The sequence below is a fragment of the Streptomyces sp. NPDC093064 genome (assembly GCF_044754605.1).
GTDB lineage: Bacteria > Actinomycetota > Actinomycetes > Streptomycetales > Streptomycetaceae > Streptomyces.
Genome location: NZ_JBIVPK010000002.1, coordinates 55353 through 110173, shown reverse-complemented (window position 1 = coordinate 110173; position 54821 = coordinate 55353). Strand labels below are relative to the sequence as shown.

Here is a 54821-nt window from a genome sequence, read left to right as displayed (position 1 = left end):
CGGGCCGTGCGCTACGCCCGCGAAGGCCAGCTCCTGCTCGCCGTCGCGATCACCGGCTGCGCGGCGATAGCCGTGTCGCCCACCACCTGGCAGCACCAGCTGCTGTGGGTGCTCCTCGCGGTCGTCGGCCGGGTCGGCCGCCGCGCCTCCGACCGGTACGTCTGGCCGGTCGCCGTCATCCTCGTCATGACGCTGCCGGCGACGATGATGCTGCCGCACATCGCGGCCCTGAACCCGCTGCGGGACAACATCGTCCTGCTGGCCGCCCTCGCCGCCGCGACGGCCGTGCCGTTCCTGTCCCGCACCTCGGAGCACTACGCCTCACCCGTCCCGACGGAGTACGCGCCCCCGGTCCCGGCCCGCTTCCGACGGGTCCCCCTGCTCCCCTTCCTGCGCCGGGTGCTCACCCGCCCGAACCTGTTCCTCGAACTGCTCCTCATACGTGTCACCTACGCCGCCTACCAGCAGGTACGCCTCGCGGCGACGGGCAGCAGCATCTCCGGCGGCCGGGCCCGTGCCGAGCAGCACGGTCACGAGATCCTCTCCCTCGAGCGCTTCCTGCACATTGACATCGAGCACGCGGTCAACCACGCCGTGGTGAAGATCGGCTGGCTGCGGAACTTCTTCGACTTCTACTACGAGTCCTTCCACTTCGCCGTCCCGCTGACCGTCCTCGGCGTCCTGTGCTGGCGCCGCCCGGTCGACTACCGCTGGGCCCGCGCGGCCCTCGGCTTCGCCACCGTCCTGGCCCTGGTCGGCTTCTGGCTGTACCCCCTGGCCCCGCCCCGCCTGATGCCGACCCTCGGCATCATCGACACGGTCCACGGCGTCCAGGACTTCTCCCAGCCCGACTACGGCACCCTGACGTCCCTGACCAACCAGTACGCCGCGATGCCGTCCCTGCACTTCGGCTGGTCGCTGTGGTGCGGCGTGGTCATCGCAGTCGTCGCCCCCAAGTGGTGGATGAAGGCTCTGGGCCTCCTCCACCCCCTCTTCACGGTCTCGGCCATCGTCGCCACCGGCAACCACTGGGTGCTGGACGCGGTGGGCGGCGCGATCGTCGTCGGCGCGGGCTTCGCGCTGACGTACCTGCTGTCCGGCCCGCGCGCGGTCGCCGCACCCGCCACACCGGAGAGGCAACCGACAGCCGAACTCGTCACCCGCTGACGAGCCGCACAACGAAGGGCCCCGTTGGGTCACGGAAGGCCTCCCGCGTGGCCGGCAGAGGCGTGCCCCGGTACAGGGCACCCGGGTCGCGGTCCAGTTGCTCCCACTCCCGGGCGGACTCCGTCAGCCTGCGGTGCAGGCGCAGGCGTCCCAGGCCGGTGTCCACCCGATGTGAGGTGACGGCGTGTGATCTGCAGCACCTTTGCCCCGGCGGGCGTGGTCGGCCGGTCGGGTGCTGACACAGGGCATTCCACCTGTCGATGCCGCTGTTCAGGCGTCGCGACAAGAGCCCCTTCCAGGACCGAACGCCTATGGGACAAAGGGAGGTTGGGGCCTAGGTAAGGGCGTGCTCGCGAGGTGACCGATGGGTAAGTTGGGATCGGTCCGGCCGCAACCAGGCCACGGGGGTCTGCTGGGAGAAGCCGGGTCAGGAAGGGCCGACATGACCAAACGGTCCGATGTGGTGGATCAGGCCTGCTCGTACCGGCGCACGGGACACAATCCGGAGTGCGGGGTGTGGAGGCTGGAGAGCCTGACCGGGCGGGAGCGGGAAGTGCTTCTGCTGCTCGGGACGGGCTTGGGCAACCGGGAGTTGGCCCGGGAGTTGGGGATCGCGGAGCGCACGGTGAAGGCGCACATCGCGAACATCGTGGACAAGACCGGTCAGCGGACGCGGACGCAGGCTGCGATCGTCGCCGCTCTGGCCCACGACGCGTTGTGCCCGGATCCGGCGTGCGCGCGGCACCTGGCGAGGGTTCCGGTTCCGGGGCGGAGACGTCAGTCCTCCGCCGCATAGCCGCATGGCGGCACAACTGCACAGTCGTACAAGCCGTACAGCAGTACGGCCGTGCAGAGGAGGCTCTGTGCCCGTCCGTCACCGGACGGGCACAGGGCCGGTCACTCCGCCGCGAGGCAGTGGGACGTCGGCGGGATGGGGACGACGAGCCTGGAGAGGTTCACCAAGGCGGCGTCGGTCTTCGTCGCGCCGTCGAAGACCACCTGGGTGGCGGGGGTGCGGCCGTAGGTGACGACGACTTTCCTGCTGCCGGCGGACTGGGCCAGGTCGATGACCCAGTCCACGCCGTCGACCGCGAAACACGGGTCGCCGGTTGGCCCGGGAGGGGTGACTCCGCAGCGCAGCACGATGTCGCGGTCCCCCCAGACGGCGATGCCGGGAAGGTCGCTGTCGCGGCGGGGAAGGCCGCCGAGGGACGCGGGGGCGGCGTCGGTGATGCGGTGGCAGTGCGGGGCGCCGGAGGCCTTCGCGGGGCGTATCCCGGCGTCGGCACCGGTGTCGGCGAAGGCGTAGGCGGTGAGGGCGGCGACGACGCACACTCCCGCGATCAGTGCGGGCCGCGATCGGCGGGTGGAGGGCATGCTCGGGGTCGTCTTCCCGGGGCAGGGGCGGCTGGGTCGGGCGCAACGTTAGGGCATCGGCACGGACGCGGTTGACGCGGCCCGGGTTCATGTCCTTTCGGGCATTGCCTCTTTGGACACCTCCCCAACGGACGTGGTGGCGACGGTCGTTCGTGCCTAAGTTCGGTCGCGCAAGCAGATCGACTGTTCAGGGGGAAACGATGCGCAAGGCAGTCAGTTCGTTCGCGCTCGCCGCGGTGGTGACCGGGACGGTGGCCGTGGTGTCGGCTCCGGCCCAGGCCGCGCCGCAGGCGAAGGACCCGTACGCGCACACCCGGCTCGAACGGGTGTGGGCGCCCAACACGTGCCTGTCGATGGGCGGCAGCACGAAGAACAACGCGCGGCTGATCGTGGCCAAGTGCGCCAAGACCGACAAGACGCAGCGGTGGACGCTGAAGCGCCTGTACAGCAACCAGTCGGTGTTCACCATCAAGAACGACAAGTCCGGCAAGTGCCTGACGGTGGACTCCAAGAGCCGCATCGTCCAGTACACCTGCAAGCCCTCGTCGAAGAACCACCAGTGGGTGCTGTCCGGTTCACGCATCATCAGCCGGTCGAAGAACAAGGCGATCGCCTCGAACTCCACCAAGTCGGGCTCGAAGCCGTATCTGGAGGCGTGGCACTCCAGCCCGTCGAACAAGGAGCGAGGCCGGCAGGAGTGGGGCCTGTCTTGATCGGGAGCGGGGTTTTCATGCAGGGGAAGCGCTCCGTGCCGCGCGTGCTGGCGGTGACGGCGATTCCCGCCGTGCTGCTGGCGTCGTCACTGACGTCCGCTTCCGCGCAGGAGGCGGACGGTTCGTCCACGGCAGCGTCCAAGGGGGTGGCGTCCACGGGCAAGGCCGCCGTGTTCGTACTCGACGCGGACAGCGGCCGGTTCGGCGGGGCGAAGCCGGGCCTGGCCGCGTCGGTGGCCCGGGTGGCGCCGGTCCGGACGTACATCGGCAAGGCCACCGACACGCAGATCCTCGCGGCCGGCGGCCAGAAGGTGGTCGCCGACATCACGCTCGCCTCCTCTCCCGTGAAGGCGGAGCGGGCGGCGTGGGCGGCCTCGTCGCGGTTCGTCGACCTGTCCTGGCCCGACCTGGGCGCGGCCCGGTACACGGTGTACCGCAACGGCGTGAGGATCGCCGGCACGCCTGGTCACAGCCTGCGCGACACGGGAGTGGCGGCGGGCAGCCAGGTCGACTACAGGATCACCGGTGAGGCCGGTGGACTCGGGCACACCTGGGGCCTGACGGCGACGGTGCCGCGGTCCGACGACACCGCGACGCTCGCCAGGACGGCGCAGCAGATCGAGGCCAAGGCGAAGAGCTACGTCAAGACGACGGTGGTGTGGCGGTCCTTCATCCGGCAGCAGTGGGCGACCGTGCCCAGCAAGCTGGGCTCGGTGTCGGGCTGCAAGTACACCAAGGGCTACAAGTACGCTGGCGACAACCACGGCTTCTCCAGCAAGGTGACCGGCCCGTCGTTCCGGGCCGGCCTGCGCGGGATCGTGTACTGGAAGAAGTCGCCGTACGAGCTCTTCCCGGAGACCGGCTGGACGAAGGTGTACAACGCCAAGACCGGCAAGCTGGTGGACAAACGGAAGGCGTCCACGAAGGGCATCGACTTCCGGACGAAGACGCGCTTCGACGGCAAGACCCGTGCCGTGCACGCGCAGATCGAAGCCACGGACCCGTTCTGCCCGACGTCCGGGCCGAAGCGGGCGGGCATCGGCGCGTTCTACGACGCGCGGCTGGCCCGCAACGGCGACTTCTACGTGTCGGGCAAGTACCGCAAGGCCCCGGACCACGAGATGTACCTGTACGGGTACACCAGCGGCGACAAGCACTCCACGAAGGCCGTGCACCAGTCGAGGATGAGCAGCCTGCTGTGCCTGTCCCAGCCGATGTGCGAGCTCGGCACGATCGGCAACAACGGCGGCTACTGACCCCCGCCCTCCGACCCCGGGGCCCGCGCCCCGGGGTCCGCGCCCCGGCCCCGGTCACGGTCGTCGGGGCACGGGGAGGACAATGATCGGTGAAGCGGGCCGCCACTGCGCGGGCAGCCCGTGACCAAAGGGGGAATGACGTGACTGTCACCTGGCGCAGCGCTGTGTCCTACGCGCTCACCGTCGTAGTCCTGTCCTGGCTGACCGGGGCGGCCGTGGACCTGGCGTGGACGACCGCTTCCGGCGGCGGCCTCGGGGGGTGGGTCTCCCTCTGGGTGAAGGACCCGTGGAACGCGGTCTTCGTCGTGGCTGCCACCGCGTCCCTGACGCTGGCCAGGGGTCTGCTGGCCGCGCTGCCGCGCTGGCGCGTGGTCCTGGTCGACGGGTCCGTCTACCTGGTGATGCTGCTGGCCTGCTCGGGGCTGTCGGCGTGGGCCGGTGGCGACGACGCCCCGGCGGACACGGCGTCCATGATGGCGGTCTACGCGCTGTTCACGCTGCAACTCCCCGTGGCGTGGCTGCTGTGCGTGTGGCGGACGGGGCACCTGGAGGTCGTGCTCAGCCGGGCCGGATGGAACGGGACGCACAGCGAGCACAAGAACCACAGCGACCACGGGGACGACCAGCGGGACGCGACCGGGCGATGACGACGACCCGACGCCCGTGCGCGGCCGTGGCGGTGGCCGTCGCCGGTGCGGTCCTCGCCGGCTGCTCGACCCCGGACCCGATCGGCGACACCACCCCCGGGGAGCAGCTCACCAGGATCCTGAAGGAGGGCGAGCGCCCCGCCGCTCCCGAGTTCTCCGGCACCTCGCTGGAGGGCGACGAGATCCACCTGTCCGACTACCGGGGCAAGGTCGTGCTGGTCAATGCCTGGGCCTCCTGGTGCGGTCCCTGCCGGGCGGAGGCGCCCGAGTTGAAGAGGATCCAGGAGAAGTGGGGCGGCCGCGGCGTCCAGGTACTGGGGCTCGACAACGACGGCAACCGAGCCGACGGACTCGCCTTCCAGAAGGAGTTCCGTCCGGGCTACCCGTCCCTGCACGATCCGGCGGGCAAGCAGGCCCTGAGGCTGCCACACGGCTTGGTGAACACGCAGACGCTCCCGTTCACGATCGTCATCGACCCGGCCGGAAAGGTGGCGGCGACTCGCGTGGGAGCGGTGACGGAGCCGCAGATCGCGAAGGTCATCGCCCCGCTGCTGGCCGCCGCGGGGCACCCTTCGTGAGGTCTGGACCGACGCTCACTGTCCAAGCGATGGCCTTCTGCGCGGAGCTGCCGCCGGCGGCGGTGTGCGCGCTGGTGGCCTGCCGAGCTCTGCCCGGGCGGGGCCGGTGAACGGCGCGAGGCCCGTCAACGCAAAGGTCCCGCAGCGCCGGAGCACTCGAACCACACCGTCTTGCCGGTCGCTCCGCGCGGTTCCACGCCCCACTTGTCGGTCACGGCGTCGACCAGCAGCAGTCCCCGCCGGCCCTCCGCCTCCGGCGACAAGTCCAGTGGCACGGCGGGCAGTTGCGGCGAGTCGTCCGTCACCTCCACGCGGACTCCGTTTGTCTGCCGCAGCACAGCAGCGTGCACCGCCGGTCCGGGACATGCCGTACGACGTTGGCGACCAGCTCGGTCACCGCCAGCTCCACCGCAGAGTGTCTTGAGATCGCCGAAACGCCGGAGGCCACCGTGGCCGTACGGGACTCCAAGAGCCCCGCCGGCCCGCTGCTCACCCTTGCCCCCGCCGCCTTCACCGAGTTCCTGTCGTGGGCGGCTGCGGACGCCGACTGATCGTCAGCCGGCGGCCGGCGGTACCTGTCCGCCCCACTGGTGGCTGCGCTGCTCGTTCTCCACGGCCTCGTAGATCAGGCCCTGGAGGCCCTCCGGGTCCGCGACGTGCTTCAGTTCGAGCATTCCGTGTTCCGAGGCCGACTGGACGGTCAGCGTTCCCTCGTGCAGGATGCGCTCCCACAGCGTGGCCCGGAACTCGACGTCGTTGACGCGGGTCAGCGGGATGCTGTGTCCCGTCTTCGTCAGGAAGCCGGTGCGCAGGGAGACCCGCTTCGTCGTGACGATGTAGACGGTGCTGCGCCAGATCAGCAGCGGCCGCAGCCAGAACCAGACGGAGATGATCACCGCCACGCCCAGGACCACGTACCGGGCCGCGGTGCCCCAGTCCTTGCCGGACGGAATCACCCACGCCAGCGCGCCCGCCACGGCCCAGACGAGGACGAGCACGACGAACTCGCCCACCATCTGGGTCCAGTGCTGGCGGGTTGCATGTATCAGTTCCTCGTCATCGGCGAGATGACGGTCCACGTTCACCATGGGCGGCATCCTGGCACATCAAGTGCCGTACGAGTACGGCCCCTCCCACCCGGGGGACGCCGTCATTCGCGTCCCGACGTCACGACGGCCAGGACACCCGACAGCACCGCCGCGATCAGCAACGGGATGCCCAGGCCCTGATGGATCACCAGCCCGGCGCCGAGGACGGCGCCGGCCAGCATCGCGATCACGGAGGCCGTGCGGCGCGGGGAGCGGCGGCCGGCGCCGCCGCCGGCCCTGGAGTCGGCGGCGAGACTCGTCAGGGTCCTGGTCAGGACGGTGGTCGTCAGGTCGGCCACGTTCAGCTTGATGACCGTCGCGTTGCGCAGGCCCATCGCGAAGGCGGTCAGGGCGATGACGGAGTACACCATGGCCTCCGTGTCCGGCGCGGCGAAGGCCACCACCGCGGACACCGCGACCAGTAGGGCCTCGGCGGCGAGGGTCACCCTGGCCCAGGTGCGGCGCGAGCCGGTGCCGTAGCGCAGCGAGACCCGGCCGCCGACCATTGCGCCCAGCAGGAAGCACACGAGGGAGGTGGCGGTGTGCGGCACGGAGAAGCCCGGTGCCCCGGCGGCGGCGAAGCCGAGCACGACCACGTTGCCGGTCATGTTGGCGGTGAAGACGTGTCCGAGGCCGAGGTAGCTGACCGCGTCGATCAGTCCGCTGACCACCGTCAGCCCCAAGAGCACCGCCACCAGGCGCAGTCCGCGTGCCTCGGTGTCGTCCGGTGGCGGGTCCGTCTCCATGGGGTCAGGAAAGCAGAACCGCGGGGCCGTGGCAGCCGGACACGGCGAAGGCGGCGGCCCAGGGGATCGGGGGCCGCCGCCTCCACGAGTGCCGTGAGGGTCTCACCGACTGGTCACGGCGGCGGTGCGTCGAAGGTGACCGGGGCCTCGAAGGCGGCCCGGCGGGTCGCGCGGCGCAGCGCCCGCAGGACGGCGTGGCCGAGGACGAGGGTCAGGACCACGGTGACCAGAGCCCGGCCCAGGTCCCAGCCGAGCGAGGTGGCCAGGCAGTACGCCACGAACCGGGCCAGGTTGGCGGGGACGCCCGCGTGCGGGTCGAAGGCGATGGAGGAGGCGAGGGTGCCCATGAAGGGCCAGCCCGCGAGGTTCATGACGGTGCCGTAGGCGAAGGCGGCCAGGAAGCCGTAGAGCGCGAGCAGCAGCAGTTCCGTGCGTCCGCGCAGCCGTTCGGGGCCCGGCAGCAGACCCGCGCCCATGGTGAACCAGCCCATGGCGAGCATCTGGAACGGCATCCACGGTCCCACCCCGCCGGTGAGCAGCGCGGAGGCGAACATCGTCACCGAGCCCAGGACGAACCCGAAGCCCGGCCCGAGGACCCGCCCGCTCAGCACCATCAGGAAGAACATGGGCTCGATGCCGGCCGTCCCGGCCCCGATCGGGCGCAGGGCGGCCCCTGTCGCGGCCAGCACACCGAGCATGGCGACGGCCTTCGGGCCGAGGCCGGACTCGGAGATCGTCGCGGTGACGACGGCGACGAGCAGGACGAGCAGGCCCGCGAACAGCCAGGGCGCGTCCTGCGCGTGCGCGCTGAGCGACGAGGCGGGCGGGGCGAGGAAGGGCCAGCCGAACGCGGCCATGCCGACCGTGCTGACCAGGGCGAGCGCGGCGAGGGACCGGGGGCCCAGGCGGACGGCCCGCACTCGCGCGTCGGCACGGCGTGCCTTCTCGTCGGCAGGACGGGTCTTCGGGCCCGCGGAACGGGTCTTCGCGTCGGCGGGGCGGGCCGTCATGCCAGGGCCTCGCGGACCTGGGCGGCGGTGAGCCACCGTTGCGGGGCCAGGATCTTGGTGACCTGCGGGGCGAAGGAGGGGGAGGACACCACCACTTCGGCCGTCGGACCGTCGGCGATGACCTCGCCCTCGGCGAGCAGCACGATCCGGTGGGCCAGTTCGGCGGCCAGTTCGACGTCGTGCGTGGCGAGCACGATGGCGTGTCCTTCGGCGGCGAGCGCGCGCAGCAGGGCGACCAGGCGGGTCTTGGCGCCGTAGTCGAGGCCGCGGGTCGGCTCGTCGAGCAGCAGCAGGGGCGGGCGGGCGGCGAGTACGACGGCGAGCGCGAGCGCCAGCCGCTGGCCCTCCGACAGGTCGCGGGGGTGGGTGTCGTCGCCGACGCCGGGCAGCAGCTCGCGGACCAGGTCCCGGCAGGTGCCGGGCGCGGCCTGCGCGTCCTGGTCGGCGGCCGCGCACTCGGCGGCGACCGTGTCGGCGTACAGCAGGTCGCGCGGCTCCTGCGGGACGAGCCCGACCCGGCGCACCAGTTCGCGGGGCGTCGTGCGGTGCGGGACCGCGCCGCCCACCCGGACCCGCCCGGCGGACGGCTGGACCAGCCCGACGAGCGAGCCGAGCAGCGTGGACTTCCCGGCGCCGTTGCGGCCCATGAGGGCGACGGTCTCGCCGGGGGCGACGGACAGGTCGACGTTCCGCAGGGCCTGGACGCCGGCGCGGCGGACACCGAGGGAGTGGACCTCGGCCACGGGCGCGCCCGCCGGGACGGGCTCGGGGGCGGGGTCGCGACGCAGCCGCCACCGGGGCGCCGGACGGGGCGCCGGACGGGGCGCGGGGACCGGGAGTGCCGTGGCCGGTGCCGTCCCGGAGCGCACGGGCTCCCTTCCGTCCAGCCGCTGCCGCAGACCGGTGGCCCGGCGGCGGGCGTCCCGCACGGTCAGCGGCAGCGGGGACCAGCCCGCCAGCCGGCCCAGGTCCACCACCGGCGGGTACACCGGGGAGATGGCCATGACGTCCGCCGGGGGTCCAAGGAGCGGGGCGGCTCCCGGGGCGGGCAGCAGGACGACCTGGTCGGCGTACTGGACGACCCGTTCCAGGCGGTGCTCGGCCATGAGGACCGTCGTGCCGAGGTCGTGCACGAGCCGCTGGAGGACGGCGAGGACCTCCTCGGCCGCGGCCGGGTCGAGCGCCGAGGTCGGTTCGTCCAGGACGAGGACCTTGGGGTGCGGGGTGAGGACCGAGCCGATCGCGACCCGCTGCTGCTGGCCGCCGGACAGGGTGGCGATGGGGCGGTCGCGCAGGTCGGCCAGGCCCAGCAGGTCCAGGGTCTCCTCCACGCGCCGCCGCATCACGTCCGGGGCCAGGCCCAGCGACTCCATGCCGTAGGCGAGTTCGTCCTCCACGGTGTCCGTGACGAAGTGCGACAGCGGATCCTGGCCGACGGTGCCGACGACATCGGCGAGTTCACGCGGCTTGTGGGTGCGGGTGTCCCGGCCGGCCACGGTGACCCGGCCGCGCAGGGTGCCGCCGGTGAAGTGCGGCACGAGTCCGCTGACCGCGCCGAGCACCGTGGACTTGCCGACGCCGGACGGGCCGACGAGCAGGACGAGTTCACCCTCGGGCACCTCGAAGTCGACGCCGCGGAGGGTGGGTTCCACCGCTCCGTCGTAGGTGACGGAGACATCCTCGAAGCGGATCACGACGGCTCCTTGGGGGCAGGACTGGCGGGTGCGGCGAACGCGGGGGCCAGACCGAGGAGTACGGCGGCGGCGGGCCACAGGGGAAGAGCGGGCGGGACGAGCGGGACCACACCCGGGTGCAGGGCCTGGGGATCGCGGGCGGCGGCGACCGCCAGCAGGGCCGCGACCAGCATGCCCGACCCGGCGACCAGACAGGAGCGGAGGTTCCAGGAGTCCGGGCGGTAGCGGGTGCGCGGGGAGCGGCGCCCACCGAGCCACAGTCCGGCCAGGGCGGCGGCGACCCCGGTGAGCAGCACCGGCAGTCCGTAGGTGCCGCCCTCGGCGGTGAGCAGTCCGTACGTCCCGGCGCAGACGCCCAGCAGACCTCCGAGCGTGAGCGCGGCGGTGGTCCGGCGGACGGCGGGCGCGACCTCGGCGGTACGGCCGTAGCCGCGGGCGTCCATCGCGGCGGCGAGGGCGACGGAACGCTCCAACGCGCCCTCCAGGACCGGCAGTCCGACCTGCACCAGGCCGCGGACACCCCGGTCGGGGCGGCCCCGCAGCCGGCGGGCGGCACGCAGACGCCGCCCGTCGGCGACCAGGTGCGGCGCGAAGGTGAGCGCGACGACGACGGCGACCCCGGTCTCGTACAGGGCGCCGGGCAGGGACTTCAGCAGCCGGGCGGGCGCGGCGAGGGCGTTCGCGGCGCCGACGCAGACCAGCAGCGTGGCCAGCTTCAGCCCGTCGTACAGGGCGAAGACGACCGCCTCGGCCGTGACCCGGCCGCCCAGGCGGATGCCCTGCGCCCAGTGCGGCAGGGGGACTTCGGGAAGGGAGACGAGCACGTGCGAGCCGGGAATGGGCGAGCCGAGCACGACGGCGAAGACCAGGCGGATGACGAGGACGGCGAGGGCGAGCCGGACGAAGGCGGTGTAGGACCGGGCGGACGGCGTGTTGGGGCGGCAGCTCACCACGACGTAGCCGGAGACCGCCAGCAGCAGGCCGAGCAGCAGGGGATTGGTGGTGCGGGTGGCCGCGGTGCCGAGGGCCAGCGCCCACAGCCACCAGGCGCCCGCGTGGACACCGGCGGAGCCGCGGGCGGGTGCGCCGCCGGCGCGGCCCGCCCGCCCGCGGTCCCGCACGGCGTCACGCATCCCTGCGCCGCCGCGCCTGCCAGACGGCCGCCGCGGCCAGCACGACCACCACGGCACCACCGGCGAGGAGACCCACCGAGGGGCCGTCCTCGCGCGGCTCGTCCGCGGCCGGCCGCTCGCTCCTGCCCGCCGCCACCTGCTCGCCGCAGCCCTTCTGCGGATAGCCGGCGATGGCGCACAGCAGGGCGTTGGTGTCGTACCGCAGCGGTTTCGCCACGGCCGCCAGGGCCTCCGCCGTGGTCGCGTCGGACGGCACCCGGGCGCACTCCGTGCGCGGCGCCGGCGGGGTCTCGCCGGCCGGGGCGTCCGCCTGGACGCCGAAGTCGAGGACGAGAGCCACCCGCTTGCTGCCCTTCTCGGCGGGCGTCTTGGTGCAGATGGCCTCGAAGTCGGCCGTCCCGCGCGGCTTGCTCGCGTCCTGGGAGTCCTCGCTCACCGCGAACCGGAGGCCCTGGACGTCGCCGTCGGAGGGACGTGCGGTCGACGGGCCCTCGGTGGCGTACACCCACTTCTCGCCGTCGCGGTCCCAGAAGGACCAGTACCGGTAGCCGGTGGCCTGCGCCTGACCGGCACCGGCCACCAGCAGGAGCGCGGCGGCGAGCAGCGGTGCGCACAGCGCCCGGAGCCGGCGGGTCACGACTGGCCCTGCTTCTTCCGGCCGCTCAGCAGGAACCCGATGCCGACGCCCGCGACGAGGAAGACGCCGACGGTCCACCAGACGCCGAAGGGGGAGTCCTTCTCGGCGGCGGCCTGGGGAGCCGGTCCGGTCGCGTTGAGCCGCTCGACCAGGTCGACACCGCCGAAGTCACGCGGGTCGGCGCCGGCCGCGCGGGCCGCGAAGACGAGCTGGGCGTAGGCAGCGGGGCCGCTCTGCTTGGCCCACGCCTCGGAGTTCTTCTCCAGCCACTTCAGCGGCTTCTGTGCTTGTGCCGGCCCGCTCTGCACGGCCAGGGCGACGACCGTGTCGGCGGTGTTGCCGAAGTCGGGCTGGTCGGTGGAACCGGGGAGGGAGGAGGTGAGGTGACCGTCCTTGGCGACGGCCTGCGCGAGGTACGAGGCGCCGTTGGCCGCGGCCCGGTCGGGGCTGGGCTTGCCGGAGTCCTCGCAACGGGCCTCGGCGCCCTTGCCCTTGCCCTCGGGGGCCATGCCCTGCCCGAGCGCGGCGACGACGGCGGCCGCCGTGGCGTCCGCGTTGGCGGCGAGCTTGCCCTTCTTGTCCGGCTGGTAGGCGAAGGCGCCGGCCCCGTCGCCGGAGCACGGCAGGGCGAAGGCGAGCAGGGCGTCGTAGGGGGACTTGCCGTCCTTGACGACGCTCTCCGGCTTCTGCCCGACGGCGGCGAGCGCGCCGATCACGACCGAGGTCGAGTTGGTGTCGCTGGGCCCGCCGGGCGTGTACCCCCAGCCGCCGTCCTTGTTCTGCACGGACTTCAGCCAGGACACCGCCTTGCCGGTGGCCGTGTCGTGGCCGCCGAGCGCGGCGAGGGCCTGCACGGCGGCGGCGGTGCTGTTGGTGTCGACCATCAGCTTGGCGTCGCAGACCTTGCCCGGCTCGGCGCGGAAGGCCGCGAAGGAGCCGTCGGCGCACTGCTGTCCGGTCAGCCAGTCCACGGCCTTGGCGGCGGGCCGCACCTCCATGGTGTGCTGCGCGAGCAGCGCCAGGGACTGGCGCCAGACGCCGTCGTACTGGGGGTCGGTGGTGCCGTAGAGCCCCGCCGGAAGAGCCGGAGACGACGGGGACGGGCCGGCGGACGTGTCTGCGACGGCGGGGGCCGCGCTGCCGATCACGGCGACGGCGGCGGCCAGGGCCGCGGCGCTGCGGCGGAAGTTCATGATCGGCGGGTGCCTCTCCCTGCGGGGAGCCGGACAGCACGGGACACCCCGGCGGCTCGGCTCCGTATACCTCGACGGTGCGATGCGCCGGCGGACCTGCCGATGCGCATGAGCCGGTCACGTCCCGTCCTGGGCATTCCGGCTCGCCGCCCTCGCGGGACGGCTCACGGCTGCGGGTCAGCGCCGGATTTCCACCGGCTTCCCCCCGAACGGGTGTGATGACGACCCGGTCACTCTACCGGCCTACCGGAAAGGCCCCGAGCGGTGCCCGATGCCCGTCTCGCCCGGCGCGGGAGAAACCGAAAAAATCTTCGGATTGGGGGGTTCCATCCGGTTCAGACAGATTTATTCTGTTAGTGGCCTACGAGGCGAGTGAGGGAGTTCAACCGGAGTAGCCGACTTTGGCGAGACGCTACGGCATCCGCTGAGGCCGACGTCGACGGTCGGGCTGAGAGGCCGGAAGGTAGCAGTCGGACCCGAAGGCGACCCCCATTACCTGATCCGGGTAATACCGGCGAAGGGAACCCGTCTCGTAGGTCCTATTCGTGCGCCTCGAGGGGCGCCGCGGGGGGCACGGTCAGGTCGATCAGCCGGCACGCCGTCCCTATGTCGGCCTTCGCCTGGGCGAGGGAGGCGCGGCCCGAGAGCCAGGTGATCAGGGCCGAGAGCCAGGTGTGCTCGATCACGCGGACCGCGGAGAGCTGCTCGGCGGTGGGCTCCTCCAGTCCCATGGCGTCCAGGATGATCGCGGTGGTCTGGCGGGAGACCTGGTCGACCTCCGGGCTCACGCTGCGGTCCGCGAAGGTCAGCGCGCGGACCATCGCGTCCGCGAGGTGGGGGTCGCGCTGGAGGGCGCCGAAGGCGCGCATCAGGGTCTCCGCCACCCGCTCGGCGGCGCTCTCGCCGGCCGGCGGGTTCTTGCGCAGCGTGCCGTGCAGCCGCTCCAACTGGTCCTGCATCGTGGCGACGAGCAGGTGGACCTTGGACGGGAAGTACCGGTAGAGCGTGCCCAGTGCCACCTGCGAGGACTCCGCGACCTCCCGCATCTGCACGGCGTCGAAGCCGCCCCGGGCGGCCAGTTGCGCGCTCGCGCGCAGGATGCGGCGGCGGCGGGCCTCCTGCCGCTCGGTGAGGGGCGGTGAGGCCGGCCGGGAGGTACTGGCTCGCGCAGGCATGGATCCCGTTCCGTGACAGTCGGTGAGGCAGGGGGACCGGACCGCGGGCGGTGGCGCGGGCCGTGGTGCGAATCACCCGATCCGCTGCTCACAGCGAATCTACCTGCCGGTAGATTCGGAGCCTCCTGAACGATCAAGTCTGAAACTTGTTCTAGATTAGCGTCCCGACGTAATCTCGCGGGACAGTGCAGTCAGAAGGGGGGGCCGGAGTGACTGCTGAGCCCAGTCAGGCGGGGTCCCCGGCGGACCAGGCCGCGGACGGCGAGCGACCGCTCGGCATAGCGCTCCTCACCTACAAGGGGAACCCGTTCTGCGGCGGCCAGGGCGTCTACGTACGCCACCTCTCGCGCGAACTGGCCCGCCTCGGCCACCGGGTCGAGGTGATCGCCGCCCAGCCGTACCCCGTCCTCGACACCCTCGGTGACATCGCCGGCGACGGCCACGACGGCCGGCTGCGCCTGACCGAGCTGCCGAGCCTGGACCTCTACCGGCAGCCGGACCCCTTCCGCACCCCGAAGCGCGACGAGTACCGCGACTGGATCGACGCGCTGGAGGTCGCCACCATGTGGGCCGGCGGCTTCCCCGAGCCGCTGACCTTCTCGCTGCGCGCCCGCCGCCATCTGCGCGCCCGGCGCGGGGAGTTCGACATCGTCCACGACAACCAGACCCTGGGATACGGGCTGCTGGGGGACGTCGGCGCGCCGCTGGTCACCACCATCCACCACCCCATCACTGTGGACCGGAAGTTGGAGCTGGACGCCGCCGAGGGATGGCAGCGGCGCTGGTCCGTACGGCGCTGGTACGCCTTCACCCGCATGCAGAAGCGCGTCGCGCGCAGGCTGCCCTCCGTGCTCACCGTATCCGGCACCTCCCGCCAGGAGATCGTCGACCACCTCGGCGTGCGCGAGGACCGCGTCCACGTCGTGCACATCGGCGCCGACACCGACCTGTTCTCACCCGACCCGGCCGTGCGGCAGGTACCCGGCCGGATCGTGACCACCTCCAGCGCGGACGTGCCGCTCAAGGGGCTGGTGTTCCTCGTCGAGGCGCTGGCGAAGGTGCGTGCCGAGCACCCCGCCGCGCACCTCGTCGTCGTCGGCAAGCGGCCCGAGCAGGGCCCGGTCGCGCAGGCGGTCGAACGCTACGGCCTCGAAGGCGCCGTCGAGTTCGTGAAGGGGATCTCGGACGCCGAACTGGTCGGCCTGGTCCGCTCGGCCGAGGTCGCGTGCGTGCCGTCGCTGTACGAGGGCTTCTCCCTGCCGGCGGCCGAGGCCATGGCCGCGGGCACTCCGCTGGTCGCCACGACCGGGGGCGCCGTCCCCGAGGTCGCCGGACGCGACGGCGAGACGTGCCTGGCCGTGCCGCCGGGCGACGCCGGGGCGCTGGCCGTGGCGCTCGGCCGGCTGCTGGGAGACCCGGAGCTGCGCCTCCGGCTGGGCCGGGCCGGGCGGGAGCGGGTCCTGCGGCACTTCACCTGGGCCCGCGCCGCCGAGGGGACCGTGGCCCGGTACCGCGAGGCCCTCGCCCGCTCCCGCGCGGGCACTCCCGTCGCGGCCGCCACGGGCGCCGGTCCCGCACGGACCGGCACCACCACGACCGACGCCGACCTCAACCGAGAAAGCAGGGCCACGTGCTGACCGTCGACTTCTCCCGGTTCCCGCTCGCCCCGGGCGACCGCGTGCTGGACCTCGGATGCGGTGCCGGCCGGCACGCGTTCGAGTGCTACCGGCGCGGGGCCCGGGTCGTGGCGCTGGACCGCAACGGCGAGGAGATCCGCGAGGTCGCCAAGTGGTTCGCGGCGATGAAGGAGGCCGGGGAGGCACCGGAAGGGGCGACCGCGACCGCCATGGAGGGCGACGCGCTGGCGCTGCCCTTCCCCGACGATTCCTTCGACGTCGTCATCATCTCCGAGGTGATGGAGCACATCCCCGACGACAAGGGCGTCCTCGCCGAGATGGTCCGGGTGCTCCGGCCGGGCGGGCGGATCGCCGTCACCGTGCCGCGCTACGGCCCCGAGAAGGTCTGCTGGGCCCTGTCCGACGCCTACCACGAGGTGGAGGGCGGCCACATCCGCATCTACAAGGCCGACGAACTCCTCGGCAGAATGCGCGAGGCGGGCCTGAAGCCCTACGGCACCCACCACGCGCACGCGCTGCACTCGCCGTACTGGTGGCTGAAGTGCGCGTTCGGCGTCGACAACGACCAGGTGCTGCCGGTGCGGGCGTACCACAAGCTGCTGGTCTGGGACATCATGAAGAAGCCGCTGGCCACCCGGGTGGCCGAGCAGGCGCTGAACCCGCTGATCGGCAAGAGCTTCGTCGCGTACGCGACGAAGCCGCGGCTGCCCGACACGGCCGGGGGCGCCGAGGCGTGACGACTCCCCGGACAGAACACCTCGTCCTGCCCGGGGTCCTCACCGCCGGGCAGGCCGCCGCGACCGTACGCGGCATACTCGCCGGCCAGCGGGAGGACGGGGCGATCCCGTGGTTCCGCGGGCACCACCTCGACCCGTGGGACCACGTCGAGGCGGCGATGGCGCTGGACGCGGCCGGCGAGCACGAGGCCGCCGAGCGCGCCTACGCGTGGTTGGCCCGCCACCAGCTCCAGGACGGCTCCTGGTACGCGGCCTACGCCGACGGGGCGCACGACGACGTCACCGACCGCCGCCGGGAGACCAACTTCGTCGCCTACACGGCCGTTGGGGTCTGGCACCACTACCTCTCGACGGGCGACGACACCTTCCTGGACCGCATGTGGCCCGTCGTGTACGCGGCGATCGAGTTCGTGCTGCGGCTCCAGCAGCCCGGCGGGCAGATCGGGTGGAAGCGGGAGGACGACGGCACGGACACCGCGGACGCGCTGCTGACCGGGTGCTCCTCGGTCCACCACGCGCTGTGCTGTGCGCTGGCCATCGCGGAGCAGCGTGAAGAGCCGCAACCGGACTGGGAGTTGGCGGTCGGTGCGCTCCGGCACGCGATCCGTGCGCACCCGGAGCGGTTCCTGGACAAGGACCGCTACTCCATGGACTGGTACTACCCGGTGCTGGGCGGCGCGCTGACCGGCGCGGAGGCGAAGGCGCGCATAGCGGAGGGCTGGGACCGCTTCGTGGTGCCCGGACTCGGGGTGCGCTGCGTCGTCCCCAACCCGTGGGTGACGGGCGGAGAGTCGGCCGAACTCGCCCTGACCCTGTGGGCGGTGGGCGAGTCCGACCACGCCCTGGCCGTGCTCCAGTCCATCCAGCACCTGCGCGACCCGGACACGGGCCTGTACTGGACGGGCTACGTCTTCGAGGACGACGCCGTGTGGCCCCGCGAACTGACCACGTGGACCGCCGGCTCCCTGCTGCTCGCGGTGGCCGCGCTCGGCGGCCACGAGGCCACCTGCACGGTCTTCGCGGCGGGCGACCGCCTGCCGCGGGGCCTCGACACGGACTGCTGCGGCTGACGCCGTTCGCCAGTCCGGACCGGCCCGAACCGGCCCGCCGCCGTCAGTGCCGGTGCATCCGGTTGGCGACGGCGTGGCCGACGAAGAGGTACACCACGGCGGCCAGGCCGTAGCCGGCGATCACGCGGGCCCAGGGCCTGTCGAAGGTGAAGAGGTCCCGGGACCAGCCGGCCAGCCAGTCGGCCGCGCCGTGGACGAACCGGACCAACTCGTTGGCCCGGTTGGCGTCCAGCAGGTACATCAGAATCCACAGTCCGAGGATGACGGCCATGACGTCCGCGACCACCGCGATGACCGTACCGGCGGAGTTGGAACCTGTGCGATATCGAGGGGACATGCCCTTGCGTCTGCCCCGGAATCCCGCCGGAAACCCGGCCCGCGCACGGGGAGTGACCCGGAGGGTACCTCCAGTGCACTGTTTCGGCACGGCCACCCGGGATCACACGGACCTCCTGAACAACACCCGGAGCAACATGTTCGGGAGGACATCGTGCCCGTACCGATACGGCGCCTCGCCCTGGCGCTGACGCTCTGCTGCGCCCTGCTCGCCGGTTCCACCGGATGGGCCGCGGGCGCCCAGAGCACTCCGCAACACAGTCCGACGGTCGCCGTGGCGGCGGCCAAGCCCAGGCCCACCACGCCCGCGGAGAGGCAGCACTTCGCCAAGACCCGGTTCGTGGCGAACGCGGCGCTCGCGGCCGGGGCCACCTACGAGTGGATCGTGAAACCGTACAAGCAGGGCAAGTTCAAGAAGGGCGCTCCCCACCGCAGGCGCACCCTCGTCAAGGCCGCCCTGGCCGGTGCCTTCACGTACAACCGGCTCAAGGCCGCCGTGCGCAACGCCCACGGCGACCCGCTGCTGTCGAAGGCACTCGCCCCGCTCAACAAGGCCATCAACGACCTGAAGACCCTGCCCTCCAAGCTGCGCCGCGGCGACACCTCGGCGGTCGGTGACTACAACAACGTCATCAACAAGGTGAAGGGCGCCGGGAGCAGCGCGGGCGCCCCGGTCCACAACAAGGTGCCGACCCACTCGCAGCTCATCCACGGCTCCTAGGAGCCGTTCCGGGCTGTTCACCGACGGCCTGCCGGGTCCAGGCCTCGCGTGCGGCACGGCAACGGCCCCCCGCCCGGTGAGGGCGAGGGGCCGCGGCGCGGGTCCGGCGGGCCGGATCAGCCGCGCTGGATGTTGGACGCGTCCTGGAGGACACCCCGGCGGCCGTCCTGCATCTCGGTCAGCAGGCCCTGACCGCGCTGCTCCACGGCCAGGTACCACACGCCCGGCGCCAGTTCGGCGATCGGCGCGGGAGAGCCGTCCTCCGCGAACAGCGGACGCGGCGCCGGCACGGCGAACCAGAACGGCGAGAAGCCGGCCGCGGGCTGCTGCCCCTGCGGGGCCTGCTGCGGCCGGCCACCGCCGAACGACGGCTGGTTCTGCTGCGGCTGCCCGCCGAACGGCTGCTGAGCGCCCGGGTAGCCGTACCCGCCCTGCGGCTGTCCGGCGTAGGGCTGCGGCTGCGGCGCGGCCGGCCTGGGCGCGGGCATCAGGGCGGCCTGGAGGGCCGGGACCAGCGGGGTGGCGACGGCGCCGGCGGCCAGGACGAGGGCCGCGATGAAGCCCAGGATCAGGCCGGCGCCCGCGCCGACCTGGGGAGCGTCCACCAGGTTCCAGAACATGATCCATGCCACCAGGACCGTGAACGCCACTCCCACCGCGCCCAGGTCCAGGCCCGCCACCTTGCGGGGCTGCGGCAGAGACCGGTTGACGACGATCAACGCGGCGCCGATCACTCCGCCCATGTAGACGCCGAGCCCCAGCCCGAGCGCGTCCCAGGCGTTGTTGGTCAGGAGGCTCGAGTAGGTGTGGAGGAACGACGCGATGAACAGCAACACCGCTGCTCCGATCACCACGCCGTCGCCCCGAGTGAGGGAGCGGATATTCACGTCAGGTCCTTCTGGTTCGTCGTCTCGTCGGTGGAGGCGTCGCTGTCACCATCTCGCCGTCAGGCCGCGGTGCGAAGCGCGGGGGTGGCGCCTCATCGTACGGATGACACTATCGTCCGTACGGCCACGATGTCCGCCGGGATGAGTGCGCTGATCACGACCCGCGCAGGAAACTCACGATTCCCTCAGAGATCCCCTCTGCCGCCTTCTGCCGCCAGTCGCCGCTGGTGAGCGATGCCGCGTCCTTGCTGTCGCGCATGTTGCCGCACTCGATGAACACCTTGGGAACCGTTGACAGATTGAGACCGCCCAAATCCTTCCGCGTGACGAGGCCGGTGCCGCCGCCGATGTAGTTGGACGGCGCCTCGCCCGTGACCCGCACGAAGTTGCCCGCGATGCGCTCGCCCAGATCGCGGGAGGAGGAGACGATCGGTCGGGTGTCGGCGGAGCCGGCGTGCACGGCCCCCGGGAGGATCACGTGGAAGCCGCGGTCGCCGGACGCGGCGCCGTCGGCGTGGATCGACACGGAGGCGTCCGCGTGCGCGTCGTTGCCGATCCGGGCGCGCTCGTCGACGCACGGGCCCCAGGCCGGAGAGTCGCCGTCGTGGGTCAGCTTCACCGTCGCGCCCTGCGCCTCGAGCAGCGCGCGCAGCCGGTGGGCCACGTCCATCGTGAACCGGGCCTCGGTGTACCCGGCGTTGGTGGACGTGCCGGTGGTGTCGCACTCCTTGCGGTTGGTGCCGATGTCCACCGTGCGGTTGATCTCCGCCGTGTGCCGGAAGTTGCCCTGGTTGTGGCCCGGGTCGATGACGACGACCTTGCCCTTGAGCGGGCCGGAGGCGGCCGGGGTCCGGCCGGCCCCCTTGCCGTTCTGACCGGGGGAGGAGGGTGGCACCGGCTTCTCGGACGCCTTGGCCCCCTTGGACGCCTCGGGCGCCTCGGACGCCGAGGAGGAACCGGTCGCCGACGGCGGGGCCGCCGTGTCCGAGCCGCCGCCCGGGTCGCCCACCGCCTCGTACACCAGCCAGCCCAGCAGCGCGCCGGGCACCAGTGCCGCGAGGGAGACGGTCAGCAGTCCCCGGCGGAGGCGGCCGGGGCGCTCGGGCTGCGGGACATCGAAGTCGGGGCCTGTGTACGACACGTCTGCGACTCTAACGGCGGGTGCGGGTGCCTGCTTCGGTTCGCCGCAGTACGCGCAGCGATCCGGCCGCCGACTCCTCGGTGAAGGCGCCCGACTCCAGGGCCCGCAGGTAGACGCGGTACGGGGCCTGCCCGGTGAACTCGTCCACCGGGTCCGGGAACACGTCGTGGATGACCAGCAGCCCGCCCTCGGCCAGGTGCGGCGCCCACCCCTCGTAGTCGGCGCCGGCGTGCTCGTCGGTGTGGCCGCCGTCCACGAAGACCAGGCCGAGTGGGGTGTTCCACAGGGCGGCGATCTGCGGCGAGCGGCCGACGAGCGCCACCACGTGCTCCTCGAGACCCGCCCGGTGCAGGGTCCTGCGGAACGTGGGGAGCGTGTCCATCAGCCCGATCTCGGGGTCGACCGTCTCCGGGTCGTGGTACTCCCAGCCGGGCTGCTGCTCCTCGCTGCCGCGGTGGTGGTCCACGGTGAGCGCGGTGACCCCGGCCCGCCGGGCCGCGTCGGCGAGCAGGACCGTCGAGCGCCCGCAGTACGTGCCGACCTCCAGCAGCGGCAGCCCGAGCCGCCCGGCCGTCACGGCCGCCGCGTACAGCGCGAGCCCCTCGTCGGTGGGCATGAACCCCTTCGCGGCCTCGAACGCGGCGAGGACTTTCGGCTCGGGTGCCGCGGGCATGGGGGTCCTTCCGGTCGGTCGTGCATCCGTTCCGGCGCCATGCTGCCGCACCCCCTGCCGCGCGGGCGACAGGGGGTGCGGTGGCATATCTCTCAGGCGTACGGCTGCTTCAGGCGGTGACCGACTCGCCCGGCAGGGACAGGTCCAGGTCGACCGGGTGGTCCTCGCCGGGGTGGGTCGCCGCGCTGGCGTGCGGGCCGTGCCCGGCGGCGCGGGCGGCCAGGACGTACGGGCCCCGCGCCGGGACCGCGAGGGCGTAGCTGCCGTCCTCGGCGGAGAGCGTGGCGCCCGCCTGGCGGCCGCGGCGGTCGATCAGCGTGACCTTGGCACGGGCGACCGGGGCGCCGCCGGCGTCCAGGACCCGGCCGCGGAAACCGCGCAGGACCGCCTCGGCCCGCGCCAGGTTGGCGTCCTCCTCGCTGCTCGCGCGCAGCCGCGGGCCCGTCGAGAGGTTCGGCCGGGGCAGGCACAGGGCCAGCGCCAGGCCCACGACGACGGCGGCCGTGGCGATCAGGAAGGAGACGCGGAAGCCGTGCATGGTGGGGATCGCGAGGCCGCCGGTGTGGTGCGCGGTATTGGCCAGCACCATGCCGATCACGGCGCTGGACACCGAGGTGCCGATGGACCGCATCAGGGTGTTGAGACCGTTGGCCGCGCCCGTCTCGGAGGCCGGGACCGCGCCGATGATCAGCGCGGGCAGCGAGGAGTACGCCAGTCCGATGCCGGCGCCCAGGACCACCGAGATGACGACGGTCTGCCAGGCCGCGTTCATCAGGCCGAGGCCGGCGGCGTACCCGACCGCGATGACCATCAGGCCGATGATCAGGGTGACCTTCGGGCCGTAGCGGGCGGACAGACGGGCGTAGACCGGCGCGGTGAACATCATGGTCAGGCCCAGCGGGGCCACGCACAGACCGGCGACGACCATCGACTGACCGAGCCCGTAGCCGGTGGCGGCGGGCAGTTGGAGCAGCTGCGGCAGGACGAGGGAGACGACGTAGAAGCTGACGCCGACCATGATCGAGGCGAGGTTCGTCAGCAGCACCTCGCGGCGGGCGGTGGTGCGCAGGTCGACCAGCGGGGCCGCGACGCGCAGCTCCATCAGGCCCCACAGGAGCAGGACGACGACGGCCGCGGCGAACAGGCCGAGCGTGGTGGGCGACGACCAGCCCCAGTCGCTGCCCTTGGTGACGGGCAGCAGGAGCAGGACCAGACCGACGGACAGGCCCAGCGCGCCCGGCAGGTCGAAGGAGCCCTCGGCGCGCGCCGGGGACTCCGGTACGACGAGGAGGGTGAGGCCGATGGAGAGGACGCCGAGGCCGGCGGCGCCGTAGAAGAGGGTGTGCCAGTCGGTGTGCTGGGCGACCATGGCCGCGGCGGGCAGGGCGAGACCGCCGCCGACGCCGATCGAGGAACTCATCAGCGCCATGGCGGAGCCGAGCCTCTCGCGCGGCAGCATGTCCCGCATCAGGCCGATGCCGAGCGGGATCGCGCCCATCGCGAAGCCCTGAAGCGTGCGGCCCGTGATCATGGGCAGCAGGGCGGAGGTGAACGCGCTGACCAGCGCGCCGACCACCATTACGGCAAGGCTGGCGATCAGCATGCGGCGCTTGCCGTACAGGTCGCCGAGGCGGCCCATGATCGGCGTGGCCACCGCGCCGGACAGGAGGGTGGAGGTCAGGACCCAGGTGGCGTCGCTGGGCGAGGTGTCCAGCAGTTGCGGCAGGTCCTTGATGACCGGGACGAGCAGGGTCTGCATCACCGCGACGACGATCCCCGCGAAGGCGAGCACCGGGACGACGGCCCCGCTCGCTCTCCGTTCGGGCCGTCCGGTCGTCGTGAGCGTCATCGAGTGGGGCCTCCGGGCCGTGAGGGTGGAGCGTGCGGTCATCCGTGCGGAACGAGCGCTGGGTCAACCCCGTAGGCCGAGGCAACTATTCCGATGCTTTGGCGTACTAACGATTTCTTGACCGTTCCGTGGCAATCCGAACAGCCGTCAGGCCGGGGCAGTCGCGCTGCGGGAGGGGCGGGGCCCGGGCGGGCGGGGCCTGAAAGAATTCCCGTGGGGATGAGGCAACGGTCCGGGTGGCTCGTGGACTCCTTTTGATATCCAGGAGGTGCCCATGGGGGTTCGGAAACAGGCTCGGGAAACGGAGTTCCAGAGCTTCGTCATTGGCCGCTGGCCGCGGCTGATGCGTACGGCTTTTCTCCTTACGGGGGAGCAGCACGCCGCGGAGGACCTCGTCCAGTCGACGCTGGAGCAGGTCTACGTGGCTTGGCGCAGGGTCGGCTCGGCCGACGATCCGGAGGCGTACGTACGCCGAGTGATGATCAACGCGCATGCGCGCAGACACCGCAGACGTCTGAAGGAGTTCCTCGCGCCGCGGGACGACTCGGGGCTGGTGCACGATGTGGCCGACACCGGTGACCGCATCGGCCAGGCCGATGACCGCAGCGCCCTGCTGAAGGCGCTCGCCCAACTGCCTCCGCGGCAGCGGCAGGCGGTGGTCCTGCGCTACTGGGAGGACCTGACGGAGACCCAGGCGGCAGAGGCGATGGGATGTTCGGTCGGCACGGTGAAGAGCAACGCGGCCAAGGGGATCGCGAAACTCCGTGCCCTGCCTGGGCTGGTCGAGACGGTGATCGAGGGAGGGCACAAGCGATGAGCGCGGACCGGGAGACGAATCACCACATGACGGACAGGGATATCGCCTTCCTGCTGGCCGACGCCGCGGACGAGGCCGAGGTCGGCATGGCCCCGGTCCAGGCGGTGCTGCGCGGTGGCCGCCGCCGCAGAGCCCGCCGCTGGGCGGTGGCGACGGCCACGGCGGTGGTGCTCGCGGGCTCGACGGGGGCCACGCTGGCGGTGGCCGGGCTGCCGGGCAGTGGCGGTCATCGAGTGGTCCCCGCCGCCACCCTGCCGCCGGCGACCGGCAAGCCGGACGTGTTCCAGCCCGCGAACGCCGTCACGCTGGCGCTCGGCACCGACCAGGGCAAGCCGTGGAAGGTCGCGATCGACGTGTGGCCCGCGCCTCGCGACAAGGCCGAGGCCCAGTGGATGCTGAACGCGATGCGGGAGTACGGCGAGACTCCCCCGGAGGTCCGAACAGCATCCGAACTGGTGGGCAAAAGCGCCTACTTCGTGCGCCGCAGCATCGGGGACACCGACGCGCTGGGCGCGGTGCAGGTGCAGGGTACGACCACCAAGGCAGACAAATTTTCGGGCACCGACCTCGTGGCATTTGCGGGTGGGCTGGACCCCACCAGCGACGTTTCGCAGCGCCTGGTGATCGGTCATGTCGCCCGAACAGCCCAGCAGGTGACCTGCACCTGGAAGGACGGAACCACCACCGTGATCGGCCGGGCGCCCTCGGACGGGGACGTCAAGGACGACCAGTTGGCGATCCGCCCGGTCGCCAACTCCCCGTACGCCTGGTTCGTGTGCGTGGCACCGAAGAACACGGCGTACAAGACGGTCAAGGTGACGGGGTAGCGGTGCGGCGGTGGCGCCACTGCCGGAAAAGTGCGGCAGGCGCGGCCCGTGAAACCGCCGCCACGGCGCCCACATAGGCGGGCACGCCTGTTTCCCGCCCCTGCCGGGGTGGTGGCCCATCGGTGCCTCTCCGGGTCTTCCGGAGAGGCCGCCAAGGGTGTCGGCCGGCCGCCGTAGTAAGCCGTTGACCTGGGTTTTCAGGGCGCCCAGCCCTACGATCGCCCTACTCGGATGCGGAAGGGGGCCGTATGGAGCGGGACATGCGCACGGTCGAGGATGTGCTGGTGCTGTTGGACGGGCTGTTCGCGCCGGACGCCGACCGGTGGACCGGTGGCGCGGCCGGCTGGTGGGACGGGTTCTACGCGGACCGGACCCGTCCGGTGCCGTTCTTCGCGGACAAGCCGGACGAGAACCTCGTCGAGTGGCTGGAGCGGGGGCTGATCGGCGGCCGCCGGGCACTGGACCTGGGGTGCGGGCCGGGGCGCAACGCCTTGCATCTCGCCGCGCGGGGCTTCGCGGTGGACGCGGTCGATCTGTCGTCGACGGCCGTCACCTGGGCCCGGGAGCGGGCCACAGAGGCGGGGGCCGAGGTGCGCTTCCTGTGCGGGGACGCCTTCGGCCCGGCCGGCGCGCAGCTCACCGGCCCGTACGACCTGGTGTACGACTCCGGCTGCTTCCACCATCTGCCGCCGCACCGCCGGATCAGCTACCTGGCCCTGCTGGACCGGGTCCTGGCCCCCGGCGGCCATCTGGTCCTGACCTGTTTCGCGGCCGGAGCCATGGGCTGCGAGCTGTCCGACGCGGAGTTGTACCGCACCTCCCGACTGCACGGCGGGCTCGCCTACACGCCCCAGTCGCTGCGGCGGATCTTCGCGGACCTGACCGAGGTGGAACTGCGCCGGATGCGGGACGAGCCGGAGGGGTCGCCGTACTTCGGGGAGGCGTTCCTGTGGGCGGGGCTGTTCCGGCGGGAGCCGGGGTAGCGAACGCCCGGGGCGCGTCCGGGCGGCGGGGTCACAGCCAGCCCTGGCGGCGGGCCTCCCGTACGGCCTCCGTGCGGTTGCGGGTGCCGGTCTTGCCGATCGCGGCGGACAGGTAGTTGCGGACGGTGGACTCCGACAGGTGCAGCTTCGCGGCGACGTCGGAGGCCGTCGCCCCGTCGGCGGAGGCCCTGAGCACGTCGCACTCGCGGGCGGTGAGCGGACTGGGGCCCGCGGTGAGGGCGGCCGCGGCGAGCACCGGGTCGACCACCGTCTCTCCGGCCAGCACCCGGCGGATCGCGGCCGCCAGCTCCTCCACCGGCCCGTCCTTGACCAGGAAGCCCCCGGCCCCGGCCTCCATGGCCCGGCGCAGATAGCCGGGCCGGCCGAAGGTGGTCAGGATCAGCACCCGGCAGCCGGGAGCCTGCTCGCGCAGCTCGGCGGCGGCGTCCAGACCGCTCATCCCGGGCAGTTCGATGTCCAGCAGCGCCACGTCGGGGCGGTGGGTCAGCGCGGCGTCCACGATGGCGTCGCCCGCCGAGACCTGGGCGACGACCTCCATGTCGTCCTCCATGCCGAGCAGCAGGGCGAGCGCGCCGCGCATCATCTGCTGGTCCTCCGCGAGGAGGAGGCGGATGGACTGGGCGGGCCGGCGGTCCCCGGGCATCTCGTTCATGGACCAAGGGTATTGACTCCGCGCGCCGCGGGCGCGCGGATGGATCACCTCGACGACGAGCCGAGCCGGACGCCGTCCTCCACCGGCTCCCCGCCGTCCACGGGCACTTCGGCGGTCACCGTGAAACCGCCGCGGGGCGAGGGGCCGGCCCGCAGCGAACCGCCCGCCGTCGCGAGGCGTTCGGTCAGTCCCTTCAGACCGGTGCCGCCCACTCCGGCCGGGTCCGCGTCCCCGGCCGGCCCGGCGGACGCGTCGTACCCGTTGTCGACGACCGTCAGACGTGCCCGCCCGGCCGTGCCGGTGACGCTGATCTCGCAGCGGCTCGCGCCGCTGTGACGTACGGCGTTGGTGACCGCCTCGCGCACCACCCAGCCCAGCAGCGCCTCGGCGCCCGGTGTCAGCGGAGGGCCCGACCGGCGCACCACGGGCTCGATACCGGCGGCGGTCAGCGCCGAGCGGGCCCGGTCCAGTTCCGTGCCGAGGCCGCCCTCGCGGTAGCCGGTGACCGCCTCGCGGATCTCGGTGAGCGCCTGCCGCCCGACGGACTCGATGTCGGTGATCTGCGTCAGCGCCGCGCCCATGTCGCGGGGCGCCAGCCGCCGGGCCGCCTCCGACTTCACCACGATCACCGACAGCGTGTGGCCGAGCAGGTCGTGCAGGTCCCGGGAGAAGCGCAGCCGCTCCTCCTCCACCGCGCGGCGGGCCAGCTCCTCGCGGGCGGCGCGCAGTTCCCGCACGGCGTCGGACAGGCTGAGGATCACGGCCGTCACCACCGTCGACAGGAACGTGCCGTAACCGATGTTGATCCCGTTCCAGCCCTCGCGCAGCCCGGCGACGACCCCCGCGAACAGGCCAAGACCCACACCGATCCGGCCGAGCAGCGGCCCGCGCAGGGCCGCGCCCGCCGCCAGGCCGAACAGCGGCAGGAACAGCAGCCAGGTGCCGCCGTACCCGATGGCCAGAGCGCACGTCACCAGGAACAGCAGCAGCAGCGCGAGGCGGGTGGAGCGGGCCGTACGCGTTCGCTTGTGGAAGGCACGGAACACCACATAGATGTAGAGCGAGTTGAAGGCCAGCAGGCCCAGGCCGCCGATCCACGGGTTCGGGGCCTTGCCCTGGAACAGGTTGGAGAAGGCGCCCATCCCCATCAGCAGCCAGGGCAGCAGGGAGAAGCCGGTGGGCGGCGGCCCCGGATGCTCGGACTCCTGCCCGTCCCCGCGCTCCATCCCGTCTTCCGCGCGGCAGGAGACCTTGCGTGACCAGTTCATGTTCGCGCTCCCCGATCAGACCTTGCCGGCATGACGGCGGTAGGACAGCACAGCGTACGAACCGAACAGCGACATCCAGCCCGCCAGTACGAGGATGGCACCCGCCGCCGGGGCGTGGCCCTCCGCGACCGACACTCCGAGTTCGGCGATCCCGTGTGTGGGCGTGTACCCGGACAGGGAGCGCAGCCAGTGCGGGAACAGCTCGACGGGGAACCACAGGCCGCCGAGCACCGCGAGCCCCAGGTTGCACACCATGTTGACGACGCCCGTGGTCTGCGCGGTCAGCCCGTAGCCGTTGCCCAGGCCGAGCAGCGTGAACGGGATCGAGCCGAGCCACAGCAGCAGCGCCGTCGCCGCCCACTGCCACGCCGCCAGCCGTACGCCGTTGAGCAGGCCGCCCGCCAGCAGCACCGCGCAGATCGCGGGCAGCACGGTCACCGAGGCGGTCAGCGCCCGCCCGGCGACGACCTGGCGCGGGGTCATCGGGGTCACCCTGAGCTGCCGCAGCCAGCCGACCGTACGGTCCTCGGCGACTCCGCCGCCGGTGTTGAGGGCCGAGCCGACCGCGCCGTAGGCGGCCATGCCGACCATGGAGGCGGTACGCCAGCCGCGGTCGGCGCCGTCGCCGAGGTTGGTGAACAGCAGGTACATCATCACCGGCATCGCGATCCCGCCGATCACGAAACCCGTGTCGCGCAGGGTGCGGCGCACCTCCAGCCGCAGGTAGTCCAGTATGTCGCGCATCACGCCGCCTCCCCTTCGCATTCGAACTCCGTGGCCGCCCGCGCGCCCGTCAGGGCCAGGAAGGCGTCGTCCAGCGAGGCCGGTGCGACCTCCAGCCCTCGCACGGCACCCAGTCCGGCCAGGGCGATCACGGTCGCGTCCGGGTCGTCGGTGCGCAGCCGCGCCCGGTCCCCGCGCACCTCCAGCGACCGCACGCCGGGCAGGAGTTCCAGGCCCTCGATGCCCCGCCCGGCCAGGTCGAAGGCGACCAGGCCGCCGCCCGCCGCCCGCCGCAGTTCCTCGCCGGTGCCGTCGGCGACGAGCCGGCCGTGGTCCAGGACGAGGATCCGGTCGGCGTGCGCGTCGGCCTCCTCCAGGTAGTGCGTGGAGAACAGCACGGTGCGACCGCCGCGCGCGTAGGCCCCCATCGCGTCCCAGAAGGCGTGGCGCGCCTCCACGTCCAGGGCCGCCGTCGGCTCGTCCAGCACCAGCAGCGCGGGGTTGCCGGCCACCGCGACCGCGAACCGCACCCGCTGTGCCTGGCCACCGGAGAGCCGGTCCGCCCGCCGTCCGGCCAGATGGGCGATCCCGGCCAGCTCCAGGGCGCGGCCGACGGGCAGCGGCGCCGGGTAGCGGCCGGCCACGAAGGCCACCAGCTCGCGGACGGTGACCCGGGGCACCGCCCGCGCCTCCTGGAGCATGGCGCCGACCAGACCGGCGCGCACCGCCCGCTCGGGCGGCCCGCCGAACAGCTCGACCGTGCCCGCGTCGGGCGGGAGCAGGCCGAGCAGCAACGAGATCGCCGTCGACTTGCCGGCGCCGTTGAGGCCGAGCAGGGCCACCGTCTCGCCCCGCTCGATGGTCAGGTCGACGCCGTCGACGGCGCGCACGGCGCCGAAGGCCTTGACCGCCCGTGTGAAGGAGACGGCCCGCTCCGTCCGTGTCATGTCTGCGTCGTGTGTCATGCCTACGACGTTACGAACTCCCGTGCCGCGCCCGGCAGATGCGCTTGTACGGACTCCGGCAGGACAAATGTCACGGCCGACTGACCCGCTGCGTACCGATCTGACGGTGTGTCAGGTGCCTTCACAGTCGAGCAGCGCTGGGCTATACAGGAGAGCGCCAGGAGACTCTGATTCCGGAGACCCATGCCCATCGACGCAGTCCAGGCCCTCGCGGCCGACCCCCGAACCGTTGAGATCTCCTGGAACCCCAGGGACGTCCTGCTCTACCACCTCGGTATCGGCGCGGGCCTGCCCGCAACCGACCCCGGCGAGCTGCGCTACACCCTGGAGACCCGGCTGCACGTCCTGCCGAGCTTCGCCACCGTCGCCGGCGGCGGCTCGCCCGGCGTGATCAGCGGCCTGTCCATGCCCGGCGTCGACGTCGATCTCGCCCACGTCCTGCACGGCGGCCAGTCGCTGACCGTGCACCGGCCCCTCCCCGTGGCGGGCACCGCCACCGCCACCAGCCGCATCGCCGCCGTGTACGACAAGGGCACGGCGGCCGTCCTGGTCATGCGCACCGAGGTCGCCGACGGCGACGGCCCGCTGTGGACCGATGACGCGGAGATCTTCGTCCGGGGCGAGGGCGGCTGGGGCGGCGACCGCGGTCCCTCCGCCCGCCCCGCCGCGCCGGTCGGCAAGCCGGACCGCACCGTCGAGCGGACGGTCCGCGAGGACCAGGCCCTGCTCTACCGTCTGAGCGGCGACTACAACCCGCTGCACGCCGACCCGGAGTTCGCCGAGCGCGCCGGCTTCGAGCGGCCCATCCTGCACGGGCTGTGTACCTACGGCATGACCCTCAAGGCGGTCGTCGACACACTGCTCGGCGGGGACGTGACCCGCGTACGGTCCTGCACCACGCGCTTCGCCGGGGTGGTGTACCCGGGCGAGACCCTGCGCATCCGCATGTGGCGGGGGGAGGGCGGGGTCCGGGTGACGGTGGGCGCCGTCGAACGGGAGGACGCGCCGGTGCTGAGCGGCACGATCGTCGACCACGGCTGACACGAAACGGCCCCGCCCGTCAGCTGACGGGCGGGGCCGTGGTGTTCGACGTGCCGTCAGGCCGCCGATTCGTTCTGCTCCGCAGGCCTACGGTGGCGGCCGCTGGGTGCGGCCTCACCGTCGCCGACCGAAACCGGACCCCGGTGCTTTCCGTGGGCCGCGGACTCTTCGACGTCGGCGGCGGACGGCTGGGTCGTGCTGGCGTCGCTCATCGGAAGAAATTCACCCCGTCAACAATGATCTTTCGTACAGCCGGGCGAGTCTAACCGGCACACCTCGGGTCGAATCCAGCCGGGCACGCCGACCGGCACTACTTCGTTACAAGCCGTCCCAGCGGCGCCTGTTGAAGCGGAACGGGGCGGGGGGTGGAGCGGGGGTCGAGAGAGGTCGGAGGGCCGGACTCCGGTGCGGGCGCGGGCGCGGGGTGCGGTCCGGGTACGGATCCGCCTTCCGGTCCGGGGTCGCCGGGTGCGGGGCCGGGGTGAGGTCCGGCGTGCGGTGGGGCTTCGGGAGCGGGGTGGGGTTCGGTTCCGGGTCCGATGCGGAATCCGGTTCCGAGTGTGGAGTGGGTTCTGGCTCCGGGTGTGAGGTGCTGGTGAGGGGTGGCTTCGCGTGGGGCGGGGAGCCTGCTTTCGGGTCCGACGGGGGGCCCGGCCTCGGGTGTGGCGTGGGGGTTGGGTTCGAGTGCGGGGTGCGGTCCGGTTCCGGGTGTGGCGTAGGGCTCGGGTTCGGTTTGTGGTTCGGGTCCGGCGGGCGGTTCGGGTTGGGCTCGTGGTCCGGAGTCGGCTCGTAGTCCGGGTTCGGTGGGCGCTTCGGGTTGGGCTCGTGGTCCGGATTCGGCTCGCGGTCCGGGCTCGGTTCCGGGCCGTGGTCCGGGTGCCGTGGCCCGGTCCGGCGTGTCGGGCGGGGCGGGGATCGGGAGGCGTGCCCCCGTCCCTGCCCCCGCTCCCGCCAGTCCCGGTCCCGGCGCCGACTGCCTCGTCGGAGCCGTCCACCGCGCCACACCGCACGGCACCGCGCTCGTGGCGTAGGGCAGACGCAGTACGCCGTCGTCGGTCCAGAGTCCGGACCCGGCCAGCCACCCCTCGGGCGCCGGGAGATGACGCACCTGCCGCTCGGCGGGCAGCCACACGGCCACCCAACTGCCTGCCGCGCCGTCGCAGCGCAGCGCCACCCCGCACTGCTCGGGGGTGAGCACCTGCCCGGGCTGGATCGCGAACGGCGTCACCACGCAGTCCGGCAGTCGGAGGCACTCCGGGAAGCGCACCGGCTGTGTGCTGCCCAGCACGCCCCAGCCCAGCCGTTGCTGCCCCGGGGAAGGGGCGTCCGAGCGGATCAGCAGCAGTCCGCTGTCGGGGTCGGCGAGCAGCAACCGGTCGTCGCTGGCGGCCGCGATCTGGAGCAGCGGCGACGTCTCGCCGCCGCGCTCCAGGTCCACCACGACCGCCTTGGTGCGCCCGCCGGTCTCCCGGTCCAGTGCGAGCATCCGCCCGGCGCGGTCCAGCCAGACCCCGCCCGAGCAGCGGCCCGGCACCTCGGCCAGGTGCTCGGGCCCGAAGCCGCCGCCGACCACCAGCCACACCGCCGAGGACCGCTGACCCACGGCGAGCGCGTAGGCCCGCCCGCCGCCGGGCGCCGGGGGCAGCAGCCGCAGCCCGGTGCCCTCCGGGCACTCGATGGCGCCGAGCGGCAGCTCGCCGGTGCCCGGTCCGGTCGGATACAGCAGCGAGAAGGTGTGCCGGCCGTCCACCAACCGCCGGATCAGCACCCGGCCGTCGCTCATCGGCAGCACCTCCGTGCCGGGCTCCTCGGGCTGGTTGCCGGGCAGCGGCACCCTGTACGGCTCGGGGCCGTCCAGCGTCCAGCGCTCCGGGTACCAGGAGTCGCCGCTGCGTGCGAGCCGGGCGGCGTAGGCACCGTCCTTCGTGATCGTGCAGCCCGCCCGCGGGGTACCGTCGTCCTCGCCGGCCGCCGAAGTCTCGACAATGCAGGCTGTCATCGTTCGGTCACCTCCTGCCAGGACGGTAGTTTTCCTACACACACCGGGCGGACCGGCGGGCGGCTGCTTCACACATACGGGTGGCCGAAAAACGATTCGCCTGTGGAAACCGAGACCGATGTGCTGGACGGCCCCGGTCCGGACGTGGGGCGACGGCACCGGTTCAGCCGCGGCGAACACCCAGGTAGCCTTGCACCCGTGCCCCGTCTGTCTGAAGTCATCGCCGCGCTGGACAACCTGTGGCCCGCCGAGCGGGCCGAGTCCTGGGACGCGGTCGGCACCGTCGTGGGCGACCCCGAGCAGGAGGTCGGCCGGGTCCTGTTCGCCGTCGACCCGGTCCAGGAGATCGTGGACGAGGCGGTGAAGCTGGGCGCGGACCTGCTGGTCACCCACCACCCGCTCTACCTGCGCGGTACGACGACCGTGGCGGCCTCCACCTTCAAGGGCCGCGTGGTGCACACCCTGATCAAGAACGACATCGCGCTGCACGTGGCCCACACCAACGCGGACATCGCCGACCCGGGCGTCTCCGACGCGCTGGCCGGGGCGCTGGACCTCAGGGTCGTACGCCCTCTGGTGCCGGACGCCACCGACCCGGAGGGCCGCCGGGGCCTGGGCCGGGTCTGCGAACTGGACCACCCGCTGACCCTGCGGGAACTCGCGGCCCGCGCCGCCGAGCGGCTGCCCGCCACCGCGCAGGGCATCCGCGTGGCCGGCGACCCGGAGGCGCTCGTCCGCACGGTCGCCGTCAGCGGCGGCTCCGGCGACAGCCTCTTCGACGACGTACGGGCGGCCGGCGTCGACGCCTTCCTCACCGCGGACCTGCGCCACCACCCGGCCTCCGAGTTCATCGCGGACCGCGCCCACAGCCCCCTCGCGCTGCTCGACGCGGCGCACTGGGCCACCGAGTGGCCCTGGTGCGAGCTGGCCGCCGCCCAGCTCGACGAGATCTCCGACCGGAACGGATGGGGCCTGCGGGTCCACGTCTCCAAGACGGTCACCGACCCCTGGACCGCCCACGCGGCGTCCGCCGCCACCCTTGCGACGAGCGCTTCGCGCGCCCCGTCCGCTACTTCCTCTTCTTCCTCTACTAGCTAACGGGAGCCCCCAACTGAACGCCGCGCCCGCCGACCAGATCCGACTCCTCGACGTCCAGGCCCTCGACGTCCGCCTCCAGCAGCTGGCCCACAAGCGGAAGTCGCTGCCCGAGCACGCCGAGATCGAGTCGCTGAACCGGGACCTCACGCAGGTGCGCGACCTTCTGGTGGCCGCGCAGACCGAGGAGAGCGACTGCGCCCGCGAGCAGACCAAGGCCGAGCAGGACGTGGACCAGGTGCGCAAGCGTGCCGTCCGTGACCAGCAGCGCCTCGACTCCGGCGCGATCACCTCGCCCAAGGACCTGTCGAACCTCCAGCACGAGATCGTGTCCCTCGCCAAGCGGCAGGGCGACCTGGAGGACGTCGTCCTGGAGGTCATGGAGCGCCGCGAGTCCGCGCAGGAGCGGGTCACCGAGCTGACCGGGCGCGTCGCCTCCGTCCAGGCGAAGGCCGACGACGCGACCGCGCGCCGGGACGCGGCCTTCGAGGAGATCGACGGCGAGGTGGCGTCCGTGACGAAGGAGCGCGAGGTCATCGCCGGCGCCGTACCCGCGGACCTGCTGAAGCTCTACGACAAGCTGCGGGGGCAGCAGGGCGGTATCGGTGCGGCCAAGCTGTACCAGCGCACCTGCCAGGGCTGCCGGCAGGAGCTCGCCATCACCGAGCTGAGCGAGATCCGCGCCGCCGCCCCCGACACGGTCGTACGCTGCGAGAACTGCAGCCGCATCCTGGTGCGCACCGCCGAGTCCGGTCTGTAGGCCGGTCTTCCGTCGGGTCTGTAGTCGCGTCTTCAGTCGGGTCGGTAAGGAGCGAGCGGCGTGCGGGAGTTCATCGTCGAGGCCGACGGCGGGTCGCGGGGCAATCCGGGGCCCGCGGGCTACGGGGCGGTGGTGCTCGACGCGGCGACGGGGGAGACCCTGGCGGAGCACGCGGAGTACCTGGGCGTGGCCACGAACAACGTGGCCGAGTACCGGGGCCTGCTGGCCGGCCTGCGCGCCGCGCACGCCCTGGACTCCTCGGCGGCCGTGCACGTCCGTATGGACTCCAAGCTCGTCGTCGAGCAGATGTCGGGCCGCTGGAAGATCAAGCACCCCGACCTGAAGCCGCTCGCGACGGCGGCGGCCCGGGAGTTCCCGGCCGACCGGGTCACCTACGAGTGGATCCCCCGCGAGCGCAACAAGCACGCCGACCGCCTGGCCAACGAGGCGATGGACGCGGGCGCCCGCGGTGAGCAGTGGTCCGGACCGTCCCTGGACACGTCGGGCAGCCCGAGCGGTGGCCCGATCCCCGGCACCGATACAGACGCCTCGTCCGCCTCCGGGGGTCCCGCTTCCGCCGACACCGGCGCGGGCGCCGACGTCCGGGCCGCGCGTGCCGCCGCCGCTGGTGGTGGCGCGGCTTCCGGTGCCGGTGGAGGCCCTGGGCCCGATGGGGCCGTCGCCACGCCCGGCTGGGCGCCCGCCGATCTCGGTGCGCCCGCCACCTTCGTGCTGCTGCGGCACGGGGAGACGCCGCTGACGCCGCAGAAGCGTTTCTCGGGCAGTGGCGGCACCGATCCGTCGCTGTCCGGTGTGGGCCGCGAGCAGGCCGAGAAGGTCGCGGCGGCGCTCGCTCGGCGCGGCACCATCCAGGCCGTAGTGTCCTCGCCGCTCGCCCGCACCCGTGAGACCGCCGGTGTCGTCGCCGCCCGCCTCGGTCTTGACGTGACCGTGGAGGAGGGGCTGCGCGAGACCGACTTCGGCGCCTGGGAGGGGCTCACGTTCGGAGAGGTGCGCGAGCGCTACCCGGACGACCTGAACGCCTGGCTGGCCTCCCCGGACGCCGAACCCACCGGCGGCGGCGAGAGCTTTGCGGCCACCGCGGTCCGTATCGCCGCCACCCGGGACAAGCTGGTCGCCGCGCACGCGGGCCGCACGGTGCTGCTCGTCACGCACGTCACCCCGATCAAGACGTTCGTCCAACTGGCCCTCGGCGCACCGCCGGAGTCCCTGTTCCGCATGGAACTGTCGGCGGCGTCCCTGTCGGCGGTGGCGTACTACGCGGACGGCAATGCGAGCGTCCGCCTCTTCAACGACACGTCCCACCTGCGCTGACCGCCACGGCCGCGCGGGCCGACCGGCCGACCCGGGCCCCGTCCCGAGCGGCCACCGCCGACACCGTGGACACCTCCGGCACCATGCCGAGCCCACCACCGTGTCCGGCACCGCATCGGCGGTCGCCCGGGACGCGTCGAGCGCGGCCGGTGTCCGCGGTGTCGCCTTGATCGCGGGCTGCCCGCCGGCCACCAGTGCCCGTGTTCCGGCGGTGCGGCGTCGGGTGAGTGCCCGCGTCAGTGGATCTCCGTCACCACCACGTCCAGTGCCCACGGCCGCCCCGCCCTGCCCGGCGGCTCCGCCTCCACCACGTACCCGAGGTCCCGCAGCGCCTCCACCAGTCCGGCCGGGTTCTTCGGGGCGGCCCCCTCGGTCAGCAGGGCGCGTACGATCCGGCCCTTCGTGGCCTTGTTGAAGTGGCTGACCACGGACCGCTTCTCCACCCCGTCCACGATCTGGGAGTGCAGCACCCGCACGGTCGCCGTCCGGCCCGCGACCTCGCCCTTCGGCTTCCACGCCGCCGCGTACGCCGAGGACCGCAGGTCCAGCACCAGACCGTCACCGGCCGCCTCGGGCAGCGCCGAGGCCATCGGCGTACGCCAGTACGCGGCCAGCGCGCCAAGACCGGGCAGCTTCACACCCATCGAGCAGCGGTAGGAGGGGATCCGGTCGGTCACCCGTACCGCACCCCACAGCCCGGAGAAGACCAGCAGCGAGCGTGCGGCGCGCCGCTTGGCCGACGGGTCGAGGGAGGCCAGGTCCAGAGCGTCGTAGAGCACACCGGTGTAGATCTCCCCGGCGGGCCGCGTCCCCGCCGTGCGCAGCCCGGCGTTCTTGGCGACCTCGCCGCGCAGGCCCTCGCTCAGCCCGAGCACCTCGCGTGCCTTCTCCTCATCCCCGGTGCACAGCTCGACCAGTTCCGTCAGCACCGTCTCGCGGGCGGCGGCCAGCCCCGGCAGCGACAGCGACTCGGGCCTCAGCGGGGCGCCGCGGCCGGCGGCGGCCTTGCCTTCGGACGGGGGCAGCAGCACAAGCACGGGGGTTGCTCCTTCGGGTAGCGCTCCGCGACAGCGTACGGCGTGCCGCCCGTGCGCCCTCGCCCTACGCTCGCTGTATGCCCCGCCGCCCGCTCCGCGTGACCGGCGCCCCCGAAGGACCCCTGAGGGCCGCCCTCGCCGCACTGCGCACCACGCTCGGCGTGCCCGGAGGCTTCCCGCCCGAGGTGCTCGCCGAGGCGGAGCAGGCCGCGCGGGACCCCTCCCTCCCCCTGTACGACGCCACCGACATCCCGTTCTTCACCCTCGACCCGATCGGCTCCGCCGACCTTGACGGGACCGGCCTCGACCGGGCGACGCACCTGTCCCGCCGCCGCGGCGGCTACCGCGTCCGCTGCGCCGTCGCCGACGTGGCCGCCTTCGTCGTACCGGCGGGCGCCGTGGACGCCGAGACGCACCGGCGGGCGAGCACCCTGTACCTCCCCGACGGCGGAGTCCCGCTGCACCCGGCCGTCCTGGGCCAGGGCGCCGCGAGCCTGCTGCCCGGGCAGACCCGGCCCGCCGTGCTGTGGACGGTCGACCTGGACGCGGAGGGCCGCACGCGGGCCGTCGACGTCCGCCGCGCCCTGGTCCGCAGCCGGGCACAGCTGGACCGCGCCGGGGTGCAGAAGGAGATCGACGCCGGGACCGCCGACGAACCGGTCGCGCTGCTCCAGGACGTGGGGCGGCTGCGGGAGCGGCTGGAGGCCGAGCGCGGCGGCATCTCGCTCGTGGTGCCCGAGCTGGAGGTCGTGGAGCATCCGGCGGACGTGCCCGGGGGCCGCGGGTACGAGCAGGCGTACCGCGCCCCGCTCCCGGCCGACCGCTGGAACGCCCAGCTCTCCCTGCTCACCGGCATGGCCGCCGCCGAACTGATGCTGGCCCACGGCACCGGCGTGCTGCGCACCTTGCCGGCCGCCCCCGACGGCGCGGTCGGCCGGCTGCGGCGCGGCGCGCACGCCCTGCGCGTCGACTGGCCGCACCACATGTCGTACGCCGCCCTCCTGCGCACCCTCGACGCGGACCAGCCGCGGCACGCGGCCTTCCTGCGCGAGTGCGCGACCCTGCTGAGCGGCGCCGGCTACACCGTCTTCCGGGACGGCGGGCTCCCGGCGATCACCACGCATGCCGCCGTCGCCGCGCCCTACGCGCACTGCACGGAACCCCTGAGCCGCCTCGCCGACCGGTACGCCACCGAGATCTGCCTGGCCGCCGCGGCCGGCCGGGACGTGCCCGAGTGGGTGCTCGCCGCGCTGGACGCGCTGCCGGACCGGATGGCCGAGGGCGCCCGGCGCGCGGCCGCCGTGGAGCGGGAGTGCCTGGACGTGGTGGAGGCCGCGCTGCTGAAGGACCGCGTCGGCGAACTCTTCGACGGCGGTGTGATCGACGTCGACGAGCACCGCCCCACCGACGGCACCGTCCACGTGGAGTCCCCGGCCGTCGTCGCCCGTGTCGAGGGCGGCACCACACCGCTGCCGCTGGGCGAACGGCTCCGGCTCCGGCTCACCCGGGCCGACCCGTCCGCCCCACCACCGGCGAGGGTGCGCTTCACTCCCGCGTGAGCGCCCGCACGAGCACTCCGGCGTCCTCGGCGTGGAACCGCACGAGCCGCACCCGCCTGCGCCTGCCGAGGAGGGTGACGTGCTCGACCGGCGCGGTCAGTTCGAGGGTGACGGAGGTCTGCGAGCCGACCGGCACGTCCAGCTCGCCCTCGGCCCGCTCGTGCGTCGTACGCGTCTCGCGGCGCACGGACGCGATCCGGTCCAGCGGGATGCGCAGATCGACATGGACGGCGTGCCGTATGCGCAGATGGTCCGCGCCCAGCACATGCGGCCGGACCACCGAGGCCGCGTGCAGGGACACGATGAAGACGACGGTGTACACGTCGAGGAACAGCATCACCGCGTGCACGGCCGGCCAGTTCCGCAGCAGCACGGCCATCGCCAGCGTCTCGATCACGCAGACGAACGCCAGCCCGGCCATGACCGGGCCCTGACCGCGGGCGTACCCGAAGGCCTGCCCGCCGCCGGTGCCGTGGGTGCGGCGCGCCAGCCACAGGGCCAGGCCGGCCAGCAGCCGCAGCTCGTGCCGGGCGAGACCGGACGCCGCCCGCACCGCGGCCCTCACCGCCGTCCCTCCCAGAGGATCCGCAGGGCCTGCCGGATCGCCTCGGCCTGGGCCGGTGCGAAGTCCGCGTAGAGGGCGCGCAGGAATCCGTGGGCCTCGTCGGGACGCGCCTCCTGCGGCAGCATCTCGCGGGGAACGAACCCGGCGATCGCACGGGCCGCCTCCGCGATCCGCGGATCGTCCGGAACCGCCTCGGCGTCCACGTCGGCCAGCGCGTCCAGCAGCGCGTAGGCCTCCCGCGCCCGTGCGGCCCCGTCCGGCGAGCCGAAGACCGCGCTCACGGCGCCCATCAGCCGCTCCCGGTCCGCCGGTGCCGCGGCCGTCTCCAGCAGCGCGAGGACCTCGCGGTCCTTGGCGGCGGCCGGGGAACCGGGCAGCTCGGCCGCCGTCGCGGCGAACAGGGCGGCCAGCTCGGGGGAGACCGGCCCCTCGGCGGGCACCTCCCCCACGTCGAGCAGGGCGCGCAGCCGGACCCTGCGGTCCCGGATCGCCGCCTCCTGCCGCGCCAGGTCGGCGTCGAGCTCTTCGAGCACCTCGACCAGGTCCTTCCCGGCGTCGTCGGCGAGTACGTCCCGCACTTCCGCCAGGCCCAGCCCCAACTCGGTCAGCCGCCGTATCCGGGCCAGTGCGACGGCGTGCCGCAGGCCGTAGTGCCGGTAGCCGTTGGCCCGCCGCTCCGGCTCGGGCAGCAGCCCCAGGTGGTGGTAGTGCCGCACGGTCCGCGTCGTGACACCGACGGCCGCGGCGAGTTCTCCGATCCGCATACGACCAGTACAGACGTTGACGTCGCGTGAAGGTCAAGCGCAGGGTGCGGCGGCCGGCCGGGGCCTGACCTGGGCCGGGCCGGTGCCGGGCCGGAAACGGCGCGGTCCGCGCGACCGGTACCATGGTGCCTACGGCAGACGAGCCGGGCGGACGGCCGCGTGGAGCCCCTTGGGGCTTCCCGAGGAACGTCCGGGCTCCACAGGGCAGGGTGGTGGCTAACGGCCACCCGGGGTGACCCGCGGGACAGTGCCACAGAGAACAGACCGCCGGGGATCTCGGTCCTCGGTAAGGGTGAAACGGTGGTGTAAGAGACCACCAGTGCCCAGGGTGACCTGGGCAGCTAGGTAAACCCCACTCGGAGCAAGGTCAAAAGGGGCCGCTGTAAAAGGCGCGCTCTGCGCGGACGTTCGAGGGCTGCCCGCCCGAGTCCGCGGGTGGACCGCACGAGGCCGGCGGCAACGCCGGCCCTAGATGGATGGCCGTCGCCCCGGGCTCCGCGAGGAACCCGGGGAACAGAACCCGGCGTACAGCCCGACTCGTCTGCCGCTCCACATTCCCCGGGGCGTGCCTTCCTGCCGCCGGCCGGGGTCGTCGCAGTCGTCACCGTCCCTGCCGGTCGCCGTCGTCTCAGTCGTTGCCGTCCCCGCCGGGTGTCTCAACAGCCCCAGATGTTGGGTGTGTTCGGCTTCGGCTTCCGTGTGGTTGGCTGGAAAGTGGCTGCTGGTGTGCGGAGTTGACGTCTCGGGGACGCTCATATTTACAATTTTGACACTTCGTCAACACGTTTGGCAGCCTGTGCTTGTGCGTCAGCCGGGTTGAGATGGTGTCAACTTCCTTATCACAGCTGGTTGTTCAGCCGGTCGGTTCACGACGAACTTGTGTCGTTGGCGGACTGCGCAGTTAGTCAGATCTTCTCGCGCAGAAGGATGGCTAGCATGAGCCAGTACCCGGTCGGAAGATCGTCGTCCTCTTGGCGACCCCCTTTCCGGCCTGCGGCCGCCGAGTGTCGGCTGCCCCGTTTCTTCTGATCTCATGGACCGAGGGACCGCGGAATGTCAGTGCCTGCACCGCCCAGTCAGCACCGGTCGGCGAAGGCGCCGCACACCTCGTCGACCGCGCCCCTGGTCGTGCTGGTGGTGAGCGTCGCGGCCGGCGGTGCGGCCGTCGCCCTGGCGCCGTCCGGCGCCCGCACCTGGGCGCTGACCGTGGCGGCGGTCGCCTGGGTGTGCGTCGCCGCAGTCGCCCTCGTCAGCCACCGGCTCATCCGCCGGGCCCGGCGCACGGCGGCCGTGCAGGCCTCCGAGACCGGTCGTCTCAAGGCGCAGTCGGCGCAGCTGTCGGCGGAGACCGCGCACCTGGTCAACGTGACGCTGCCCGCCGTGGCCAAGCGGCTGCGGGACGGCACGAGCGCGGTCGACGCGGTGGGCGGCGTGACGCCGCCGTCCGACCCGCAGCTGGGCCGGATCGTGCACACCTTCGCCGACGCCGTCGAGGAGGGCGTCCAGCACGCGGCCGCCCTGGACGGCGAGCGCCGGCAGGCCCGGCACGAGCTGAACGAGGCGGCAGCGGCGCTGGAGCGGCTGGCGCAGGAGACGCTGCCCGCCGCGGTCGCCCGGCTGCGCGAAGGCCAGTCCGCCGACACGGTGCTCGCCGAACTCGACCTGCCGCAGCTGCTCATGGTCCGCACCCCGACCGAGTCGTTCATCCGCGAACTCGCCCACAGCGAGCGGCGCGCCGCCGCGGCACAGGCCGCCTCCGCCAAGGCGCTCAGCCGAGTCCAGGCCAAGTCCGTCAGCATGCTCGCCGACCTGCGGGAGATGCAGGAACGGCACGGCGAGGAGGTCTTCGGCGACCTGCTGAAGCTGGACCACAGCACCTCCCAGCTCGGCCTGATGACCGACCGGCTGGCGCTGCTCATGGGCGGCCGGTCCAGCCGCGCCTGGAACAAGCCGATCGTGATGGAGAGCATCCTGCGCGGCGCCGTCGGCCGTATCGCCGCCTACCAGCGGGTGCGCCTGCACTGCTCCACCACCGCCGCGATCTCCGGCTTCGCCGCCGAGGGCGTCATGCATCTGCTCGCCGAGCTGATGGACAACGCCGCGAACTTCTCCCCGCCCATCGACGAGGTGCACGTCTACGTCGAGGACCGCAGCGCCGGCATGGTTGTCACCATCGAGGACAGCGGTCTGAAGATGGCCGACGCGGCGATGCGCCGCGCCGAGGAGGCGGTGTCCGGTCACATGACCGACCTCGCCTCGCTCCAGGGCACCCGGCTCGGCCTCGCCGTGGTCGGACGGCTCGCGGGGAAGTACGGCATCAGCGTCAACTACCGCCCCTCGTCGCGCGGCGGCACCGGCGTCGTCGTCCTGCTGCCGCCGCAACTGCTCGCCCAGCAGCGCGAGTCGGTGTCGCGTGAGGCAACCGGCCGCCCCGCAGCGGGCACCGCGCCCACGCCCGGCCCCGCCCCGGCCGTGTCGCCCGCCCCGGCCCCGGCGCCCGAGGCCACCTCGCGCCCCGGCGTCCCGGAGCGGCCCGCCGCCCGGCCGGAGCTGCCCGAACAGGGGCAGCCCCGAAGCGCCACCGGCTCCACGCTGCACGGCCTGCCCGTCCGCGCCCCCGGCCGCACCATGGCCGAGGCGGAACGGGAGCGCGAGCAGCGCCGGTCGGCGTCCGACGCGGCATCCGGGGCGGCGTCCGCAGCGGCATCCGAGACGGCGGACGGAGCCGGCCCGGAGCAGCGCCCGGCACGCGACGCCGGTTCGCGGTTCGGTGCCTTCCACCGTGGGCGCCGATCCGCGGGCGGCTCCGCCGGACCGGATGCCCGGCCCGGGTCCGAGCCGCCGGCCGCCCCGTAGCCGCCCCCCTTCCCGTACGGCGCCCGGGGCGTCGGCGCCCACTTCCCGCTCGAATTCCTGAGATTGGAGGAACGGGCCGGTGACCGGTCAACCGGGCACCACCGTCCCATCACCCATCATGCAGACCACCGACAACAGCCTCACCTGGCTCCTCCAGAGCCTCCTGGAGCGCACCCCCGGCACCCGGCACGCTCTTGCCCTGTCCCGCGACGGCCTGAAGCTCTGCTGGACCGAGCACCTGACGCTCGACCAGGCCGACCAGCTCGCCGCCATCTGCTCCGGCATCCAGGCCCTCGCCCAAGGCGCGTCCATGGAGTTCGGCGACGGCACCGGCGGCGTCCGGCAGTCCATGACCGAGTTCCACGGCGGCCTGCTGTTCATCGTGGAGGCCGGCGAGGGAGCGCATCTGGCCGTACTCGCCGAGGAGGACGCCGACCCCGGCGTGGTGGGCCACCAGATGTCGGAGCTGGTGGAGCAGATCGGCGAGCACCTGCGCGCCGAGCCCCGAGAGCCCGTTCCGGGGAGTGCCGCGTCGTGATGCGCAAGCCCGTGGACACCGGTGACCCCGACCGGCTCTACACGGTCACGGCCGGCCGGAGCCGCGCCGACGAGTCCTTCGACCTGGTCACTCTCATCGTCAGTGAGTGCCGGCCCACCGCGGGAATGCAGTCGGAGCACGCCCGGATCCTGGAGCTGTGCCAACACCCCACGGCCGTGGTCGAGATCGCCGCGGAGCTGAAGCTGCCGATCACGGTGGTGCGGATCCTGCTCGGCGACCTGCTCGACACGGGCCGGATCACCGCCCGCCACCCGCGCGCGGCGCAGTCCGTCGCCTCGCTCCCTGATTCCGCCCTTCTCAAGGAGGTGCTCCATGGGCTCCGCAACCTCTGAGCTGCCCTCCCACCGCACGCCACTGGCCGACGCGGCGGAGACCGGTCTGAAGATCGTCATCGTGGGCGGTTTCGGCGTCGGCAAGACGACCCTGGTCCGCTCGGTGAGCGAGATCCGGCCGCTGAACACCGAGGAGGTGATGACGCAGGCCGGCGTCGGCGTCGACGAGACCAGCGCGGTCGCGACGAAGACGACCACGACGGTGGCGTTCGACTTCGGGCGGATCAGCCTCAACGAGCGCATGGTGCTGTACCTGTTCGGCGCGCCGGGCCAGGAGCGCTTCTGGTTCCTGTGGGACAGGCTGTTCTCCGGAACGCTGGGCGCCGTGGTGCTCGTGGACACGCGCCGGATGAACGACTCCTGGTACGCGATCGACCGGCTGGAGCACCACAAGACGCCGTTCGTGGTGGCCGTCAACCGGTTCGACGACGACACCCACCGGTACTCCCTTGACGAGATCCGCCAGGCGCTCGCGCTGCCCGAGCACGTGCCGATGCTCGACTGCGACGCGCGGGTCCGGCAGTCCGGCAAGGACGTGCTGGTCACCCTCGTGGACCACCTGTACGAACTGGCCATGGCCCAGGAGGCGACACCGTGACCGACCCCTCTTCCGCGCAACCGGCTCCGCCGGGCTGCCCCGCCCACCACCCCGACGCGGTGCGCCTGGGGGGCCTCGAGTACCAGCAGACGCCGTCGCAGCTGTACCGCGCGCTGCGCCGCGAGCACGGCGCGGTCGCGCCGGTGCTGCTCGACGGGGACATCCCGGCCTGGCTCGTGCTCGGCTACTCCGAGGTGACCTATGTGACCAGCCACGACGAGCTGTTCGCGCGGGACTCCCGGCGCTGGAACCAGTGGGAGAACATCCCGGCGGACTGGCCGCTGATGCCGTACGTCGGATACCAGCCGTCGGTGCTGTTCACCGAGGGCGACGAGCACCGGCGGCGGGCCGGGGTGATCACGGAGGCGCTGGAGGGTGTCGACCAGTTCGAGCTGGCCCGCAACTGCCAGCTGATCGCCGACCGGCTCATCGCCGACTTCGCGGGCAGCGGCCAGGCGGAGCTGATGACCGGTTACGCGCATGCCCTGCCGATGCGGGCCGTGGTGCAGATGTGCGGGATGCCGACTTCGGGTGAGGACACCCGGCAGCTCGTCGACGACCTGCGGATCTCGCTGGACGCGGCGGAGGGCGACGACCCGGTGGCGGCGTACGGGCGCGTGGGCGAGCGGCTGCGGCAGTTGGTGAAGGACAAGCGGGTCAGCGCCGGTCCGGACGTCACCTCGCGCATGTTGCTGCATCCGGCGGGGCTGACGGACGAGGAGATCGTCCAGGACCTGATCTCGGTGATCGCCGCGGCGCAGCAGCCGACGGCGAACTGGATCTGCAACACGCTGCGGCTGCTGCTGACGGACGAGCGGTTCGCCGTGAACGTGTCGGGCGGCCGGCTCAGTGTGGGCGAGGCGCTCAATGAGGCGCTGTGGCTGGACACGCCGACGCAGAACTTCATCGGGCGCTGGGCCGTACGGGACACCCAGCTGGGCGGGCGGCAGATCCGGGCGGGCGACTGCCTGGTGCTGGGGCTGGCCGCGGCCAACACCGATCCGCAGATCTGGCCCGATTCGCAGGTGGGCGCGGAGAACGCCGCGCATCTGTCGTTCAGCAACGGCGAGCACCGCTGCCCCTATCCGGCACCGCTGCTGGCGGACGTGATGGCGCGGACGGCGGTCGAGACGCTGCTGGAGCGGCTGCCCGACCTGGTGCTGTCGGTGGAGCCCGAGGAGCTGGCCTGGCGCCCGTCGATCTGGATGCGGGGGCTGACCGCGCTGCCGGTGCAGTTCACGCCGGTGGTGCAGTAGGCGGGCGCCTGCTGGTGCCGTGGAGCGGGCGCCCGACAGCGCAGTGGACGGGCGCCTGGTGAAGCGGCAGCGCGGGCAGGCACATGGGCCCCCGGAAGGGGCCCATCACCTCGGCGGTGGTGCCGGTCGGGCGGTCAGGCGGTCACGGGCGTGAACCGTACCGGCAGGCGCTGCGGGCCACGGGTGAAGACGCCTTCCTCCACCGGGTCGAAGCCGTCGGCGAGGCGCATGTCGGGCATGGCGTCCAGCAGCTGGCTGACGCCGATCTCGACCTCCGCCTTGGCGAGCAGCGCGCCCACGCAGAAGTGCCGGCCGAGCGCGAAGGCGAGGTGGTCGGCGGCGGCGGAGAAGGCGGTCGTGGTGGTGAGGTCGTCGCGGAAGATGTCGAAACGGTCCGGGTCGCGGTAGCGGCTCTCGTCGCGGTTGGCGGCGCCTATCAGGCAGGTGACGGTGACGCCCGCGGGTATGGTCCCGCCGCTGAGCTTCACCTCGGTCGCGGACTGCCGCATGATCATGTGGACGGGCGGGGTGTAGCGCAGGGTCTCGGCGAAGGCCCGCGGGATCAGGTCGCGGTCCGCGCGGACGGCGGCGAGCTGGTCGGGGTGGAGCAGCAGGTTCGCGAAGATGCTGGCGATCGCCTTGTCGGTGGTCTCACCGCCGGCGGCGAGCAGCAGGCTGCAGAACGCCTTGATGTCCTCGTCGCTCATCCGCACGCCGTCGACCTCGGCGGCGCACAGCGTGGACAGCAGGTCGTCGCCCAGGTTCTCGCGGCGTTCGCGGATGATCGGCAGCATGTACTCGGCGAACTCGACACGGGTCCGATCACCCGCCGCGGCCACCTCGGGGTCGCCCGAGAGGTTGCCGAGGAAGGCGATGACGGTCGTGTACCAACGGTGGAAGCGCGCGTGGTCGGCCTTGTCGAGGCCCAGCATGTCGGCGATCACGTTGACCGGGAAACGGGTGGCGTAGTCGTTGACCAGGTCGGCGGAGCCGGAGTTCCGGAAGGTGTCGATCAGTTCGCGCGAGTTGCGCTCGATGACGGGCAGGAACTTCTCCTGGAGGTCGGCGCCGCGGAAGGCGGGGGCGACAAGGGCGCGGCGCACGGCGTGCTCACGACCGCTGAGCTGGAGGATCGTCTTGCCGTGCACGGGCTCGATCTGCCAGTCGTAGTTGTCGGTGGTGAACTCGCCGTTCTTGTCCTTGAAGACGCGCTCGACGTCCTCGTAGCGCGAGATGATGTAACTCTGCGTGGCCTCGTGCCAGATGAGGGGCGCGGTGTCGCGCATCAGACGGTACGCCGGGTAGGGGTCAGCGGCGAACTCGGGCGAGAGGATGTCGGGCACCTGCTGCGCGGTGGACATGGGGCTCCCTCAAGGTCAGTGACTGGCTTACGGCACAAGGTAATTGATCAACAGTCAACCAAGACAGCCCCACTCCCTCACCAGCCGTCCCACAAGCACCCGTTGGCCGAAAACCATGCCTCGAACGTGGCCAAAGTGACCAGGCCGTGGCGCTACGTCAGCTCGACGGGCCCGTACGGGGCGACGGACCGCCGGGACCGCAACGCCCAGTACCGGTCTCCGTACGACCAGTGCCACCATTCGGTCGGGTAGTTGACCAGCCCGGCCGCGGACAGCGCGGCTCCGAGGGCGGACCGGTTCGTCCTGGCCGGGACACCGATGCCAGGGGCGTCGGTGTAGCAGGCGCCATCGGACTCCTCCGGACTGGCGTTCATCCGCGTGCCCAGGTCCAGTTCGCGATCCTGGTGGTCGACGAGCGTCACGTCGACGGCCGCTCCGGCGGAGTGCGGCGCGATCTCCGGAGGCGAGACGTAACGGCTGGCCGCCTCGCGTATCCGGGCGGCCGCCCAGTCGGGATGTACGCGCGACAGCTCGTCGGAGTACTCCTCGAAGTAGCGCCTCTGCAGGGCCGGCGGCCGGTACCCCTCCACGAACAGCAGACGTACCCCGGCGGGCAACAACGACTGCGCGTGCAGCAGCCGGGTGAGAACCCCGCGCCGTACGTGGGCGTAGGCTCCGGCCGCGTCGACCTTGCGGGCGTCGACCTCGATCGCGTGGGCACGGACATCGACGAGTTCCTCGCCGCACTCCCGGACGGGGATCGCCGCCACCCTCCGGTCGGACATCAGCACGATGCTCACTCGTCTCCCCGATCCCAGGTGCCGAGAGCGAAAGAAGTCACTGGTCGTCCCAGCCCATCTCCGAGTACGGGTTGCCCGCGAGGATGTTCTCGATGGCCGTGCGGGTGTAGGGAACGACCTGCGCCGGAAGGCTGTGCGGTGGCCACCAGCGCCACTCCACGCACCGTTCGGGCTCCAGGACCGCCGGGGTGCCGGACCACGCTCTGGCCCGGAACACCAGTTGGACGCGTGGCCGCGCGCCGGGTGAGTCGACCAGGTGGACCGTGTGCGCGTACTCCACGTCTGCGGGGTCGATGACCAGGCCGGCCTCCTCCTTCGCCTCCCTCACCAGGCAGGTGATCGCCGACTCCCTCTCGCAGTGCCCCGCCAGGAAGTGCCAGAGGTTCCCCGCGTACGAGGAGTCGGGGTGGCGCAGACCGAGGAGGAGACGGCCGTGGTCGTCCTCCAGGTAGAGGTGGACGCCGACGACGTGGAGTTCGGTCCCGTCCGGCGCCTCGTCCCGCATCGGGCGCGTGCTTCTCGCCGGGCCCCTCGCGTGGGCTTGCTGCGCGGCGTGCCGGCGGATCAGGTCCCGGGTGGCCGGGTGCAGGCGCAGCCGGTCCAGCATGTCGGGGGTGAACCACCGCAGGAGCACGCCCTCGCGCAGGTCCACCGTGTCGGGATCGCCGCTCCAGCAGCCCGAGTAGATCTGGCCGGGCACCGTGAGTCCGTCGACGCTCGTGGACTCCTCCACGGAGTACGGCAGCAGATCCGCGGGTCGCAGGCCCGGGACCTCCTCGGCGAGTTCCCGCAGCAGGGTGGCTTCCAGGGAGGAGTCGCCCGGCTCGCGGCCGCCGCCGAGGAGCGCGAACGCTCCCGGCTCCCAGATGCCGTCACGGTGATCCCGCAGATGGAGGAGGTAGCGGCCCGCACCGTCGTGGATCAGGGCGGAGGCGTTCACCGGTTCCGGCCGGCCGTCGAGCCCGCCGGCCAGGAGCTTGGCCCGCAGCGTGGGGGAGCCGACCTCCGCGAACGGTCGCCATGCGGCCCCGGAAACCTCCTCGTCCTGCAACGTGACCGCCGGCGGCCGGTCGGCGGCGAGGTGGAACGCGAAGCGGAAGTCGTAGTGCTCGTGCGCCGGCTCGCCTTTGGCCGGACTGGCGTCGATGCCGTGGACGTCGATGTCGATCGGACCGTCGAGGAACTGCGGCGTCGGGCAGAGATCCTCGGGCCGGATCCCGGTCTCCTCGCACACTTCCCGCAGCGCCGCGGCCAGGAGAGTGTGGTCGTCCGCCTCGACGTGCCCGCCCGGGGCGAGCAGCAGCCCGGTTGCCCTGTGCACGATGTGCAGCACGCGCCGGTCGCGGTCGATGACGACCGCGCTACAGGTGACGTGGCCGGGCAGCGTCGTACGGCTGCACGGGTCGGCGGGACCGTCCAGAAGGGCCGGCAGCCCGGACAGGGTGTCCCGTTCTTCGGGGTGGCGGTCCAGATAAGTGCCGACGACTTGGCGGATGTGGGAACGGGTGGGCGGCACGTCATCACCTCACGCTCGACGGGGACTTGCTGCCGCCGGCGGGGCAGGGTCCGATCGTGAAGTGTCCAGCTTCTCAATTGCCTGACGTCACACGGTCTTTGGACACGTGTGTGTTTCGGCCGGTTCGGGAAGCCCGCTGCCGCGCTGCGTGGCGCAGTCGGTGGACGGGTCGGTCATGCCCCGGTCGAGGTGCCGGCGCAGGGTGAGGGCGTCGTCCGCCAGGGCGGTGAGCAGGGTAGCGGTGGGGGTGAGGCGCATGACGGCCGTGTCGGCGTCGCTGGGGGCTGGGTTGGCCGGGCGGGTGTCGGCGGGGCTGTCGGGGGTGATGACGAGCAGGGTGCCCAGGGCCCGGCGGCCGCCGGTCACGGCCGGACCGTGCCAGCCCGGAATGTCGGGGCCGACGGCGAATTCCTGGTCGTGGAGGGGGCGGCCGGCGAGGGTCACCCGTAGGCGCTGGTGGACCGTGCCCGGGGTTTCGCCGTGGCGGCCCAGGAGCAGTTCCTCGCGGGCGAGCAGGCGGGCGCCCGGCTCCAACTCGATGCGCATCGTGGCGTGGTGGTCGCAGCGGCCGGCGGCGATGACCGGTTCGGGCAGCCAGACCAGGGTGCCGGTGGGCGCGACCCGCAGGTGGGTCTCGGTGCGTGAGGGACGACCGTGCGGCCCCGGCAGCACCAGGCTCGCCGCCACGCTGCGTACGACGAGCGCCGCGCCCGCCGCGACCTCGACGTCCAGCCGCAGGTGGTCGCCGCCGATCGGGCCCGCGGCCGCGGCGGCCAGCGCCACGTGGGCGGCGCCGTCCGGGTTCCATCGGCCCGTCGGCCCGACGGCGGCGGTGGGGCGCAGGACCAGCGGCGCGTCGGAGCGGAGCCGGCTGATCCGGGTCCTGACCCGGCCGGACCGGTCCCGGTCCGCCGTCACCTCGAGGCGGGCGTGGGCACGCATCACCGGGCGGGAACGCCGAGGCACTGCCGCACCCACGCTGCGACGTCGGCCGCGGTGGGGTCCCGGACCAGGGAGGTGAACAGCACGGGCAGATCACCGCGCTTGGCGCGGGCGTCGCGGTCCATGACGGCGAGGTCCGCGCCGACCTGCGGCGCCAGATCCGTCTTGTTGATGACCAGCAGGTCGGCCGAGGTGACACCCGGGCCGCCCTTGCGGGGAACCTTGTCCCCGCCGGCGACGTCGATGACGAAGATCTGGTGGTGGACCAGTCCGCGGCTGAACGTGGCGGTGAGGTTGTCCCCGCCGCTCTCCAGGAGGACGAGGTCGAGCGGCGGCAGGGTCGCCTCCAGCTCCTCCACGGCTTCGAGGTTGGCGGAGATGTCGTCCCGGATCGCCGTGTGCGGGCACGCCCCGGTCTCGACCGCCCGGACCCGTTCGGCGGCCAGTACGCCGTTGCGCAGCAGGAAGTCGGCGTCCTCGGTGGTGTAGATGTCGTTGGTGACCACGGCCAGGGAGAGCTCCGGGGCCAGTGTGCGGCACAGCGCCGCGACCAGTGCGGTCTTGCCGGAACCGACCGGGCCGCCGATGCCGATGCGCAGTGCTCGGCCGGGGCGGCGGGGCAGGGCCCCCGTCCCCTGCCCGCCGGAGTGCGGGTGATCGTGAGAGTGGGCGGGTCGCGGTGTGGGGTCAGGACGCAAAGAGACGCACCTCCCAGGCGGCGTGGTGTTCGGCACGGATGTCGAGGAGAGGTCCCGCGCGGGACGGCAGCGCCTCGGGTGCCGTGTGCGCGTGGCGCGCAGCCTCGGCGGCGACCGCGGCGATCCGTGGTCCCAGCCGGGCGACCGTCGCGTGGACCGCGAACGGGTCGAGCCCGAGCAGCCGCACGGCGGCCGTCGCCGGGGTGAGTACCGCGTCGTGGGCGGCGGCCAGCGCCGCGGCGTCCGGACCCAGGCCCGCCGCGGCGGCCACCGCGCCCAGGGCCACCGGCTGATGGAGGCCATGCCGGGGCGCGGCGCTCAGCTCGTCCAGGCGGGGGTGGGGCCAGATCGTACGGCCCGCCCGCAGCAGTTGACGCCCCAGGCGGCGCGAGGCGGTCCGCAGCGCCGGTGACGGGGTCCTGGCGGCGAACTCGCGGTCCAGTACCTCCAGTACCTCCAGCACCTCCACGACCTCGGTGGCCCGGCGGCCCGTACCGCCGAAGGAGGCACAGGCCGCCGCCGTGAACGCGGCGGTCACCACGCCGGTCGTCGCCAGGCGTCCCCGCAGGAACTCCTCCAGCGCGGCCAGGTCGTCCACGCCGTCCAGGGCCGCCGCCGCTTCCAGACCGCCGGAATGGGCGTGCCCGCCGGAGGGGAAGCGTCCGTCGGCGAGCAACAGCAGCGCCGGCAGCGTCGCCTGCGGCTGCCGGTTTTGGGATTCCCGGGATTCCTGGGCGTTCATCGGAGGGCGGTGGTGGCGGGGGTCAGAAGAGGAAGTAGCGCTGTGCCATCGGCACTTCGGCCGCGGGCTCGTGCTCGATCAGCTCGCCGTCGACCCGCACGCTGTACGTGTCGGAGTCGACCTCGATGCGTGGAGTGGCGGTGTTCTCCGGGAGGTCCCGCTTGCCGCGGCCGCGTACGTTCTCCACGGCCACGAGCCGCCGCCGCAGCCCCAGGCGGTCGGCGAGCCCGTCCTCGACGGCCGCCGGCGCGACGAAGGCGACGCCGCTCGCGGCGGCGGCCGGGTTGCCCACGTTGTAGCCCAGCCGGTTCAGCACCGGCTGGGGGGTGGGGATCGACGCGTTCGGGTCGCCGAGGGCGGCGCTGGCGGCCATGCCGGCCTTGAACACGACCGTGGGCCGGACCCCGAACAGGGCGGGCTGCCACAGCACCAGATCCGCCAGCTTGCCGGGCTCGACGGAACCGATCTCGCGTTCGAGGCCGTGGGCCACCGCCGGGCAGATCGTGTACTTGGCGACGTAGCGGCGGGCCCGCTGGTTGTCGGCCCGGCTGTCGCCGGGCAGTGAGCCGCGCAGCTCCTTCATCCGGTGGGCGGTCTGCCACGTCCGCGTCACGACCTCCGCGACCCGGCCCATCGCCTGCGCGTCCGACGACATGATCGAGAGCGCTCCGAGGTCGTGCAGCACGTCCTCCGCGGCGATGGTCGTGGGACGCACCCGGCTCTCGGCGAACGCGAGGTCGTTGGGCACCTGCGGGTTGAGGTGGTGGGCCACCATCACCATGTCCAGCGCCTCGGCCACCGTGTTGACGGTGAACGGGCGGGTCGGGTTGGTCGAGGCGGGCAGTACGTTCGGCTCGCCGGCGATCCGGATGATGTCCGGTGCGTGGCCGCCGCCCGCGCCCTCGGTGTGGAACGCGTGGAACGTCCGCCCGCCCACGGCGGCGAGCAGATCCTCTACGAAGCCCGCCTCGTTGAGGGTGTCGCTGTGGATCGCGACCTGCACCCCGGCCTGGTCCGCGACGGTCAGCGCGGCGTCGACCGCGGCAGGGGTGGCGCCCCAGTCCTCGTGCACCTTGAACCCGCCTGCGCCGCCGCGCAGTTGCTCCCACAGCGCCTCGGGGGACACGGTGTTGCCGCGGGCCAGGAACAGCACGTTGAGCGGCCAGGGCTCGCAGGCCTCCAGCATCCGCCGCAGCCACCAGGCGCCCGGCGTGGCCAGGGTCGCCTTCGACCCCTCGGTGGGCCCCGTGCCGCCGCCGACGAACGTGGTGGTGCCCGCCGCGAGGGCTTCCTCGAACATGTCCGGGCCGACGAAGTGCACATGGGTGTCGATCGTGCCCGCCGTCAGGATCAGCCCGTTGCCGGCCGCGATCTCCGTGGAGGGGCCGATGACGAGGCCGGGGTGGACCCCGTCCATGGTGTCGGGGTTGCCCGCCTTGCCCAGCGCCACGATCCGGCCGTCCCGGACGCCGACGTCGGCCTTGACCACGCCCCAGTGGTCCAGGACCAGCGCGCCGGTGATGACCAGGTCCGGTGTTCCCTCGCCGCGGGTGGCCCGCGACTGGCCCATGGACTCCCGGATGGACTTGCCGCCGCCGAAGACGGCTTCGTCACCGCCGCCGCAGAGGTCCCGCTCGACCTCGATGAACAGGTTGGTGTCGGCCAGGCGGACACGGTCCCCGGTGGTCGGGCCGAACGAGGCGCCGTACTCCCGCCGGCTGATCTCAGCCATCGAGTTCACCTCCGCACAGCCCCCGCAGTCCGGCCACGATCCGCCGGCCTCCGATCGGGACCAGCTCCACCTCCTCGATCGCACCGGGCTCGAAACGCACCGAGCCGCCCGAGAGCACGTTGAGCCGGCGCCCCCACGCGGCCTCGCGGTCGAACTCCAGCGCGGCGTTGACCTCCGCGAAATGGAAGTGCGAACCGACCTGGACGGGGCGGTCGCCGGTGTTCTCCACCCGCAGCCGGGTGACCTCCTTGCCGGCGTTGATCACGACCGGTTCGTCGCCGTAGAGCACTTCGCCCGGGATCAGGGGCTCGTCGGCCTCCGGTTGTTCCCCTGTGTAGTGCCGCCGGGCCGCCTGCCGCGACCCGGTTCCGCCCCGTCGGGGCGGGCTCGGGCTGCCGACGCCGCTGGAGGGGTGGACCACCGAGCCGTGCTGGTCCTGCCTGCCGGGGTCGTCGCTGGGATGCTCGCCGCTCTTCATCATCATGGGATCGGCCCCGTCACCGTGATCAGCTTCGTGCCGTCGGGGAAGGTCGCCTCGACCTGCACCTGCCCCAGCATCTCCGGCACCCCCTCCATCACGTCGTCGCGACCGAGCACCGCCCGTCCGGACTCCATGAGTTCGGTGACCGTACGGCCGTCGCGCGCACCCTCCAGCAGGAACGACGTGATCACCGCGGTGGCCTCCGGCAGATTCAGCTTCAGGCCCCGCACCTTGCGCTCCAGGGCCAGCTTCGCCGCCGTGTAGATCATCAGGCGCTCACGCTCGTGCAACGTCAGAAGCATCGGCCGCCTCCACGGGGTGAGAGGAAGAACCACGCTCTTGCAGTTAATCCCAAACGTGCTCCCGTCGCAGAGCGAGAACTCACCCAAGGTGACGATCAGCGGACCGTTCCGACGCGTCGGACGTCCTCCGCGCGCACACCACCGGCCTGGGCGTCCGCCACGGTCGCCCGACGCGGCCGGCCGTGCAGGGTCAGATAGAAGATCTGCAGGGAATCCCGTGCTCCGCCCGTCTCGAAGCGGTTGAGGACCTTGCCCAGCGGGTTCCACAGACGCCCGTCCTGCATGCGGACGCCGACCGGCTGGCCGAAGTAGGCCCGCAGATCGGCGTCGAAGTCCACCCAGGTCGCACCCGCGTGGCGCACCAACACCTCACCCACGTACGCCCCGAGGCCGAGCAGCGGCCCGCGTACGCGCTCGCGTGAGGCACCGCCCTTGCGCATGCCGTCGATCAGGAAGTCGACGAGCCGCAGACTCGCCACGGAGTAGTCCAGAGGCAGCCGGCTGCGCCCCGTGAGACGGGCGACCAGGGTTGCCGCGTGCAGGTGCATCCCCTCCGCGTCCGGGTTGCTCTCGTCGGCCTCGGCCATGGAATCCCACCCCTTCGCTTGCTGTGGGGCCTTGAAGGGCTCCCCGGTTAGCAAGCGGATTCCATCGCCGGAACGTCACGCGACGCCCGTACGGCGACCGGCGCCGCCGCCCCGGCCGATGGGGGACGGGGCGGCGGCGTGGCCGGGCGGGTCAGCGCGTGGTGTAGCGGGACTGTCCGGCGG

General features: G+C 72.8%; 56 protein-coding genes, 1 other RNA gene, 2 pseudogenes and 2 riboswitches (2 of these 61 cut by a window edge). Of the genes and pseudogenes, 25 read left to right on the top strand and 34 right to left on the bottom strand.

Annotation, left to right across the window (positions count from 1 at the left end; genetic code table 11):
- A protein-coding gene (locus tag ACIQFZ_RS03425) for a bifunctional glycosyltransferase 87/phosphatase PAP2 family protein (protein WP_402690505.1) crosses the window boundary here: on the top strand, nt 1–1167 show its 3' portion. The gene continues 867 nt to the left of window position 1, outside the view; 1167 of the gene's 2034 nt are visible here — the last part of the coding sequence; its start codon lies off the left edge, out of view; the stop codon is at nt 1165–1167.
- Nucleotides 1168–1609: 442 nt separating this feature from the next.
- Nucleotides 1610–1963 carry a LuxR C-terminal-related transcriptional regulator gene (locus ACIQFZ_RS03420; protein WP_383057558.1) on the top strand — a complete coding sequence of 118 codons (354 nt, stop codon included), beginning with the start codon at nt 1610–1612 and terminating at the stop codon, nt 1961–1963.
- A 101-nt stretch (nt 1964–2064) separates the two neighbouring features.
- On the opposite strand, the gene ACIQFZ_RS03415 is transcribed toward ACIQFZ_RS03420, so the two are convergent.
- Entirely contained in the window at nt 2065–2544 is a 480-nt protein-coding gene (locus ACIQFZ_RS03415; RefSeq protein WP_365418120.1) for a DUF3515 family protein, read from the bottom strand.
- A 200-nt stretch (nt 2545–2744) separates the two neighbouring features.
- Between ACIQFZ_RS03415 and ACIQFZ_RS03410 the strand changes: the two genes are divergently transcribed.
- The 4 genes from ACIQFZ_RS03410 to ACIQFZ_RS03395 all read left to right on the top strand — a co-directional run bounded on the left by ACIQFZ_RS03410 (nt 2745) and on the right by ACIQFZ_RS03395 (nt 5738).
- Entirely contained in the window at nt 2745–3257 is a 513-nt protein-coding gene (locus ACIQFZ_RS03410; RefSeq protein WP_365775819.1) for an RICIN domain-containing protein, read from the top strand.
- A 17-nt stretch (nt 3258–3274) separates the two neighbouring features.
- Nucleotides 3275–4513, top strand: coding sequence for a hypothetical protein (locus ACIQFZ_RS03405; RefSeq protein WP_383057557.1), 1239 nt, complete (start codon nt 3275–3277; stop codon nt 4511–4513).
- Nucleotides 4514–4653: 140 nt separating this feature from the next.
- The gene (locus tag ACIQFZ_RS03400; protein ID WP_365418112.1) at nt 4654–5160 is read left to right on the top strand and encodes a hypothetical protein; all 507 of its coding nucleotides are present in this window, start codon (nt 4654–4656) and stop codon (nt 5158–5160) included.
- A complete protein-coding gene (locus ACIQFZ_RS03395) occupies nt 5157–5738 on the top strand; it encodes a TlpA family protein disulfide reductase (RefSeq protein WP_402690504.1) in 582 nt (193 codons plus the stop codon). The genes ACIQFZ_RS03400 and ACIQFZ_RS03395 overlap by 4 nt, the downstream gene beginning before the upstream one ends.
- 125 nt (nt 5739–5863) lie before the next feature.
- On the opposite strand, the pseudogene ACIQFZ_RS03390 reads toward ACIQFZ_RS03395, so the two are convergent.
- Nucleotides 5864–6186: pseudogene (locus tag ACIQFZ_RS03390) on the bottom strand (ATP-binding protein).
- On the opposite strand from ACIQFZ_RS03390, the gene ACIQFZ_RS03385 reads away from it, so the two are divergent.
- Nucleotides 6116–6289, top strand: a complete 174-nt coding sequence (locus ACIQFZ_RS03385) for a DUF397 domain-containing protein (RefSeq protein ID WP_402690503.1) — start codon at nt 6116–6118, stop codon at nt 6287–6289. The pseudogene ACIQFZ_RS03390 and the gene ACIQFZ_RS03385 overlap by 71 nt on opposite strands.
- A gap of 3 nt (nt 6290–6292) precedes the next feature.
- Here the strand turns inward: ACIQFZ_RS03385 and ACIQFZ_RS03380 are convergent, their stop codons facing one another.
- From ACIQFZ_RS03380 to ACIQFZ_RS03345, 8 genes are all read right to left on the bottom strand, one after another.
- The gene (locus tag ACIQFZ_RS03380) at nt 6293–6826 is read right to left on the bottom strand and encodes a PH domain-containing protein (protein ID WP_365775816.1); all 534 of its coding nucleotides are present in this window, start codon (nt 6824–6826) and stop codon (nt 6293–6295) included.
- A 62-nt stretch (nt 6827–6888) separates the two neighbouring features.
- The gene (locus tag ACIQFZ_RS03375) at nt 6889–7572 is read right to left on the bottom strand and encodes a YoaK family protein (protein ID WP_402690502.1); all 684 of its coding nucleotides are present in this window, start codon (nt 7570–7572) and stop codon (nt 6889–6891) included.
- Nucleotides 7573–7685: 113 nt separating this feature from the next.
- Entirely contained in the window at nt 7686–8582 is an 897-nt protein-coding gene (locus ACIQFZ_RS03370; RefSeq protein ID WP_402690501.1) for an ECF transporter S component, read from the bottom strand.
- Entirely contained in the window at nt 8579–10276 is a 1698-nt protein-coding gene (locus tag ACIQFZ_RS03365; protein WP_402690500.1) for an ABC transporter ATP-binding protein, read from the bottom strand. The genes ACIQFZ_RS03370 and ACIQFZ_RS03365 overlap by 4 nt, the downstream gene beginning before the upstream one ends.
- On the bottom strand, nt 10273–11409 hold the full coding sequence (locus ACIQFZ_RS03360) for a CbiQ family ECF transporter T component (RefSeq protein ID WP_365775812.1): 1137 nt from the start codon (nt 11407–11409) through the stop codon (nt 10273–10275). Before ACIQFZ_RS03360 ends, ACIQFZ_RS03365 begins: the two co-directional genes overlap by 4 nt.
- The gene (locus ACIQFZ_RS03355; RefSeq protein ID WP_383057550.1) at nt 11402–12046 is read right to left on the bottom strand and encodes an SCO2322 family protein; all 645 of its coding nucleotides are present in this window, start codon (nt 12044–12046) and stop codon (nt 11402–11404) included. Before ACIQFZ_RS03355 ends, ACIQFZ_RS03360 begins: the two co-directional genes overlap by 8 nt.
- Nucleotides 12043–13239 carry a prenyltransferase/squalene oxidase repeat-containing protein gene (locus tag ACIQFZ_RS03350; protein ID WP_376650914.1) on the bottom strand — a complete coding sequence of 399 codons (1197 nt, stop codon included), beginning with the start codon at nt 13237–13239 and terminating at the stop codon, nt 12043–12045. The genes ACIQFZ_RS03355 and ACIQFZ_RS03350 overlap by 4 nt, the downstream gene beginning before the upstream one ends.
- A 131-nt stretch (nt 13240–13370) precedes the next feature.
- A riboswitch (cobalamin riboswitch) is annotated at nt 13371–13444 on the bottom strand.
- Between the two features lie 159 nt (nt 13445–13603).
- Nucleotides 13604–13779, top strand: a riboswitch (TPP riboswitch).
- A complete protein-coding gene (locus tag ACIQFZ_RS03345; RefSeq protein ID WP_365418083.1) occupies nt 13779–14414 on the bottom strand; it encodes a TetR family transcriptional regulator in 636 nt (211 codons plus the stop codon). Its footprint overlaps the riboswitch before it by 1 nt.
- Nucleotides 14415–14623: 209 nt before the next feature.
- Between ACIQFZ_RS03345 and ACIQFZ_RS03340 the strand changes: the two genes are divergently transcribed.
- From ACIQFZ_RS03340 to ACIQFZ_RS03330, 3 genes are read left to right on the top strand one after another with little or no spacing between them, the layout of a single operon-like run.
- Nucleotides 14624–16051: a glycosyltransferase family 4 protein gene (locus ACIQFZ_RS03340; protein WP_402690499.1), complete on the top strand. Its 1428-nt coding sequence runs from the start codon at nt 14624–14626 to the stop codon at nt 16049–16051.
- The gene (locus ACIQFZ_RS03335) at nt 16045–16788 is read left to right on the top strand and encodes a class I SAM-dependent methyltransferase (RefSeq protein WP_365418077.1); all 744 of its coding nucleotides are present in this window, start codon (nt 16045–16047) and stop codon (nt 16786–16788) included. Before ACIQFZ_RS03340 ends, ACIQFZ_RS03335 begins: the two co-directional genes overlap by 7 nt.
- Nucleotides 16785–17858, top strand: coding sequence for a prenyltransferase (locus ACIQFZ_RS03330; RefSeq protein WP_365418074.1), 1074 nt, complete (start codon nt 16785–16787; stop codon nt 17856–17858). The genes ACIQFZ_RS03335 and ACIQFZ_RS03330 overlap by 4 nt, the downstream gene beginning before the upstream one ends.
- A 43-nt stretch (nt 17859–17901) precedes the next feature.
- On the opposite strand, the gene ACIQFZ_RS03325 is transcribed toward ACIQFZ_RS03330, so the two are convergent.
- Nucleotides 17902–18195, bottom strand: a complete 294-nt coding sequence (locus ACIQFZ_RS03325) for a hypothetical protein (protein ID WP_361409023.1) — start codon at nt 18193–18195, stop codon at nt 17902–17904.
- 153 nt (nt 18196–18348) lie between these two features.
- On the opposite strand from ACIQFZ_RS03325, the gene ACIQFZ_RS03320 reads away from it, so the two are divergent.
- Complete coding sequence (locus tag ACIQFZ_RS03320; RefSeq protein ID WP_365418071.1) at nt 18349–18915, top strand: hypothetical protein; 567 nt, start codon at nt 18349–18351, stop codon at nt 18913–18915.
- A gap of 116 nt (nt 18916–19031) precedes the next feature.
- Here the strand turns inward: ACIQFZ_RS03320 and ACIQFZ_RS03315 are convergent, their stop codons facing one another.
- From ACIQFZ_RS03315 to ACIQFZ_RS03300, 4 genes are all read right to left on the bottom strand, one after another.
- Nucleotides 19032–19802 carry a hypothetical protein gene (locus ACIQFZ_RS03315; protein WP_383057544.1) on the bottom strand — a complete coding sequence of 257 codons (771 nt, stop codon included), beginning with the start codon at nt 19800–19802 and terminating at the stop codon, nt 19032–19034.
- A gap of 154 nt (nt 19803–19956) precedes the next feature.
- Entirely contained in the window at nt 19957–20943 is a 987-nt protein-coding gene (locus ACIQFZ_RS03310; protein ID WP_402690498.1) for an N-acetylmuramoyl-L-alanine amidase, read from the bottom strand.
- A 10-nt stretch (nt 20944–20953) separates the two neighbouring features.
- Nucleotides 20954–21616 (bottom strand): class I SAM-dependent methyltransferase, encoded by a 663-nt coding sequence (locus ACIQFZ_RS03305; protein WP_402690497.1) that lies wholly within the window; start codon nt 21614–21616, stop codon nt 20954–20956.
- Nucleotides 21617–21725: 109 nt separating this feature from the next.
- The gene (locus ACIQFZ_RS03300) at nt 21726–23465 is read right to left on the bottom strand and encodes an MFS transporter (RefSeq protein ID WP_365418060.1); all 1740 of its coding nucleotides are present in this window, start codon (nt 23463–23465) and stop codon (nt 21726–21728) included.
- A 274-nt stretch (nt 23466–23739) separates the two neighbouring features.
- Between ACIQFZ_RS03300 and ACIQFZ_RS03295 the strand changes: the two genes are divergently transcribed.
- From ACIQFZ_RS03295 to ACIQFZ_RS03285, 3 genes are all read left to right on the top strand, one after another.
- Complete coding sequence (locus ACIQFZ_RS03295) at nt 23740–24282, top strand: SigE family RNA polymerase sigma factor (RefSeq protein WP_402690496.1); 543 nt, start codon at nt 23740–23742, stop codon at nt 24280–24282.
- Nucleotides 24283–24308: 26 nt separating this feature from the next.
- Nucleotides 24309–25109, top strand: a complete 801-nt coding sequence (locus tag ACIQFZ_RS03290) for a hypothetical protein (RefSeq protein ID WP_383057539.1) — start codon at nt 24309–24311, stop codon at nt 25107–25109.
- Between the two features lie 248 nt (nt 25110–25357).
- Nucleotides 25358–26092, top strand: a complete 735-nt coding sequence (locus tag ACIQFZ_RS03285) for a class I SAM-dependent methyltransferase (RefSeq protein WP_383057537.1) — start codon at nt 25358–25360, stop codon at nt 26090–26092.
- A gap of 31 nt (nt 26093–26123) precedes the next feature.
- Here ACIQFZ_RS03285 and ACIQFZ_RS03280 read toward each other — a convergent pair whose 3' ends face one another.
- Genes ACIQFZ_RS03280 through ACIQFZ_RS03265 form a run of 4 tightly spaced genes read right to left on the bottom strand, consistent with a single transcriptional unit; the run spans nt 26124 to nt 29721 of the window.
- The gene (locus ACIQFZ_RS03280; RefSeq protein WP_402690495.1) at nt 26124–26765 is read right to left on the bottom strand and encodes a response regulator; all 642 of its coding nucleotides are present in this window, start codon (nt 26763–26765) and stop codon (nt 26124–26126) included.
- 44 nt (nt 26766–26809) lie between these two features.
- Nucleotides 26810–27991 carry a sensor histidine kinase gene (locus ACIQFZ_RS03275; RefSeq protein ID WP_376650987.1) on the bottom strand — a complete coding sequence of 394 codons (1182 nt, stop codon included), beginning with the start codon at nt 27989–27991 and terminating at the stop codon, nt 26810–26812.
- Nucleotides 27992–28048: 57 nt separating this feature from the next.
- Nucleotides 28049–28768: an ABC transporter permease gene (locus ACIQFZ_RS03270; protein WP_376650988.1), complete on the bottom strand. Its 720-nt coding sequence runs from the start codon at nt 28766–28768 to the stop codon at nt 28049–28051.
- Nucleotides 28769–28776: 8 nt separating this feature from the next.
- Nucleotides 28777–29721, bottom strand: coding sequence for an ABC transporter ATP-binding protein (locus ACIQFZ_RS03265; RefSeq protein WP_402690494.1), 945 nt, complete (start codon nt 29719–29721; stop codon nt 28777–28779).
- Nucleotides 29722–29904: 183 nt separating this feature from the next.
- On the opposite strand from ACIQFZ_RS03265, the gene ACIQFZ_RS03260 reads away from it, so the two are divergent.
- The gene (locus tag ACIQFZ_RS03260; RefSeq protein WP_402690493.1) at nt 29905–30762 is read left to right on the top strand and encodes a MaoC/PaaZ C-terminal domain-containing protein; all 858 of its coding nucleotides are present in this window, start codon (nt 29905–29907) and stop codon (nt 30760–30762) included.
- A gap of 814 nt (nt 30763–31576) precedes the next feature.
- Here ACIQFZ_RS03260 and ACIQFZ_RS03255 read toward each other — a convergent pair.
- Nucleotides 31577–32761, bottom strand: a pseudogene (locus tag ACIQFZ_RS03255) (hypothetical protein); the annotation flags it as partial.
- Between the two features lie 198 nt (nt 32762–32959).
- Here ACIQFZ_RS03255 and ACIQFZ_RS03250 point away from each other — a divergent pair.
- The 3 genes from ACIQFZ_RS03250 to ACIQFZ_RS03240 are packed head-to-tail and all read left to right on the top strand — an operon-like array spanning nt 32960 to nt 35951.
- Nucleotides 32960–33859 carry a Nif3-like dinuclear metal center hexameric protein gene (locus ACIQFZ_RS03250; RefSeq protein WP_365419594.1) on the top strand — a complete coding sequence of 300 codons (900 nt, stop codon included), beginning with the start codon at nt 32960–32962 and terminating at the stop codon, nt 33857–33859.
- Nucleotides 33860–33872: 13 nt separating this feature from the next.
- Nucleotides 33873–34616, top strand: coding sequence for a C4-type zinc ribbon domain-containing protein (locus ACIQFZ_RS03245; RefSeq protein ID WP_365419652.1), 744 nt, complete (start codon nt 33873–33875; stop codon nt 34614–34616).
- Between the two features lie 60 nt (nt 34617–34676).
- On the top strand, nt 34677–35951 hold the full coding sequence (locus ACIQFZ_RS03240) for a bifunctional RNase H/acid phosphatase (RefSeq protein ID WP_365419597.1): 1275 nt from the start codon (nt 34677–34679) through the stop codon (nt 35949–35951).
- 236 nt (nt 35952–36187) lie between these two features.
- Here ACIQFZ_RS03240 and yaaA read toward each other — a convergent pair whose 3' ends face one another.
- Nucleotides 36188–36988, bottom strand: coding sequence for a peroxide stress protein YaaA (gene yaaA, locus ACIQFZ_RS03235; protein WP_365419599.1), 801 nt, complete (start codon nt 36986–36988; stop codon nt 36188–36190).
- 77 nt (nt 36989–37065) lie between these two features.
- On the opposite strand from yaaA, the gene ACIQFZ_RS03230 reads away from it, so the two are divergent.
- The gene (locus ACIQFZ_RS03230) at nt 37066–38547 is read left to right on the top strand and encodes an RNB domain-containing ribonuclease (RefSeq protein WP_402690492.1); all 1482 of its coding nucleotides are present in this window, start codon (nt 37066–37068) and stop codon (nt 38545–38547) included.
- Here ACIQFZ_RS03230 and ACIQFZ_RS03225 read toward each other — a convergent pair.
- Both ACIQFZ_RS03225 and ACIQFZ_RS03220 read right to left on the bottom strand, forming a co-directional pair.
- Nucleotides 38534–39112, bottom strand: a complete 579-nt coding sequence (locus ACIQFZ_RS03225) for a hypothetical protein (protein WP_365419604.1) — start codon at nt 39110–39112, stop codon at nt 38534–38536. The genes ACIQFZ_RS03230 and ACIQFZ_RS03225 overlap by 14 nt on opposite strands.
- Nucleotides 39109–39876, bottom strand: coding sequence for a MerR family transcriptional regulator (locus tag ACIQFZ_RS03220; RefSeq protein WP_402690491.1), 768 nt, complete (start codon nt 39874–39876; stop codon nt 39109–39111). The genes ACIQFZ_RS03225 and ACIQFZ_RS03220 overlap by 4 nt, the downstream gene beginning before the upstream one ends.
- 139 nt (nt 39877–40015) lie before the next feature.
- Here ACIQFZ_RS03220 and rnpB point away from each other — a divergent pair.
- The 6 genes from rnpB (at nt 40016) to ACIQFZ_RS03190 (ending at nt 45477) form a co-directional block, all read left to right on the top strand.
- Nucleotides 40016–40420: RNase P RNA component class A (rnpB, locus tag ACIQFZ_RS03215), an RNA gene on the top strand.
- Between the two features lie 509 nt (nt 40421–40929).
- Nucleotides 40930–42732 carry a sensor histidine kinase gene (locus ACIQFZ_RS03210; RefSeq protein WP_402690490.1) on the top strand — a complete coding sequence of 601 codons (1803 nt, stop codon included), beginning with the start codon at nt 40930–40932 and terminating at the stop codon, nt 42730–42732.
- A gap of 118 nt (nt 42733–42850) precedes the next feature.
- Nucleotides 42851–43270, top strand: coding sequence for a roadblock/LC7 domain-containing protein (locus tag ACIQFZ_RS03205; RefSeq protein WP_361409080.1), 420 nt, complete (start codon nt 42851–42853; stop codon nt 43268–43270).
- Nucleotides 43267–43623: a DUF742 domain-containing protein gene (locus ACIQFZ_RS03200; RefSeq protein WP_361409083.1), complete on the top strand. Its 357-nt coding sequence runs from the start codon at nt 43267–43269 to the stop codon at nt 43621–43623. Before ACIQFZ_RS03205 ends, ACIQFZ_RS03200 begins: the two co-directional genes overlap by 4 nt.
- Nucleotides 43604–44221 (top strand): ATP/GTP-binding protein, encoded by a 618-nt coding sequence (locus ACIQFZ_RS03195; RefSeq protein ID WP_365419613.1) that lies wholly within the window; start codon nt 43604–43606, stop codon nt 44219–44221. Before ACIQFZ_RS03200 ends, ACIQFZ_RS03195 begins: the two co-directional genes overlap by 20 nt.
- Nucleotides 44218–45477 (top strand): cytochrome P450, encoded by a 1260-nt coding sequence (locus tag ACIQFZ_RS03190; RefSeq protein ID WP_402690489.1) that lies wholly within the window; start codon nt 44218–44220, stop codon nt 45475–45477. Before ACIQFZ_RS03195 ends, ACIQFZ_RS03190 begins: the two co-directional genes overlap by 4 nt.
- 134 nt (nt 45478–45611) lie before the next feature.
- Here ACIQFZ_RS03190 and ACIQFZ_RS03185 read toward each other — a convergent pair whose 3' ends face one another.
- The 11 genes from ACIQFZ_RS03185 to ACIQFZ_RS03135 form a co-directional block, all read right to left on the bottom strand.
- The gene (locus tag ACIQFZ_RS03185; protein WP_383057517.1) at nt 45612–46838 is read right to left on the bottom strand and encodes a cytochrome P450; all 1227 of its coding nucleotides are present in this window, start codon (nt 46836–46838) and stop codon (nt 45612–45614) included.
- Nucleotides 46839–46990: 152 nt separating this feature from the next.
- Nucleotides 46991–47623, bottom strand: coding sequence for a M15 family metallopeptidase (locus tag ACIQFZ_RS03180; protein WP_402690612.1), 633 nt, complete (start codon nt 47621–47623; stop codon nt 46991–46993).
- A gap of 52 nt (nt 47624–47675) precedes the next feature.
- Complete coding sequence (locus ACIQFZ_RS03175; RefSeq protein ID WP_402690488.1) at nt 47676–49154, bottom strand: NUDIX domain-containing protein; 1479 nt, start codon at nt 49152–49154, stop codon at nt 47676–47678.
- Between the two features lie 87 nt (nt 49155–49241).
- Nucleotides 49242–50096, bottom strand: coding sequence for an urease accessory protein UreD (locus ACIQFZ_RS03170; protein ID WP_402690487.1), 855 nt, complete (start codon nt 50094–50096; stop codon nt 49242–49244).
- Nucleotides 50096–50794, bottom strand: coding sequence for an urease accessory protein UreG (gene ureG, locus ACIQFZ_RS03165; RefSeq protein WP_376650928.1), 699 nt, complete (start codon nt 50792–50794; stop codon nt 50096–50098). Before ureG ends, ACIQFZ_RS03170 begins: the two co-directional genes overlap by 1 nt.
- Nucleotides 50784–51536 carry an urease accessory protein UreF gene (locus ACIQFZ_RS03160; protein ID WP_402690486.1) on the bottom strand — a complete coding sequence of 251 codons (753 nt, stop codon included), beginning with the start codon at nt 51534–51536 and terminating at the stop codon, nt 50784–50786. The genes ureG and ACIQFZ_RS03160 overlap by 11 nt, the downstream gene beginning before the upstream one ends.
- Nucleotides 51537–51558: 22 nt before the next feature.
- Nucleotides 51559–53268, bottom strand: coding sequence for an urease subunit alpha (locus ACIQFZ_RS03155; protein ID WP_365419630.1), 1710 nt, complete (start codon nt 53266–53268; stop codon nt 51559–51561).
- Nucleotides 53261–53752, bottom strand: a complete 492-nt coding sequence (locus ACIQFZ_RS03150) for an urease subunit beta (protein WP_383057513.1) — start codon at nt 53750–53752, stop codon at nt 53261–53263. Before ACIQFZ_RS03150 ends, ACIQFZ_RS03155 begins: the two co-directional genes overlap by 8 nt.
- Nucleotides 53749–54051 (bottom strand): urease subunit gamma, encoded by a 303-nt coding sequence (locus tag ACIQFZ_RS03145; RefSeq protein WP_402690485.1) that lies wholly within the window; start codon nt 54049–54051, stop codon nt 53749–53751. The genes ACIQFZ_RS03150 and ACIQFZ_RS03145 overlap by 4 nt, the downstream gene beginning before the upstream one ends.
- 95 nt (nt 54052–54146) lie before the next feature.
- Nucleotides 54147–54638 carry a hypothetical protein gene (locus tag ACIQFZ_RS03140; RefSeq protein WP_383057512.1) on the bottom strand — a complete coding sequence of 164 codons (492 nt, stop codon included), beginning with the start codon at nt 54636–54638 and terminating at the stop codon, nt 54147–54149.
- A gap of 151 nt (nt 54639–54789) precedes the next feature.
- Nucleotides 54790–54821, bottom strand: the 3' end of a protein-coding gene (locus ACIQFZ_RS03135) for an N-acetylmuramoyl-L-alanine amidase (RefSeq protein ID WP_402690484.1). 1708 nt of this gene lie beyond the right edge of the window; only the last 32 of its 1740 coding nucleotides appear in the window; its start codon lies beyond the right edge, outside the window; it ends in the stop codon at nt 54790–54792.

Bases quoted from the DNA above. Each gene is read 5' to 3' on its own strand.
- ACIQFZ_RS03325 (WP_361409023.1), bottom strand. From the start codon at position 18,195: ATGTCCCCTCGATATCGCACAGGTTCCAACTCCGCCGGTACGGTCATC.
- ACIQFZ_RS03380 (WP_365775816.1), bottom strand. From the start codon at position 6,826: ATGGTGAACGTGGACCGTCATCTCGCCGATGACGAGGAACTGATACAT.
- ACIQFZ_RS03360 (WP_365775812.1), bottom strand. From the start codon at position 11,409: ATGCGTGACGCCGTGCGGGACCGCGGGCGGGCGGGCCGCGCCGGCGGC.
- ACIQFZ_RS03260 (WP_402690493.1), top strand. From the start codon at position 29,905: ATGCCCATCGACGCAGTCCAGGCCCTCGCGGCCGACCCCCGAACCGTT.
- ACIQFZ_RS03350 (WP_376650914.1), bottom strand. From the start codon at position 13,239: ATGAACTTCCGCCGCAGCGCCGCGGCCCTGGCCGCCGCCGTCGCCGTG.
- ACIQFZ_RS03230 (WP_402690492.1), top strand. From the start codon at position 37,066: ATGCCCCGCCGCCCGCTCCGCGTGACCGGCGCCCCCGAAGGACCCCTG.
- ACIQFZ_RS03160 (WP_402690486.1), bottom strand. From the start codon at position 51,536: ATGAACGCCCAGGAATCCCGGGAATCCCAAAACCGGCAGCCGCAGGCG.
- ACIQFZ_RS03415 (WP_365418120.1), bottom strand. From the start codon at position 2,544: ATGCCCTCCACCCGCCGATCGCGGCCCGCACTGATCGCGGGAGTGTGC.
- ACIQFZ_RS03370 (WP_402690501.1), bottom strand. From the start codon at position 8,582: ATGACGGCCCGCCCCGCCGACGCGAAGACCCGTTCCGCGGGCCCGAAG.
- ACIQFZ_RS03185 (WP_383057517.1), bottom strand. From the start codon at position 46,838: ATGTCCACCGCGCAGCAGGTGCCCGACATCCTCTCGCCCGAGTTCGCC.
- ACIQFZ_RS03300 (WP_365418060.1), bottom strand. From the start codon at position 23,465: ATGACGCTCACGACGACCGGACGGCCCGAACGGAGAGCGAGCGGGGCC.
- ACIQFZ_RS03140 (WP_383057512.1), bottom strand. From the start codon at position 54,638: ATGGCCGAGGCCGACGAGAGCAACCCGGACGCGGAGGGGATGCACCTG.
- ACIQFZ_RS03305 (WP_402690497.1), bottom strand. From the start codon at position 21,616: ATGCCCGCGGCACCCGAGCCGAAAGTCCTCGCCGCGTTCGAGGCCGCG.
- ACIQFZ_RS03170 (WP_402690487.1), bottom strand. From the start codon at position 50,096: ATGCGTGCCCACGCCCGCCTCGAGGTGACGGCGGACCGGGACCGGTCC.
- ACIQFZ_RS03285 (WP_383057537.1), top strand. From the start codon at position 25,358: ATGGAGCGGGACATGCGCACGGTCGAGGATGTGCTGGTGCTGTTGGAC.
- ACIQFZ_RS03410 (WP_365775819.1), top strand. From the start codon at position 2,745: ATGCGCAAGGCAGTCAGTTCGTTCGCGCTCGCCGCGGTGGTGACCGGG.
- ACIQFZ_RS03150 (WP_383057513.1), bottom strand. From the start codon at position 53,752: ATGATGATGAAGAGCGGCGAGCATCCCAGCGACGACCCCGGCAGGCAG.
- ACIQFZ_RS03295 (WP_402690496.1), top strand. From the start codon at position 23,740: ATGGGGGTTCGGAAACAGGCTCGGGAAACGGAGTTCCAGAGCTTCGTC.
- ACIQFZ_RS03280 (WP_402690495.1), bottom strand. From the start codon at position 26,765: ATGAACGAGATGCCCGGGGACCGCCGGCCCGCCCAGTCCATCCGCCTC.
- ACIQFZ_RS03145 (WP_402690485.1), bottom strand. From the start codon at position 54,051: ATGCTTCTGACGTTGCACGAGCGTGAGCGCCTGATGATCTACACGGCG.
- ACIQFZ_RS03275 (WP_376650987.1), bottom strand. From the start codon at position 27,991: ATGGAGCGCGGGGACGGGCAGGAGTCCGAGCATCCGGGGCCGCCGCCC.
- ACIQFZ_RS03180 (WP_402690612.1), bottom strand. From the start codon at position 47,623: ATGTCCGACCGGAGGGTGGCGGCGATCCCCGTCCGGGAGTGCGGCGAG.
- ACIQFZ_RS03155 (WP_365419630.1), bottom strand. From the start codon at position 53,268: ATGGCTGAGATCAGCCGGCGGGAGTACGGCGCCTCGTTCGGCCCGACC.
- ACIQFZ_RS03345 (WP_365418083.1), bottom strand. From the start codon at position 14,414: ATGCCTGCGCGAGCCAGTACCTCCCGGCCGGCCTCACCGCCCCTCACC.
- ACIQFZ_RS03420 (WP_383057558.1), top strand. From the start codon at position 1,610: ATGACCAAACGGTCCGATGTGGTGGATCAGGCCTGCTCGTACCGGCGC.
- ACIQFZ_RS03405 (WP_383057557.1), top strand. From the start codon at position 3,275: ATGCAGGGGAAGCGCTCCGTGCCGCGCGTGCTGGCGGTGACGGCGATT.
- ACIQFZ_RS03220 (WP_402690491.1), bottom strand. From the start codon at position 39,876: ATGCGGATCGGAGAACTCGCCGCGGCCGTCGGTGTCACGACGCGGACC.
- ACIQFZ_RS03205 (WP_361409080.1), top strand. From the start codon at position 42,851: ATGCAGACCACCGACAACAGCCTCACCTGGCTCCTCCAGAGCCTCCTG.
- ACIQFZ_RS03195 (WP_365419613.1), top strand. From the start codon at position 43,604: ATGGGCTCCGCAACCTCTGAGCTGCCCTCCCACCGCACGCCACTGGCC.
- ACIQFZ_RS03395 (WP_402690504.1), top strand. From the start codon at position 5,157: ATGACGACGACCCGACGCCCGTGCGCGGCCGTGGCGGTGGCCGTCGCC.
- ACIQFZ_RS03290 (WP_383057539.1), top strand. From the start codon at position 24,309: ATGACGGACAGGGATATCGCCTTCCTGCTGGCCGACGCCGCGGACGAG.
- ACIQFZ_RS03210 (WP_402690490.1), top strand. From the start codon at position 40,930: ATGTCAGTGCCTGCACCGCCCAGTCAGCACCGGTCGGCGAAGGCGCCG.
- ACIQFZ_RS03375 (WP_402690502.1), bottom strand. From the start codon at position 7,572: ATGGAGACGGACCCGCCACCGGACGACACCGAGGCACGCGGACTGCGC.
- ACIQFZ_RS03265 (WP_402690494.1), bottom strand. From the start codon at position 29,721: ATGACACACGACGCAGACATGACACGGACGGAGCGGGCCGTCTCCTTC.